Here is a 57671-nt window from a genome sequence, read left to right as displayed (position 1 = left end):
TCGCCCCGACCAGCCCGTAGACGCCGATGGTCATCGCTACGGCAATCAGCACCATCACGGTAACCTGATTAAGGAAGGGGGCAGATGATACGATCCCCAGCGAAATGACGATGATTTCAGCAGAGAGAATAAAGTCAGTACGAACGGCACCTTTGACCTTATCTTTTTCCTGCTTTTTAGCATCGGCTTCATTTTTTACTTCAGCCGTTGCCGGTTTTTCTTCTTCGTGATGCTCACCGGGCATGAATTTATGTGCGACTTTTTCGAAGCCTTCATAACACAGGTAAGCCCCGCCAATCATCAGCAAAGGCGTGATAGCCCAGGGAATAAAGGCGCTGATCAGTAATGCCAGCGGAACCAGAATCGCTTTGTTGATCATGGAACCTTTGGCGACCGCCCAGACAATAGGTAATTCACGATCGGCTTTCACCCCGGTCACCTGTTGTGCGTTCAGTGCCAGATCGTCACCCAGCACGCTGGCTGTCTTTTTTGCGGCGACTTTACTCATCGCCGCGACGTCATCAAGAATCGATGCAATATCATCAATTAAAGCCAGAAGGCTGCCACCCGCCATAAACACTCCCTTTTATCATTGTGCAAAGGTTTGCCGCACACGCGGAACCCGAACTCTGTTGTCATGACCTTGCATCAGATCACAGCAACAGAAAATTCATAAAAAATAATCATATCAGTGATTGCATAGCGGCGTCGATTTGTGCGAATGTTGTCGCGTTCTTAAATAACTTTGAAATCTCTCCATACTTTCTCCATTAAATATTCTCGTTTTTCCAGCGGTTACGAACGCTGAAATATTTTCTTTCATTCTCTCCTTATTTTTACCACAAAGGTTAAACTTCTTTACGTTCGATTACGTCTGCTTTCATTGATTCGCCGATAATTAATTCAACGGATGACTTCCGCTCCATTAATTAACGAAACTAACAAAGAAAGGTGCGTATTATGAAACTCTTACCTGCAATTACAGCTGTCGCTATTACCGTCGCTTCATTATCTGCTCTTGCTGCTACGCCAATTTCAGAAATGCAGGCGCAAAGCGGTAATTTCCAGTCACTGGGTGTAGTTTCAGTCAGCGCACCTAATACCGTCCCAGGCAGTATGCGTGACGAACTGAACCAGGTAGCGAACGATAAGGGCGCGTCCCACTACCGTATCATCGGTCAGGGTACCCCCGGCGACTCCAGCCTGAATCGTGCAAGCGTTGAGCTGTATAAATAAAATTCTGATTTTATATAAAGCATTTTTTATAAAATCCAATTAAGTTATTTCCTGTAGCGAGAAGGCCAATGTCACCTGACATTGGCCTTTTTATTATCCAGATTACAAGAGGTTCTTTTGAGAATCATCTCATGTGTTTTAATTTATCTTTCTCATTTTGATTATTATTTCTCTTATTAATCATTTCTTAAGAATTTTTGCGGTATATAAGGGTCTATGTCCTCAGGAGGAAGTTAATATGTTGAATGCCGCAAAAATGACAATCAAGAACACAGGTGTTTCGATCCAGAATCAATTTTTCTATTTACAGAATTTTATTACTTCACCAAGGACAATGGGGACGCTGATGCCATCATCCCCGTGGTTGTGCCACGCAATGCTCAGCCAGATTGACTGGTCGACGTCACTGGATATTGCTGAACTTGGCGCGGCCGACGGCGTACTGACCCGCCGCATTCTCAGCCGGATGCGTGCCGATGCAAAACTTGAGGCATTTGAAATCCAGCCGGTGTTTGTCCGCAAGCTGAACCAGATGGATGACCCCCGCTTGCAGGTGATGGCGCATTCTGCTGAGCATATGAGCACTCAGTATGACGCCGTGTTTTCCTGTCTGCCGCTGCTGTCAATGCCGGTGCGAACCAGCATGAGGATTTTGCAGGCCACACGCCAGCAACTGAAGGAAAAGGACGGGGTGCTGGTTCTGTTCCAGTACAGCCATCTTTCCGAGAAATTGCTGTCACGCTATTTCACCTGGAAAAAAATCCGTGTGGTGAAGAATTTCCCACCGGCGCTGGTGTATATCTGTAAACCTCGCTGATACAGCAACTTATGGAAGCTGGATCGCAAAGCTGCCCGCAGGCCTTTGCGGGACAAGGATTTTTCAGTATGATGAGCCCCATAGCGTAAATAAAACGCTACAGAAGCTTCACTGGCAGATGATAAAAATCTGCCAGTGAGGCTTTTTTGTTGTACTATCTGGCGAGTACAGCGCCAGGCCAGTACAATGAGCAGTTTTGACGTTTACACTTCATATTGATGATGGATTTTCATCAGGCGGGCTAACGGCTCCCGGGAAATAAAGGATAGCGGTAATGACACAACCCATTTTCATGGTAGGCGCGCGCGGTGCGGGTAAAACGACGGTCGGCAGCGCTCTGGCGAAAGCACTGGGCTATAAATTTGTCGATACCGATCTGACATTGCTGCGCACCTCCGGCATGAGCGTAGCGGATATCGTTGAACGTGAAGGCTGGGAAGGTTTCCGCCGCCGTGAGACTGAGACGCTGAAAGCGATTTGCGCACCCTTCACGGTGATCGCGACCGGGGGCGGCGTAGTGCTGGCGCAGGAAAACCGCGATTTCATGCGTGATGCCGGAACGGTTATTTATCTGCGTTCACCGGCTTCTACGCTGGCCAACCGTCTGGAAGATGCGCCCCTGGAAGATCAGCGACCGACACTGACGGGTAAACCGATTACCGAAGAGATGAAGGAAGTGCTGAATGAGCGCGAAGCACTGTATCAGCAGGCTGCTCATCATGTGGTGGACGGTACGCTGGATCCGGCGGGCGTGGTGAATGCTATTCTCGATACGCTGGCACTGCCGGTCGCACGTTAAATCGCCCGTCTGAATAACTGAAACGAGCCCCGGTGGCTCGTTTTTCATGTTCGGAGATCCTACTGTGAGGAACGGTGTAAATTATACGGGCCATTTTTGTGATGCATGTCACGGGTTATCAAGTATTGTGCAGATGAATGTGCAGGCGTAAAGTAATCACTCAGGTTATTACTTTTACGTACACCTCCGCAACGGAACCCATGATGAAATCCCTGAGACAATTCTTCAGTCAGCACGCGAAAGCGATGCCCGCCATCTGGTCAGTCACGATAATTCTCGTAGAAGCCTCTATCGCGCTCTATATTTTGCGTAATATTTAATCAAAATTATCTGCTGATTTTTACGTCCGTCACCTCATTTTTACTCGGAATTAAATCTCCCTTCCTGTGTATTGAATGGCTTTAGGAATTTCTTTAAGCATATTCATTTATCCGTCTTGTTTTGCATGAAAAATAAACGGCTTGACGCTGACACGTATCAGCCTTAGTTTTTATTTATCTTAACAGGAACACTGTTCCATATATCGGAACTACCTCCTTATGACTACATTAGAAAATGCGGCAGCCGTGCTGAAGTTATTTTCCAAACAGGAAATCCGTCAGGGACATCCGGGTTTGTCATTCAGTGATGTTGTCGGAAATTTGAAATTACCGAAAAGCACGGTTTCGCGTTTGCTTATGACCATGGAAACGCAAGGGCTGCTGGAACGCGATCCGGACAGCCGCCTTTACCAAATTGGAAAGTTATTACTGGCCGTCTCAAGCCATTATTTATCGGCGCCGTTGGTAGATTTAGCGTCGCCTTATATGACGCAACTCAGCCAGCTCACACAGTGCACCGGATACATCTCGATGCTCGAAGGGCGGGACATTATGGTGATGCGCATGTTCCCCGGCAGAACCTATTTGCAAGTGGTGACTCCTGCGGGAAGCCTTTTGCCAGCACATGAAACGGCCATTGGTCGGGCCATATTGTCACGCTATACCGATGATGAAGTCCGTCAGCGCTTTACCGGTAAGTACCATGCACACTCGGTGAATGCACCGGAAAGTCTGGACGTTTTGTTATCCCGCCTGGCTGAGGTTCGCCTTACGGGAGTGTCATTTGCCAACAACGAAACGTTGCTGGGAATAAGCACGTTAGCCACCAGCATTTTTAATAAGCATCGCAATGAAATTATGGGGCTGTGTTTATCTTTCCCTTCGCCCGCGCAGGGAAAGGAAATTCCGGAAGGGATCCGGGACGGACTGATTGCCGTAACACGGCAACTCGCCGAAAAATTGGGTGATGAGTATTGGCATTTGCCCGGCCGGGTATAAACCGGGAAGGTAATGACCAATAACGGACCCGGAAATTCGCTGTTTTCATATTTGCCAACACCAGGGGCCTTATGTCAGATCAACCTGCTAAAAATAATAAGGAAAATCCGCTAAAGGATATTGGCACTCTCATCGTGATGATCCTGCTGTCTGTTTTGGGCGCAATCATCGGAGTTCAGCTGATTACCACATTGGGCGTTACGCCTAATACGTCGATTATCGGTGCGCTGTTTGCCATGTTACTGGCGCGCGTCCCGATGCAGGCTTTTCAGCGCTATCGTTCTGTTCACACGCAGAATCTGGCGCAAACCGTGATTTCCTCCGCCACGTTTGGCGCAGCAAACAGTCTGCTGATGCCGATTGCTATTCCTTATGTCATGGGGCAGCCGCAGCTGATCATGCCGATGTTTACCGGCGTAGCGGTGGCGATGTTGCTCGATGCTTATCTGCTTTACCGTCTGTTTGATACCAAAGTGTTTCCGGCCAGTAATGCGTGGCCGCCGGGCGTTGCCGCTGCTGAAGCTATTAAAGCCGGGGATAACGGCGGACGTCAGGCGTGGCTGCTGGTTGCCGGTGTGGTGGTCGGGCTGGCGGGTGCGATGCTTAAAATTCCGATGGCGGCGTTCGGTACGGCATTTATCGGCAATATCTGGGCGCTGAGCATGTTCGGTATTGGTTTGCTTATCCGCGCCTATGCCCAGCCGGTTGCCGGTTTGGATCTTAACGCGCTGTATATTCCGCACGGCATGATGGTCGGTGCGGGGCTGGTTTCACTGTTGCAGGTGATTCAGGTAGTACGTGCCAAAGGATCCGACGCCAAAACCACGTTTACCCAGCCAGCAAAAGAAGTGCGTAAAGCGCTGGGGCTGGGCGCTTTCGGGTATGTCGCGATTGCCGCATTGCTGGCGCTGGCCGGTGGTCTTTATAGTGAAATGTCGGTGGGAATGCTGATTGCGTTTGTGATTTACGCTGCGTTTGCCGCGTTCTTCCACGAGCTGATTGTCGGGATTGCCGCGATGCACTCCGGCTGGTTCCCGGCCTTTGCCGTGGCGCTGATTACGCTGATTGTCGGCATTCTGATTGGCTTCCCTCCACTGGCGCTGTGTGTGCTGACCGGTTTTACCGCGGCAACTGGCCCGGCGTTTGCCGATATGGGCTTTGACCTTAAAGCCGGTTTCATCCTGCGCGGCTACGGCAAAGATTTACGTGCTGAACTTTATGGCCGCCGCATTCAGTTATTCGCTGCCTTACTGGCCTTTATTATTGCCATTCCTGTGGTCTGGTACGCCCATTACGGTTATTTCGCACAGGATTTAGTCCCGCCGGTGGCGCGCGTGTATGCAAAAACCATTCAGGCTGGTGCGCAGCCGGGGATCGCCCACAGCCTGCTTATCTGGGCCATTCCGGGCGCACTGATCCAGCTGATTGGCGGACCGAAACGCCAGCTTGGCGTGCTGCTCGCCACTGGTTTGCTGATCAACAGCGTGATGGCCGGATGGGCCGTGGTCTGCGGCATCGTGCTACGCATCATCATTATTCGTATCTGGGGTGAAAAAGGGCGCACGCCAATGGAAGTGCTGGCAGCAGGTTTTATTGCCGGTGACGCACTTTACAGCTTCTTCACGTCGGTTTTCAGCGCCAAAAAGTAGTGAATACAGCACCAACACCAGGGCTTACTTTTAGCCAGCATGACACACCGACTGTTCCACGATGAACAGCGCCCGCGACCGTTTTGCCACTGCGCTTTATGCGCCGGTTGCGGGGTTTTAAGAGGATTTTGTGATGAGTTTGCAACAGACATTAACCGTATTCGAACTGATTGACAGTGCGCATGTCAGCGGCCAGGACATTGTGGACTTATTCGCCGCTTATCCCGGCATCATTGCCAGCACTAACCGTGCTGACGGCCCGAAGGGCGGCACCGATTTTGTCCGCATTACCGTGCCGGGCAGCCAGGGTAAGAGCAGCGGCGGCACTGCGCCAACGCTCGGTATTATTGGTCGTCTGGGTGGGATTGGTGCACGTCCGACGCGTATCGGACTGGTATCTGATGCTGACGGCGCCATCGCCGCAGTGACCAGCGCACTCAAACTGGCCGACATGCAGCGCAAGGGCGACATGCTGGAAGGCGACGTGATTATCACGACGCATATTTGCCCGAACGCACCAACCCGACCACATGATCCGGTCGATTTCATGGATTCACCGATTGATGACGTGACCATGAATGATAACGAAGTCGTGGAGGGTGTCGATGCCATTCTTTCTATCGACACCACCAAAGGTAACCGCATTATCAATCACAAGGGATACGCCATTTCGCCGACGGTGAAAGAGGGTTATATCCTGCGTGTTTCCGAAGATTTGCTGCGCATCATGGAAATGACCAGCGGCAAACCGGCGGTGACTTTCCCGATCACTACACAAGACATCACGCCGTACGGCAATGGTGTGCATCACCTGAACAGTATTCTGCAACCGTCAACCGCAACCAGCGTACCGGTCGTCGGTGTGGCGATTACGGCGGAATCTGTGGTGCCGGGCTGTGGTACCGGCGCAAGTCATGAAGTGGATATCGCACTGGCGGCAAAATTTGCCGTTGAAGTTGCGAAAGAGTTTGGCCGCGGCACCTGTCAGTTCTTTGATGCCGATGAATATCAACTCCTGTTGTCGCTGTACGGAAGCTTGCGCCACCTGCAAAACCGGAAGTAATCAGATGATGACATCCTTTGCGACGTTAACAATCGGACAGGCGCCACGCAGCGATATTATGCCGCTGCTGATGGCGCATCTGCCAGCCAACTCAGTCACCCATGTGGGGCTGCTGGACGGGTTAAGCACGGAGCAAATTGAGCAGCGTTACGCACCTGCGGAAGGCGACGCGGTACTGGTCACCCGTCTGCTGGATGGTTCGCAGGTTTCTCTGGCCGCGCCGCGGGTGGAGCGGGGCTTGCAGGAAAAGATTGATGTGCTGGAAGCGCTGGGTTGCATGACTATTCTGCTGTTGTGTACCGGCGAATTTAACCATTTGCATGCGAATAATGCCCTGCTTCTCGAACCGGATCGCATTATCCCGCCGCTGATTGGCTCGATGGTCGGGCAGCACCGCGCAGGCATTGTGGTACCGGTGGAATCGCAGGTTGTTGAACAGGCGAACAAATGGCGAAAATTAGCCAAAGCGCCATGTTTTGCGGTCGCCAGTCCGTATCTTTCTGACGATCAGACGCTGACGGAAGCCGCAATGCGCCTGGCCGAGCAGGGGGCGGAAGTAGTGGTTCTCGATTGCATAGGATTCAACCGTCATCACGTGGATGTGCTGAAAAAACATCTGAATATTCCGGTGTTGTTATCGAATGTGCTGATGGCAAAACTGGCGGCGGAGCTGGTGGTCTGAGGATATGACGGACGGGGCATACAGCTACCCACAATGGCACTGTGCGGCCGTAAAATCAAATCAGCGATCCCGCTTTGCGGGCGGTGTCGTCTGGTGCAGATAAAGCGGTAATAATCAGTGACAGAAGACGGTTTGTGCCCCTAATATGAAGGCTCTGAAAATTATCGCAAAGGGCCAATCTATGTTGAAAAATAATGAGTATTTTGACGGGAAAGTGAAGTCGATTGGTTTCGACAGCGAAAGTACGGGTTCAGCCAGTGTTGGTGTGATGGCCGTCGGTGAATACACGTTCGGTACCGCAAAGCCGGAAGAAATGACCGTCATCAGCGGCTCACTGAAAGTGCTGATCCCGGGATCTCCGGACTGGCAGGTCTTCAAGCCAGGCGAAACCTTCTACATTCCGGGTAAAAGTGAATTCAACTTACAGGTCGGCGAAACCACGTCTTATCTCTGTAAGTATCTGACCAAGTAATTTATTCAGACACAGTAAAAACAAGAAAGGCGCCCATTCGAGCGCCTTTTCTTATTTCAGCGGCGAGAGAGATTATCTCTGTGCTTCGCCGCCCAATGCTTCGATCAGGTTCTGGATTAACGCCGCCAGTTCACCGGTCATCAGCACGAAATCGGCATCGAAACGTCCGGCGAAATCTTCGCGGTCGATATCTTCATTTTGATCACGAATGACGTCGCTGAATTTCAGACGTTTAATACTGCCGTCGTCGGCCAGCACCACGGCGATACGTTCCTGCCAGTCAACCGCCAGTTTGGTGACCAGTTTGCCGTTCTCAATATGCGTGGCAATCTCGTCGCTGACCAGCGCCTGTTTCTTACAGCGGATCACGCCGCCTTCTTCCAGAATCGCTTTCAGTTCGGCTTCGTCCTGCAAGGTGAAACCAGCAGGCGTTTCGCCGGAGCGCACCCATTCGGTCAGCGTCAGTTCGATCGGGCTTTCCATAGTTAGCGGCACGACCGGCAGCGAACCCAGGCTTTTACGCAGCAGCGCCAGCATATCTTCGGCTTTCTTGGCGCTGGCGGCATCAACCATAATCAGGCCGTTGACGGTATCAATCCACATGAACGTCTGGCTGAAGCGGCTGAATGCGCGCGGCATCAGGCTGTGCAGTACTTCATCTTTCAGGGAATCTTTTTCAGTCTTTTTCAGCTTGCGGTGTTGTTCACCTTCGAGCTGATCAATTTTGGCCTGTAACTCCTGCTTAATCACCGGAGAAGGCAGAATTTTTTCTTCTTTGCGTGCGCAGATCAGGATCTGCCCGCCGTTGACGTGAGTCAGCGCGTCGCCACCGTGGGAACCCATCGGTGAAACCCAGCCGGTTTTCGCCATATCCTGGCTGCCGCACGGGGTAAAGGTGAAAGCACTGAGCTGTTTTTCCATCTCGTCAGCAGATAACGAAACTTCACGGCTCAAACGGTAAACCAACAAATTCTTAAACCATAACATGGCGTTATCCCTGTTCCGGCGCACTCGTGGTACGCTGAATAAATGAATACAGGGCGGCATGATAACCAATTGAGCGCCGGTCGTCGTTAAGAAATCGCCGCTGCCTGTAACATTGCATAACAGCTTATTCTGGTGACAGAGGCCGCTGGCTTCTAAACTGAACAGACTCAGAAAAACTGACCCTGCAGGATATAAAAAGGAGAAGAAAACGTGAGAATTGGCATTGATTTAGGCGGCACAAAAATAGAAGTCATTGCGTTATCTGACGAAGGCAAAGAACTGTTTCGCAAACGGGTCGATACGCCGAGAAATGACTATGAACGCACACTGAAGGCGATTGAAGGGCTGGTGCTGGACGCTGAGAAAGCCACCGGTCAGCGCGGCAGCGTGGGGCTCGGGATCCCGGGCACGTTATCTCCGTTCACCGGCAAAGTGAAGAATGCCAATTCGGTCTGGCTGAACGGTCAGCAACTGGATGAGGATCTGGCGCTGTTGCTAAAACGCGAAGTGCATATTGCTAACGACGCCAATTGTCTGGCGGTATCTGAAGCTACGGATGGTGCGGGCGCAGGCCGTCACACCGTGTTTGCCGTGATTATTGGCACCGGATGCGGTTCCGGCATTGCCCTTAACGGCGTGGCGCACGCGGGTGGCAACGGTAACGCAGGCGAGTGGGGCCATAATCCGCTACCGTGGCAGGATGAGGAAGAAATCCAGTTCGCACGTGAAGTCCCGTGTTACTGCGGAAAATCAGGCTGTGTCGAGACGTTTGTTTCCGGCACCGGTTTTGCCGAAGACTATTTCCGCCATTCCGGTCAGCGGTTAAAAGGGGCAGAGATTATTGCGCTGGTTGAGCAGGGCGACGAAATGGCAGAACTGGCGCTGGGTCGTTACGAGCGTCGTCTGGCAAAAGCCCTGGCGAACGTGGTGAATATTCTCGACCCGGACGTGATTGTTTTCGGCGGCGGCATGAGCAATGTGGACCGTTTGTATCAGACCGTTCCGTTGCTTATCAAACAATGGGTGTTTGGCGGGGAATGTGAAACACCGATGCTCAAAGCGGTTCACGGGGATTCGAGTGGTGTGCGCGGCGCAGCCTGGCTGTGGCCACAATCGCGTTTTGCGCTGTAGGTTTCAATCCATCGTAAGAAAGTGACAGGGGTGCAGAATTTGCGCCCCTGATGTTATCGTCCGTTAAAGCGCCATTTCCCGTTTAAACACTTCCAGCGTATGCGCCTTCACGCGGATAAATTCCGGGTGGCTCATAATTTCTGAACCGCGCGGGCGCGGCAGGTCGAAGGGTACGATTTCCGCAATCTGCGTTGGCCGTCGGGTCAGCAGCAAAATCTCATCCGCCAGAAACACCGCATCCTCCAGATCATGCGACACAATCAGCATCGTGACGCCCGTCGCCAGCTGCACTTCCTGCAATTTATCGCGGATAAACAGCGTCATTTCGAAATCCAGCGCCGAGAAAGGTTCATCGAGGAACATCACTTCCGGACGTGTCGCCAGCGCCCGCATGATGCACACGGTTTGCTGCTGGCCGCCGGAAAGCTCATACGGATAGCGCTTGAGGTCGAAACGGATATCAAACATCTGCGTCAGTTCTTCAACGCGAGTATTGACGTCCGTCTTGTTCATGCCGTGGCGAATCAGCGGATACGCGATGTTGGCGCGCGCACTCATCCACGGAAACAGCGCGTCACGGTAGTTCTGAAAGACATAACCGATAGTGGTCTGCGCCAGCGTTTTGCCATCAAACAGAATGTCGCCTTTATCCACCGGGATAAGCCCGGCGACCATGTTCATTAACGTCGATTTACCGCAGCCGTTCGGGCCGAAGATCGACACGATTTTTCCGCGCGGCAGGTCGAGATTGAGATCCGTATAAAGCGGTTGTCCGGCAAAGGCTTTGCTCAGTCCGCGGATCGTCACATGGGTGTCCGGGCGCGTGGCGTATTGCGGTAACTGCGGGCCTTTATAATCAGGGTTCAGCGAGAGAGGTTGCGTCATGCTTTGCTACTCCAGTGGACGGTTTTTTTCTCGATCAGCAAAAAGGCGAGATTCAGCAGATAGCCCAGTGCGCCGGTTATCAGGATCGACGCGTACATATCTTTGATATTGAACACCTGCTGGGCATCAATGATCCGATGACCGAGTCCGGTTTCGGATCCGATAAACATTTCGGCGACGATCACGATCACCAGTGCAATCGACACGCCGGTTCGCAGGCCGACAAAGGTCTGCGCCAGACTTTCCATCAGCAGGATGTCTTTGAAAATATGCCAGCGGGAAATCCCCATCACTTTCGCCGCCATCAGGCGGGTTTTCTTGGCATTCATCACGCCGTACGCGCTGTTAAACAGGATAACCAGCACCGCAGCAAATGCAGCGATGGCGATTTTGTTGGCATCGGTAATGCCGAAAATCAGCATAAACAGCGGGATAAGCGCTGATGACGGCGTGGAGCGGAAGAAGTCGATGAGAAATTCGAGGCTGCGGTAAATCTTTTCATTGCTGCCTAAAATTACCCCGAGCGGTACGCCAATCACTGCGGCAAAGGCGAAAGACACCAGCGTGCGGTAGAGCGTGGCGCCGATATCAGTGCGCATGGACGTATCGAAAAATGACTGAAACATGTAGCCAATCGTCTCTACGGGCGAAGGGAGAAGTACTGGATTCAGCCATTTTGCGCTGACGGCCAGCTGCCAGAACAAAAACAGCAGTACGGGGCCGACCAGCGGCAGTAATCTTGAAGACCAGCGTGAAGTCATCCTGTTTCTCCTTATCCTTTATAAATCAGTGAAGCAACATCCACCGGTTTGCTGAAGATTTTTCTTTCCGTAAACACGTCATAAAACTTCTGGAACCATTGCAGGTTGTCGCCTTTCAAATCGGGATACATCACAAAGCCGGGCAGTGGCACTTCCTTCACCAGCGCCGGTTCAATGCTGGTGTATCCGGCGACGTTTTCACGGGCCTTGTCGGGATGCGCGGCAATGAATTCCACCGCTTTCTGATAAGCGGCAATAAACTTTTTGGTTTCTTGGGGTTTGCTGGCGATAAAAGCGGAGTTCAGTGCCGCTGCGCCGCCAAACCAAGGGGCGTCAGCGTTGCCGAGCACATATTTAGAAATCACGCCGGTTTCCAGCGTGCGGGAAAGGTTTTTCATGCGCCCGACTGTGCCGGTAGGTTCAAGGGTATACACGCCGTCAATTTGTCCGGCAGCCAGTGCAGGTGCGTGCTGGCCGACCGGCAGTTCGATCACGGAAGGAGTGGTGAAACCATTTTTCTCCAGAATGATCTTTGCCATCGTCACGTTCTGGATCCCCGGACCGCAGGCGATCTTCTTGCCTTTCAGGTCGCTGATCGCTTTCGCGGTGCTGTTGAGCGGCACCAGAAATTCATCCAGAACCAGCTTATGATTAGACGGATTCGAGCAGATGATTTTGAACAGATCCGGCGAGGTGATCGCCCCCAGTCCCAGGGCGCCGGTGGCTGTACCATTGGCACAGCCGTGGATCCTGCCAGTGATCATCCCTTCGACAATTTGCTGTGCGCTGGCGAACTTAACGCCTTTCACATTCAGTCCGGCCTCTTTAAAAAAGCCCTGTTCCAGCGCCACGTATAATGGTAAACCGCCAACAATCGGCCAGTAACCAATGCGAATTTCGTCGTCGTCGGCTGCAAAAACAGACGTCGGGATCATGCCGCCAAGAGTGGATACGCCGCCGGTAATGGCGAGCCATTTCATCAGCTGGCGGCGTTTTTTATCGACTTCAGGTTTGATGTTTTTCATGGGCGGTTCCCTTAGCGGTTATGTGGGCGCTGCAACTTGTACTGCAACTTGTATACATAACGTTAAGCACAGGGCGTGCCAGTTTATCGGCAGGAGGGAATTAGCGGGAATTCAGCGGCTTGGAAAGGAGTAAGCGCACTACGCTGGTGCGATTTTTGCGCAGACGCCCACAATCAGGATCCATTGCGGAGCAGATGGCTAGCAATTTACCCGCCAGCTGCTCCGCGAGTGAAACCGGTCAGATTTTAAATTCATTGCTCAGGCGGCTGACGCCCAGACCGTTCACCTTGGTGACTTTTATCTGCACCGGAATGCGGTCTTTCATCGCTTCGACATGGCTGATGACGCCGATGGTTTTGCCCGACGCATTCAGGCTGTCGAGCGCGTCCAGCGCGGTATCCAGCGTGTCGGCGTCGAGTGTGCCGAAACCTTCGTCAAGGAACAGCGAATCAATGCGGGTTTTATCGCTGACCAGATCGGAAAGTGCCAGTGCGAGTGCCAGACTGACCAGGAAACTTTCGCCGCCGGATAACGTGCGGGTATCGCGCACCGCATCAGCCTGCCAGGTATCGACCACCTGCAATTCCAGGGCGTCACTGGTTTTGCGCTGCAACAGATACCGCCCGTGCAGTTTTTCTAGCTGACGGTTTGCCAGATACACCAGATGATCGAGCGTCAGACCCTGCGCGAACTTACGGAATTTCGCACCGTCGCTGGAGCCAATCATCTGATTGAGATAACCCCAGTCGTCACAGGTCAGCTGCGCCTGTGAAATCTGCGCAATCAGCGCCTGCTGGTTACCGCTTCGCACTTTATCATCGTTAAGTTTATTGGTGATTTCACCCAGACGTTGCTGCAACATTTTCAGTTGCTGCGCCAGTTCTGCCTGCTGCCCCGTCAGAGCAGCAAGGTCAGTGTCGGTTTCACTCAGATGAGCAGGGCGGGCAATTCGATGTTTTTCCAGCTGTTCTTTGGCATCGCTGAGTAATGCATTCGCCTGCACCAGTTGCTGTTGCAGATGTTCTTTGCGTTGCTGAAGTTGCTGGCGCAGTGCATCGTCAAGCAGCGCCAGTTTCACTGCGGCTTCATCGGCAAATTCGCTGGCGCTCAGCGCCTGTTGCCACACCTGCTCCGCCTGAGTCAGTTGTTCTGTGGCCTGCAATTGTTGCTGCTGCGTACTTGCCAGCTTACCCGCCAGCTGATCGCGCAGTTCCTGCGCTTTTTGCAGCGCGGTCTGTGCTTCGCTGACCGATTTTTCTGCCGCCAGTTGTTGCTGATGTAAGTGCTCGCGAACCTGCGCAACCTGGCGGTCTCCGAACAGTTCAAGGCGTTTTGCGTTCAGTTCAGAAAGGGATTTCTCGCCTTCCGCCAACAGCTTTTGCAGCCGCTCAAAGTCCTGCTGAGATTTGGCCTGCGTTTCTTCCAGCCGGGTAACGCGTTCGGTCAGCAATGCGATTTGCTGTTGTACTTTCTGCTGTACATTCAGGGCGTCATTCAGGGCATCTTTCGCCTGTTGGAACGCCCGCGCCAGTTGTTCGTGCTGGTTGATCAGCGCCTGCGACTGCTGCTCTTCTTCGTCGCGGGCGGTCAGCCATTGCGCAATAGCGGCGGCGTCATGCAGGGTAAATGTCAGGTTCAGCGGCGTGCTGAGCCGCTGCCAGTTTTCGGTATGTGCATTCAGTTGCTGGCTTTCCTGCTCCAGCTGAGTGTGCAGTCGTGTTTGCTGTTCTTTCAGACTTTTGATTTTTGCTGCCAGTTCGATGCCGCTGGCTTTTGCCGTATCGAATTCCTGCTGCATTTTTTCGACGCGCAGGGCTGTTACTGAAGGCTTAATTTCCTGATAACTTTCAATCGCCGGATGGGACGTGGAACCGCACAGCGGACAGGCTTTACCGCTTTGCAGATTCGCGCGCTCGGCTTCGAGGCTGACGATCAGCATTTCCTGTTTATGCAGCGCTTTGACGTCGTTGAGATGTTCCAGCTGTTTCTGACATTGAAGTCGGATTGCGACCAGACGCTGTTCTTCGTCAGCCAGCAGCGTCCGATACTGTGCCAAATCTTTGTGCTGTTGCTGCACGCGCTGGTTCAGCTGCGGAAAAATTTGCGCGAGTGAAAAAAGTTGCTGGCGCACAGGACGCAGCTGCGCCAGCTCTGTTTGCCGTTTCTGTAATGCTGCCAGCGGATGCTGTTTTTCCAGCTCAGTCTGACGCTGTTGCGCTGTGTTCAATGCATCTGTCAGCGTGGTCTGGCGGGTCTGATGCTGACGGCTTTCCTCGTCCAGTTTCTGACGTTCGGCAGTCATTTTCACCAGCGCCGCGCTATGCTCACTGACCAGTTTCTGCACGTCACTGACTGACTGCTGCGTTTCAGCCAGTGATTTACGCCACTGGCTGATTTCATTATCCAGCGGCAGGATTTTTTCTTCGATCAGCGTCTGCATCTGACGCTGTTCTTCAGTCTGTTTCTGACGCGCCATTTGCGCCTGTTCCACCGCCAGATTCAGCGGCGTCATCTGCGTGATCTGTTGTTCCTGCTGCTGCGTAAGTTGTGTCAGTTCTTGCTGAAGACGCTGTGATCCATCCTGGCAACGCTGGCGATCGCTGAGTAATGGACGCAGTTTTTCTGCCGGTTCACTGCGTGCCAGCTGTTGTAACTGCGGCGCGGCGGTCAGATTCTCCTGTTCCGCGGCGGTCAGTTGTTGCTGAGATTGCTGATGTTTTTGCTGCAACTGCTGCCACTGTTGCAGCCAGTTCAGATCCTGCTGGCGCTGCTGTGCCTGCTGGCTAAGGTTGATTTCCTGCGTGTTCAGTTCAGCAAGTTGTACCTCCAGCACCTGACGCTGTTCTTCGCTGAGCAGTTCGATTCCGGCCATACGCTGGTGCAGACCGTCGAGTGTAATACGTGCTTCTTTATGTTGCTCAAACACGCGTTCAGACAGCAGTCCGTAAATTTCGGTGCCGGTCAGTTCTTCCAGAAGTTCGGCACGGTCATTGGCGTCGGCATTCAGAAATGCGGCGAACTGTCCCTGCGAAAGCATCATCGATTTCGTGAAGCGGCCAAAATCCAGCCCGGTGAGGGTGGCGATGGCGTCGAGTTTGTCGCGTACTTTATCGGCCAGAATTTTGCCATCGGCAAGCAATGCCAGCTCAACCTTCGGCGCCTGCAAATTGCCGTCCGGGGAGTTTTTGGCGCGGCGCTGGCTCCAGAATGCGCGATAACCTATGCCTTTCACTTCAAACTCCACTTCCGCCAGCGACTCTGCGGTGTGACGGGTCATCAGTTCATTCTGACTTGGCGTGATGTTCAGCCGCGGCGTCTGGTGATAAAGCGCCAGACAGATGGCATCGAGCAGAGTGGTTTTCCCCGCGCCGGTCGGGCCGGTGATCGCGAACAATCCGTTGCTGGCGAAAGGTTCGGCGGTAAAGTCAATTTTCCATTCGCCTTCCAGCGAGTTCAGGTTTTTTAAACGCAGGCTGAGAATTTTCATTGTGCGTTATCCTCCGCATTCTGACCGCTGGTGACTTGCTCGACGACCTGCGCGAACAGCGTGCGCATCCGCGCCTGACGCGGCTCGTCCGGATCAGGTTCCAGCGCCAGCCGCCGTTCGAACACATCGCTGACACTCAGTTCACTGAGCGTTTCCTTTTCCTGCTGCTCAATGCTGTGAATGCGTTGTTCCTTGCTGCGACGTAACAGCACCACTTCCACCGGCAGATCGGCGGTCAGCGCCTGAATGCGGCGCTGAATATCACTGAGATAATCCTGCGTGGCGACTTCGATATCCAGCCAGACCGGTTTTTGCGCGTCGCCACCGGCAAATTGCGTCAGCTGCTTTTCGATTTCTGCCAGCGAGCCTTTGATTATCTGCATTGGCTGGAAAATCGGGATTTCCAGTGTGTCGATGGCCTTAAGCGTCGCACCGTCGAAATCAAGTAAGTACACACTTTTGGCTTTGCTCAGTTCGTCAAAACTCAAAGCAATCGGTGAACCGCTGTAACGGATATGTTCGGTTTTGGCGACGCACTGCGCTCGGTGAATATGGCCGAGCGCCACGTAATCGACTGGCGGAAAAGCCTGTGCCGGGAATGCATCCAGCGTGCCTATATAGATGTCGCGCACGGAGTCGGACGTACTGACGCCGACGGTGGTCAGATGCCCGGTGGCAATAATCGGCAGCGGCACGCCGAGTTCGTCGCGTTTGGCCTGCGCGGCCTGCCAAAGGGCGTCGTAATGCTCGGCGATGGCTTCCTGCAATGCCAGCTGTTTGTCACTGCCGGATTGTCCCGCCTGACTGGCGAGCAAATCACGCGGGCGTAAAAACGGGATAGCGCAAAGCACCGCGCCCGGTTTTCCGTCACGCTGGTTGAGCACTAAAATTTGCTCAGACAGATTTTCGCCGACGGTCGCAATCACCCGCGTATTCAGGCAGGAAAGCAACTCGCGCGATTCGTTCAGCGTGGCGACGGAATCGTGATTACCGGCCAGCACCACCAGCTGACAGCCGGTTTGTTGCAGTTCGACGACAAAGCGGTTGTACAACTCACGGGCATAGCTCGGCGGTGAGCCGGTATCGAAAATATCGCCCGCGACAATCACCGCATCTACTTGATGTTGCTGCACCTGACCGGTCAGCCAGTGCAAAAATGCCTGATGTTCGGCAGCACGGCTTTTGGTGAAAAAGTACTGGCCGAGGTGCCAGTCTGACGTGTGGATCAGGCGCATGAGACTCCCGTATGGATCCTGGATGAGGACAATGGGGCAAAGTATAAACGTCGGCGGGGGACGCTGTCCCCGATAAATCAGCCGTGTTTCATGTAGATGGCAGCTAAACAGAAGGAAATTATCTGTCATATTTGACTGTAATGAACCATCCTTTCTATTCATAAATCTGTCACAAAACTGACGCATAATGGCGCCCGCAATCAAATAAAAGATCGCTAACCTATTGGCAGGACCTACGATGGCAAGACGTATACTGGTGGTTGAAGACGAAGCTCCAATCCGTGAAATGGTGTGTTTTGTACTGGAACAGAATGGCTATCAGGCAGTAGAAGCTGAAGATTTTGATTCAGCCGTTGGCCAGCTGGTAGAACCTTACCCTGAACTTATCCTGCTTGACTGGATGTTACCTGGCGGTTCAGGGATCCAGTTTATCAAACATCTGAAACGTGAAGCCCTGACCCGCGAAATTCCGGTAATGATGCTGACCGCACGTGGTGAAGAAGAAGACAGGGTGCGCGGCCTGGAAGTCGGTGCCGATGATTACATCACCAAACCGTTTTCTCCAAAAGAACTGGTTGCCCGCATTAAAGCCGTGATGCGTCGCATCTCGCCGATGGCGGTGGAAGAAGTGATCGACATGCAAGGTCTGAGCCTGGATCCGTCATCTCACCGGGTAATGGCCAACGAACAGGCGCTCGATATGGGGCCGACCGAATTCAAGTTATTGCACTTTTTTATGACCCACTCCGAACGTGTTTACAGCCGCGAACAGTTGCTCAATAACGTCTGGGGCACTAACGTTTATGTGGAAGATCGCACGGTAGACGTGCATATTCGTCGTTTACGTAAAGCGCTGGAAACCAGTGGACATGACAGAATGATCCAAACTGTTCGTGGAACTGGATACCGTTTTTCAACGCGTTATTGAGTCCCCACAGCGGAGAATCTGTGTGCTAGAACGTTTGTCATGGAAACGATTGGCCGGTGAATTCTTTCTCTTTTGCCTGCCAGCGTTAATCCTCGGTATCTTTGTCGGCCATTTTGGCTGGCTCCTCTTTGTGTCGCTGATGGCGGCACTGGGCTGGAATTATTACAACCAGCTAAAACTCTCTCACTGGCTGTGGCTTGACCGCAGCATAACTCCGCCCAATGGCCGCTGGAGCTGGGAACCGCTGTTTTACGGGCTGAACCAGATGCAGATGCGTAACCGCCGTCGCCGTCGCGAATTAGGCCAGCTTATCAAACGGTTTCGCAGCGGTGCCGAATCGCTGCCGGACGCCGTGGTACTGACCACGGAAGAGGGCAATATCTTCTGGTGTAACGGACTGGCGCAAGATTTGCTCGGTTTCCGCTGGCCGGAAGATAACGGGCAGCACATCTTCAATCTGTTGCGATATCCGGAGTTTCGTACCTGGGTCCAGACTCGTGATTTCAGTCGCGCCCTGAATCTTCAGCTCAATAATGAGCATTACGTCGAGTTTCGCGTCATGCCTTATTCCGAAGGACAGTTGCTGATGGTGGCGCGCGACGTCACGCAGATGCGTCAGCTCGAAGGCGCACGCCGAAACTTCTTCGCCAACGTCAGTCATGAACTGAGAACCCCGCTGACCGTATTGCAGGGTTATCTGGAAATGATGGAAGACGCTAAGCTGGAAGAGCCGTTTCGTACCAAAGCGCTGGACACCATGCAGGAACAGACGCGGCGTATGGACGGGCTGGTCAAACAGCTGCTGACATTGTCGAAAATCGAAGCGTCGGCGAATATCGATATGCATGAGAAGGTCGATATTCCGGTCATGCTCGGCATGCTGGAGCGCGAAGTGCAATCCCTGAGCAATGGTCGCCATGAAGTAGTGTTTCGCGTAAATGACAAGCTGAAAGTCTTTGGAAACGAAGATCAGCTGCGCAGCGCGGTGTCGAATCTGGTGTACAACGCGGTTAATCACACCCCGACCGGCACACGGATTGAAGTCAGCTGGCAGCAAACGCCGCACGGTGCGCAGTTCCAGATAAGTGATAACGGGCCGGGCATTGCGCCGCAGCATCTGCCGAGACTGACAGAACGTTTCTACCGCGTCGATAAAGCACGTTCGCGTCAGACAGGGGGTAGTGGCCTCGGATTGGCCATCGTTAAACACGCCCTGAGCCATCACAACGCCAAACTTGAAGTGATGAGTGAAGTCGGCGTCGGCACCCGCTTTATATTTACACTGGCACCGAAGCTGATTGTTCCTTCTGATTCCGGTACCCCGGTTTCTGCTAAACCCTGATATCTTCAAAGCCTGCTGCCGCTGGTAGCAGGCTTTCTTCTTTCAACGATGAACATCCCGCATGCCAACATGAATTTCTTTCATGCCCCATGAAGATTCCTCTGTTGCCCGTGAACAATCAGCATGACAGTATCTTCTTAAAGACGTTTAGACATCCAGATGTCTAAATATAACGTCGCGTAATTATTTACTATGTGAATCATTCGCTTCTCGCTACCGGCGGGATGTGATTAAGGAGATCTTCATGCAACGTACCACACCTCCATTCCGCGCTGATGTCGTCGGTAGTTTTCTGCGTCCGGCGGCGATTAAAGAAGCCCGTAAACAGTTTCAGGCCGGTGAGATTGATGCCGCGCAATTGCGTGCAGTTGAAGATACCGAAATCCGCCGTGTGGTGGATTTGCAGCGTGAAGCCGGTCTGCAGGTGGTCACTGACGGCGAATTCCGTCGTGCGTGGTGGCACTTCGATTTCTTCGAAGGGCTGGAAGGCGTGGAAGGTTACGACGCAGTGCAGGGGATCCAGTTCAACGGCGTCCAGACCAAGGCGCGCAGCATTAAAGTGGTCAGCAAACTCGGTTTCGGTTCACACCCGATGCTGGAGGATTTTCGTTTCCTGAAAAGCATCAGCGGCAGTGCCGTGCCGAAAATGACCATTCCCAGCCCGAGCGTGATGCATTTTCGCGGTGGTCGTAATGCTATCAGCAAAGAAGTGTACCCGGATCTGAAAGACTATTTTGACGATCTGGCGCAGGTTTACCGTGAAGCTATTAAAGCGTTTTACGATGCCGGTTGTCGTTATCTGCAACTTGATGACACCGTGTGGGCTTACCTGTGTTCTGAAGATCAGAAGAAGCAAATCCGCGAACGCGGTGACTCTCCGGAAGAGTTAGCGCGCACTTACGCTGAGGTGCTGAACAAAGCCATCGCCGGTAAACCGGACGACCTGGTGATTGGTCTGCATGTTTGTCGTGGCAACTTCCGCTCAACCTGGATTTCTGAGGGTGGTTATGAACCGGTGGCTGAAATTCTGTTCGGCGGCGTTAACATCGACGCTTTCTTCCTGGAATATGACAATGAACGCTCCGGTGGTTTTGAGCCGCTGCGTTTCATCAAAAAAGGCCATCAGCAGGCGGTTCTGGGGCTTATTACCACCAAATCTGGTGAGCTTGAGCTGGCAAAAACGGTGGAAGCCCGTCTGGCCGAAGCCGCGGAATATCTGGATATCAATCAGATTTGCCTCAGCCCGCAATGTGGTTTCGCTTCAACGGAAGAAGGTAACAGCCTGACCGAAGCGCAGCAGTGGGAAAAACTGAAGCTAGTCGTCGATATCGCTGCCCGTGTCTGGTAATGCCTGAAGGCGGTTGAATGATGACCTTGTAAAAATGCTGTAAACTGTGCGTGAAATAACCTGAGAATGGTGATTTCACGCATTTTTCGTCTTATCGGAGCATATCTTGTGCTTCATTAGTTCAAAAATCATACATATCATATGGTGCGTTTTTAACTGTATTTAGTGAATGTATCTGCCTTGAAGTATTAATCTGGTCAAACACTCTGCTTTTTGGATCGCGCCTTGCCTTTATACGCTATAAAAGTTTACCTTAGCGTCCGCTGTCGCTCGATACTCCCTGCATAACAACGTAATTATCTGCATATCATCAGGCGTTTTTAGCTCACTTCGATCCTCACATGGTGCTCTCTGGCTATTTTACGCCATTCATCCTTATGACGACGTGGCACGACGACAGTAACGGACACTTTATTCATTTGAACAGGCAACACGACACCAATCATGAGTACTCGTTTAACAAATAAAGATATTCTGGCGCTGGGTTTCATGACCTTCGCCTTATTCGTCGGGGCCGGGAATATCATTTTCCCGCCAATGGTTGGCCTGCAGGCAGGTCATGATGTCTGGTGGGCTGCTGCCGGCTTTATGATTACTGCGGTCGGACTCCCGGTGATGACAGTCATCGCACTTGCCCGCGTCGGCGGCGGTGTGGATGCCCTGAGTACGCCAATTGGTCGTGGTGCCGGTATCCTCCTGGCGACCGTCTGTTATCTGGCGGTCGGGCCGTTGTTCGCCACGCCGCGTACTGCAACGGTGTCCTTTGAAGTCGGTATCGCTCCGATGACCGGTGACGGCCCGCTGCCACTGCTTATCTACAGCGTGATTTACTTCACACTGGTAATCGGTATTTCCCTGTATCCGGGCCGTTTGCTCGATACGGTCGGGCATTTCCTGGCTCCGTTGAAAATGGTTGCTCTGGCTGCGCTGGGTATCGCTGCGCTACTCTGGCCAGCTGGCCAGCCAATGCCTGCCGTCGGCGCTTACCAGACGGTTCCATTTTCCAGTGGCTTTGTTAACGGCTATCTGACCATGGATACGCTGGGCGCGCTGGTCTTCGGGATTGTTATCGTCAATGCAGCGCGTTCTCGCGGTGTGTCTGATGCGAAATTGCTGACCCGCTATACTGTTCTGGCCGGGCTGATTGCTGGTCTGGGTCTGATGCTGGTTTATCTGAGCCTGTTCAAACTGGGCGAAAACAGCGCCTCGCTGGTGCCGGATGCGACCAACGGTGCGGTTATCCTGCATGCTTACGTGGCGCATACTTTTGGTAGTGTTGGCAGCTTCTTCCTCGGTGCGCTGATCTTCATCGCCTGTATGGTAACGGCGGTTGGCCTGACCTGCGCCTGTGCGGAATTCTTTGCCCAATATCTGCCGCTGTCTTACAAAACGCTGGTGTTCATTCTGGGTCTGTTCTCTATGCTGGTTTCCAACCTCGGGTTGAGCCATCTGATTCAGATTTCCGTGCCAGTGCTGACGGCGATTTATCCGCCATGTATCGCGCTGGTTGTACTGAGCTTCACCCTGCGCTGGTGGAACAGCACCACGCGTATCGTCGCACCTGTGATGGTAGTGAGCCTGGTGTTCGGCATTGTTGATGGTATCAAGGCTTCTGCTTTTACTGACCTTATGCCTGCCTGGACTGCGAATCTGCCGCTGGCTGCGCAAGGTCTTGCCTGGTTACCACCGTCATTATTAATGCTGGTGCTGGTCGGGATTTATGACAAAATCAGCGGCCCGCGCAGCGTCACCGCGCACCAATGATTATCGGATGAATGTTCTAAGACTTAATATAACGATCGTCTGACGAATATTCAGCCAAACAGGCCACGGAGAACCCTTCCGTGGCTTTTTCATTGGCAGGCTAAAAGTCATTTTTTTAGAATTCGATTTTTTGATAGTTAAAAAACAACACGGGTTAATGCACATGCAGCAAGAAGCTGAACAACCAACAGCACAGAACGAAGGGCGGGGCACGAAGCTAAAACGTGGTCTGACAACGCGCCATATTCGCTTTATGGCACTGGGATCAGCCATCGGAACCGGACTGTTTTATGGCTCGGCAGACGCCATAAAAATGGCGGGGCCGAGTGTATTGCTGGCGTATCTGGTCGGCGGGATTATCGCGTTCATTATTATGCGTGCCCTTGGCGAGATGTCCGTTCACAACCCGCAGAGCGGTTCATTTGCGCGTTACGCACAGGATTATCTCGGACCGATGGCGGGTTACATCACCGGCTGGACGTATTGTTTCGAAATCCTGATCGTCGCCATCGCCGATGTGACGGCATTCGGTATTTATATGGGTGTCTGGTTCCCGGATGTGCCGCAGTGGACCTGGGTGCTCAGTGTGGTGCTGATTATCGGCGCGATCAATCTGGTCAGCGTGAAAGTCTTCGGCGAGCTGGAATTCTGGTTCTCTTTCTTTAAAGTACTGACCATCATCATCATGATCGTGGCAGGCTTTGGCATTATCTTCTGGGGTATTGGCAACGGCGGGCAGGCGACCGGCATCCACAATTTGTGGAGCAATGGCGGCTTCTTCAGCCAGGGCATTATGGGAACGATCCTGTCACTCCAGCTCGTGATGTTTGCTTATGGTGGCATCGAAATTATCGGCATCACGGCCGGTGAAGCTGAAAATCCAAAGCAATCTATTCCGAAAGCGATCAACTCCGTTCCGCTGCGTATTCTGGTGTTTTACGTGGGTACGCTGTTTGTGATTATGTCCATTTTCCCATGGAATCAGGTGGGTACGCAGGGCAGTCCGTTCGTAATGACCTTCCAGCACATGGGCATTACCGCGGCGGCGGCGATCCTGAATTTCGTGGTGATCACCGCGTCGCTTTCTGCGATTAACAGTGATGTATTCGGCGTGGGCCGCATGCTGCACGGGATGGCAGAGCAGGGGCAGGCACCGAAAATGTTCAGCAAGGTTTCGCGTCTGGGTACGCCGTGGGTCACCGTTCTGGTGATGATGGCGGCGCTGCTGGTGGCGGTTTACCTGAACTACATTATGCCGTCAAACGTGTTCCTGGTGATCGCCTCTCTGGCGACGTTCGCGACAGTCTGGGTGTGGATTATGATCCTGTTCTCCCAGATTGGTTTTCGTCGCAAGCTGAGCAAACAACAGGTGAAAGAGCTGGAGTTTCCGCTACGTGGCGGCGTGTACACCTCGGTGTTCGGCATTATTTTCCTGGTGTTCATCATCGGCCTGATTGGCTACTTCCCTGATACCCGTATTTCGCTGTATGTCGGTATGGTCTGGGTTGTCGCGCTGCTGGTCGGTTATGCTTTCAAACGCCGTAATGACCGTAAGAAAGAAGCGCTGGCGCTGAACAACAAAGCGTAAGCAAGCACTTACCTTGTGGCAAAGAAAAGCCCCCGGTATCATCGCGATATCGGGGGCTTTTTATTTTCGACGGATGGAGTTAATAACCTATCGCGGCACCTGCTGGTCGGCGCACGTCATTTGCACCGTACAGATAACCTTCGCGAACCTTGCCGGATACCGCCGAATCATTGCCTGATGTCGCTGATGTCACACCAGCAGCACCCGGTAATCCCACCATAATCAGTTCCGCAGCCCCCCACGGCGTCTGTTCCACCATTTTGTAACCCATCTTCTGCAGGATATTCAGGCTATCCTGAGAAACGCCGCGCTGCTCGTAATAAACTTCATCCGGCAGCCACTGATGATGAATACGTGGCGCATTCACCGCTTCCTGTGGCGGCATACCGTGGTCGATGACATTCAGCGCCGTCTGCAAAGTAATGGTGATGATACGCGAACCGCCCGGCGAGCCGAGAACCATGAAGGTTTTGCCGTCCTTAGTCACTAAACTCGGGCTCATCGACGATAGCGGGCGCTTACCGGGGGCGATAGCGTTTTTAACGCCCTGAACCAGACCGAAGAGGTTTTTCTCGCCGACTTTGGTGGTGAAATCATCCATTTCATCGTTAAGGAAGAAACCGGTACCCGGCGCGATAACCACCGAGCCAAAAAGGCCGTTGATGGTGTAAGTGGTAGAGACGGCGTTACCCATTTTATCGACGATAGAGTAATGGGTCGTTTCAGGTTTCTCATGCGGCTCCATGCCCGGCTGAACTGCCGTAGATGGCGTGGCTTTATCCGTTTCTATTTTTTTTCGGATTTCATCGGCGTAGCTTTTGCTGATCAGGCGGTCGATCGGGTTTTTTACAAACTCCGGGTCGCCGAGATAGGTATTGCGGTCCATATATGCATGGCGCATGGCTTCGGTAAGGACGTGAATCGACGCCGCTGAATTGAAGCCCATGCTTTTTATGTCATAGCCTTCCACGATATTGAGAATTTCACACATCGTCACGCCACCGGAACTTGGCGGTGGGGCTGAAACGAATTTATAGCCGCGATAACTGCAGGTGATCGGCGCGTCTTCGGTCACTTTATAGTTCGCGAAATCCGCAGCTGTCAGGATACCGCCGCCATTTTTCGAGGCTGCTTCGACAGCAGCTGGGATTTTACCTTTATAAAAAGCATCCGGCCCGTGTTGAGAGATTGATTCCAGCGTATTGGCTAGATCGGTTTGCACCAGTTTATCGCCCGGCTGGAGCGCGCTGCCGTCTTTACGCAGGAAGATGCGCGCCGCTTCAGGATCTTCTTTGAACCGGTCGACCTTGGTATCGAGAATATCGGTATCGGCGCGGGTCAGCACAAAGCCCTGACGGGCGAGCTTAATCGCCGGGGCCATCACCTGTTGGCGCGTCAGTTTGCCGTATTCCTTTTGCACCGTATCCAGGCCGAGTACCGTGCCCGGCACGCCAGCGGCGAGATATCCGTACAGGCTGGCGCCTTTTTTCACGTTACCGTCGGCGTCCAGATACATATTTGCGCTGGCGGCGGCAGGGGCGGTTTCACGAAAGTTGATAAAGGTGTCTTTGCCATCGGCAAGATGCACCGTCATGAAGCCACCGCCACCGATATTGCCACAACATGGGTTGACGACGGCCTGTGCGTAACCGACAGCCACGGCGGCATCAATGGCATTTCCGCCCATTTTGAGGATATCGACACCGACCTGAGAAGCCAGATATTGCGAGGTGACAACCATGCCGTTTTTGGCTTCAACCGCAGGGCTGGACGCGGCGTACAGCGGGAAGCTGGTCAGCAAGGCCAGCGCGATGAGTGATTTCCGTAACATAGGGGCTCCTGTTTATTACCCTGTCTTATGAGTCATAACCTTCAGGTTATTGTGTGATAACGCTTTTTTGTTTATTTTATCCGGCAGTGTTAAGACAAATAACTATGCAAACTGCACGCCATATTGACGCAGCCGGAACGTTTTCAGCGTAGACGTAAAACAGGATTAACGGGGATGCGGGAAGGGGAAAATGTGATCGTGCCAGATGACAGCCAAAAAAAACGGCCAGCTAAGCTGACCGTTATTGACCTTGAAATCCGAGAAGGGATTACAGGTTTGAAGCGTTTTCAGTCAGGTATTTAGCAACGCCGTCCGGAGATGCGCCCATACCTTTTTTGCCTTTTTCCCACTGAGCCGGGCACACTTCGCCGTGCTCTTCGTGGAATTGCAGGGCATCAACCATACGCAGCATTTCGTCGATGTTACGACCCAGCGGCAGATCGTTCACTACCTGGTGACGAACAACGCCTTCTTTGTCGATCAGGAAAGAGCCGCGCAGTGCAACGCCAGCGTCCGGATGTTCGATACCGTAAGCTTTCTGAATTTCGCGTTTGATGTCAGCAACCATTGCGTATTTAACAGGACCGATACCGCCTTTCTCAACAGGGGTGTTACGCCATGCGTTGTGAACGAACTCGGAGTCAAAGGAAACGCCTACCACTTCTACGCCACGTTTCTGGAATTCTTCGTAACGGTGATCGAAAGCGATCAGCTCAGAAGGACATACGAAAGTGAAGTCCATTGGCCAGAAGAAGATAACAGTTGGTTTGCCTGCAGTGTGTTTTTTGAAGTTGAAGTTTTCAACTACTTCGCCGCTGCCTAATACTGCTGCTGCGGTGAAGTCAGGGGCTGGGCGAGTTACCAGAACCATAATATTACTCCTTATGAAACCCATGAGGGTGTCGTAGGTGAGAAGGAAGGGTGAACAAAACGACTGCCAGTATAGGGGCAACCCTCGGGTGAATAAACCCCATCACACCAATCAATCAGATAGTATCCGGCTATCAGTCTTTGACACAAGTCTCAAACTTCTTTAACAACAACCTTTTGTTTTGCAGGGAATTGCGGGTTGATTCACAAAATTCGTGGGATTTGTCAGATTTGCCGATCTTTCGCCTGTTGCATCATGACCGGATAAAACTGCCAGAAAAGCTGTTCCAGCGCGTCGTAATTCAACTCGATATCGTGAAAGGAACCGGTCAGCGCGCCGAGTTTCGGCCGCCGGTTGGCCATCCCGCGTAAAACGTCACCAATAAAAGGCAGCGCAGCATAACGCTCCATCCAGCGTTCCGGCCAAAGATAAGCATTCAGATTGCGGAAACGCTCAGGCATTTCAGGCAGAAGCGGTTCGATCTCTTGCTGACAGTCGTCAAGAAAATCTTCCAGCGGCTGCTGTGGATGAATTGTCGCCCAGTGGCGGGAGAGGAAGTGATCCCAGACAACATCCAGCGTAATCGGCGCCACGCGGCGAAAATCATCGCGAAAATAACTGCGTGCAATTCTGACTTCCGGCAGGGAATCGGTCATGGTATCTACGCGGCGATGCATGCGGATGCCGCTGACGATTTCAGCAGAATATTGCCCCTCAGGATTGCCGCGAACGAAGTCTGCCAGCAGGTTGCCGGTCAGCGAGCTTTTGGCTAAAGAAGCCAGATGGAGGTGAGCGAGAAAGTTCATGAGGGCAGTATAACGCAGGAAAGTTGATCTCCGACAGCGCAGCGGATGCCTTTATTAGCGCAGAAGCTTGCAGGGGATGCCCCGTCCCACTAGACTAAGCCGCCTGTTTTTGTCGTTAAGTGAAGTGAAAAGCCATGCGTGTTGCCGATTTTTCTTTTGAACTCCCTGAATCCCTGATTGCCCGCTATCCGCAGACCCAGCGCAGCGGCTGTCGTTTGTTGTCTCTGGACGGGCCGAGCGGTGAGTTAACGCACGGCGTGTTCACCGACATTCTCGATAAAATCCATCCCGGTGATTTGCTGGTATTTAACAATACCCGCGTAATTCCGGCCCGCGTGTTTGGCCGTAAGGTCAGCGGCGGTAAAATTGAAGTGCTGGTTGAGCGTGTACTCGATTCGCACCGCGTTCTGGCGCATGTGCGTGCGTCCAAATCGCCAAAACCGGGCGCAGAACTGCTGCTCGGTGATAAAGAAGATATTAAAGCGACGATGGTGGCGCGCCACGATACGTTGTTTGAGCTGGAATTTAATGAAGATCGTGATGTCTTTACTCTGCTCAACGAAATCGGCCATATGCCGCTGCCGCCGTATATCGACCGACCGGATGAAGACGCCGACCGCGAGCTGTATCAGACCGTTTATAGTGAACGTCCAGGTGCAGTCGCCGCGCCAACTGCCGGTTTGCATTTTGATGAGCCGCTGATGGATGCGCTTAAAGCCAAGGGCGTTGAGTTTGCTTTCGTGACGCTGCACGTGGGCGCAGGGACTTTCCAGCCGGTTCGCGTGGACACCATTGAAGACCACATCATGCACGCTGAGTATGCCGAAGTGCCTCAGGACGTGGTGGATGCAGTGCTGGCCTGTAAAGCACGCGGCAATAAAGTGGTGGCCGTGGGCACGACCTCTGTACGTTCGCTGGAAAGCGCCGCGAAAGCCAGTGAAGATGCGCTGATTGCGCCATTCTTCGGCGATACCAAGATCTTCATTTATCCGGGTTATCACTATCAGGTGATTGATTCCCTGATTACCAATTTCCACCTGCCTGAATCGACGCTGATCATGCTGGTGTCGGCGTTTGCCGGCTATAAAAATACCATGAATGCCTATCATCAGGCCGTCGCAGAGCAATACCGTTTCTTTAGTTATGGTGATGCGATGTTCATCAACCGTAACCCGCTGGCGCCACAGGAAGTGGTCGGTCAGTAGCCTTTTTGTAACAAACGGTCCGGGCGCACTCCGTGCATCCGGGCTTTCTTTTCCGGGCGTCATGCCACGGACTTAACCTCATCAGACTGTTTCTCTGATGCTGGAGGCAATGTGAAGTACGAATTAAGCACTACCGATGGCCGCGCACGTCGCGGACGTCTGGTCTTTGAACGTGGCGTGGTCGAAACCCCGGCATTTATGCCCGTGGGCACTTACGGCACCGTAAAAGGCATGACCCCGGAAGAAGTCAAAGAAACCGGCGCACAGATTTTGCTGGGTAACACTTTCCACCTGTGGCTGCGTCCGGGTCAGGAAATCATGAAGTTGCACGGCGATTTGCATGATTTCATGAACTGGCATGGCCCGATCCTCACCGATTCTGGCGGCTTCCAGGTGTTCAGTCTGGGTGCGATGCGCAAAATCAAAGAAGAAGGCGTGCATTTCCGCAACCCGATCAACGGGGATCCGGTGTTCCTGAGCCCGGAAAAATCGATGGAGATCCAGAACGATCTGGGCTCTGACATCGTGATGATCTTCGACGAATGTACGCCATATCCTGCTGACTGGGATTACGCAAAGCGCTCGATGGAGATGTCTTTGCGCTGGGCAAAACGCAGTCGTGATCGTCACAACGAATTGAATAATAAGAATGCTTTGTTCGGAATTATTCAGGGCAGCGTTTACGAAGATTTACGAGATGTATCATTAAAAGGGCTGGTAGATATCGGCTTTGATGGTTACGCTGTGGGCGGCCTGGCGGTAGGTGAGCCAAAAGAAGATATGCACCGTATCCTCGAACACGTTTGCCCGCAAATCCCGGAAGACAAACCACGTTATCTGATGGGTGTCGGTAAACCGGAAGATTTGGTTGAAGGCGTGCGTCGCGGTATTGATATGTTTGACTGCGTAATGCCAACGCGTAATGCGCGAAATGGTCATCTTTTCGTGACCGACGGCATCGTGAAAATCCGAAATGCTAAGCATAAAGACGACACGTCAACGCTTGATGAACACTGTGATTGCTACACATGTCGCAATTATAGCCGCGCCTACTTGCATCATCTTGACCGTTGCAACGAAATTCTCGGTGCACGGCTGAACACGATCCATAACCTGCGCTATTACCAGCGTCTGATGGCCGGTTTACGCCAGGCTATCGAAGAGGGTAAATTAGAAGCGTTTGTGACAGACTTCTACGAGCGTAAAGGCAAGCCTGTTCCGCCTTTAAACTTCTGATTTCTTTCTCGTGTCGGCATCTTCGAAAGGGGGTGCCGATTTTTATAATTTCTTGGACCGGCATTATGGGGTATTGTGCGAGACGTTTCTTCGCCAGACTCCGGGTCGGATTCTTGGTTTGTATTACATCAATTTGCTTCACAACAACAATGAGGGAATTTAAATGAGTCTTTTCATTTCCGATGCAGTCGCAGCGACCGGCGCACCGTCACAGGGAAGTCCTTACTCTCTGGTTATCATGCTGGTGGTTTTTGGTCTGATCTTCTATTTCATGATCCTGCGCCCGCAGCAGAAACGTTCTAAAGAACACAAAAAACTGATGGACTCTATCGGTAAAGGTGACGAAGTCATGACCACCGGTGGTCTGATCGGTCGCGTAACTAAAGTAGCCGAAACCGGTTATGTGGTTATCGCACTGAACGACACCAACGAAGTGATGATCAAGCGTGACTTCGTGGCAGCAGTTCTGCCAAAAGGCACGATGAAGTCTATCTAATTTTCGATTTTCCCGAAGGGAACTGCCGTGTTAAACCGTTATCCTGCGTGGAAGTATCTGATGTTGATCGTTGTGATCATCGTCGGGCTGCTTTATGCACTTCCCAACCTTTATGGTGAGGATCCGGCTGTTCAAATCACTGGTGCTCGGGGTTCCGACGCCAGTGAAGCAACGCTGGACCAAGTCCGTAACGTATTAGATCAAAGCAAAATCCAGATCAAATCAGTTGCTCTGGAGAATGGCGCTATTCTTGCCCGTTTCAAAGACACGGATGTACAGCTTCGTGCACGTGAAGCGCTGACTGAAGCGCTGGGCGACAAGTTCGTTATTGCACTGAACCTCGCGCCGGCAACGCCGCGCTGGTTGAGCATGCTGGGTGCTGAGCCGATGAAGCTGGGCCTCGACTTGCGTGGTGGTGTGCACTTCCTGATGGAAGTGGATATGGATACCGCGCTGAGTAAGCTGCAAGAGCAGACGATGGACAACATGCGCAGCGACCTGCGCGACAAGAATATTCCTTATGCCACGGTGCGTAAGCTCGACAACTATGGCGTTGAAGTGCGTTTCCGCGATGCTGCTACCCGCGATTCTGCGGTCAGCTACCTGAGCCCACGTCACCGCGATTTAGTGATCACCAACAGCGGCGATACCGCAGCTAATGTGGTGATGACTGATGCTCGCCTCAGTGAAGCGCGCGAGTATGCCGTTCAGCAAAACATCACCATCCTGCGTAACCGTGTAAACCAACTGGGTGTGGCCGAGCCGCTGGTACAGCGTCAGGGTGCTGACCGTATCGTGGTTGAGTTGCCTGGTATTCAGGATACTGCGCGTGCAAAAGAAATTTTAGGCGCGACCGCGACACTGGAATTCCGTCTGGTTAACACGAATGTGGATGCCACTGCTGCTTCAACCGGTCGTGTACCGGGCGACAGCGAAGTGAAAAACATGCGTGATGGCCGTCCGGTTGTTCTGTACAAACGCGTGATCCTGACCGGTGACCACATTACTGACTCCACATCCAACATGGATGAGTACAATCAGCCGCAGGTTAACATCTCTCTCGACAGCGCTGGCGGTAACGCCATGTCTAACTTCACGAAGGATAACATCGGCAAACCGATGGCGACCCTGTTCGTGGAGTACAAAGACAGCGGTAAGAAAGATGCGAATGGCCGTGCGATTCTGGCGAAACAGGAAGAAGTCATCAACGTGGCGACGATTCAGTCACGTCTGGGTAACAGCTTCCGTATCACCGGGGTGAACGATCCGAATGAAGCCCGTCAGCTGTCTCTGCTGCTGCGTGCCGGTGCGTTGATCGCGCCAATTCAGATTGTTGAAGAACGTACTATCGGCCCGACTTTAGGGATGCAAAACATCACTCAGGGTCTGGAAGCATGTTTGTGGGGCCTGGTGGCATCCATTCTGTTCATGGTGGTTTGGTACCGTAAGTTTGGCATTATTGCCACGACTGCGCTGGTGGCTAACCTGATTCTGATTGTCGGGATTATGTCGCTGCTGCCGGGTGCAACGCTGACCATGCCGGGTATTGCTGGTATCGTGCTGACACTGGCGGTGGCCGTTGATGCCAACGTACTGATAAATGAACGTATCAAGGAAGAGCTGAAGAACGGACGTTCCGTTCAGCAGGCGATTCATGAAGGCTATAAAGGCGCGTTCTCCAGTATCATCGATGCCAACATTACTACCCTGATCACGGCGATTATTCTTTATGCAGTGGGTACCGGTTCGATCAAAGGCTTTGCTATCACCACTGCTATCGGTGTGGCAACTTCGATGTTTACGTCGATCGTGGGAACCCGTGCAATCGTGAACCTGGTTTACGGCGGCAAACGCATTAAAAAGCTGTCTATCTGAGGAGTGCGTTGTGGCACAGCAACAACCATATACTGTTGAACAACTGAACTACGGCCGTAAAGTCATCGACTTTATGCGCTGGGACAACGTGGCCTTCTGTATTTCAGGCCTGTTGTTTATCGCTTCCGTCGCGATTATGGGTGTTCGCGGATTTAACTGGGGCCTTGATTTCACTGGCGGTACCGTCATTGAAATCAGCCTTAGCCAGCCCGTAAACCTCGACGACATGCGTGCCGATCTGGAGAAAGCAGGATTCAAGGATCCTGTTGTTCAGAACTTCGGTAGCAGCCGTGACGTGATGGTTCGCCTTCCACCTGTATCCGGTAATGCGGGTCAGGAACTGGGGAATAAAGTCCTTACACTGGTGAACGCGGATATCGACAAAAATGCCACCGTAAAACGTGTCGAATTTGTGGGTCCGAGCGTGGGTAATGATTTGGCGCAGGCAGGCGGCATGGCGCTGCTGATCGCCCTGATTAGTATCCTGGTTTACGTCGGATTCCGCTTTGAATGGCGACTGGCGCTGGGTGCGGTTATCGCACTGGCGCATGACGTAATTATCACCATGGGCGTGTTGTCACTGTTCAGGATCGAAATTGACCTGACCATCATCGCGTCCCTGATGTCGGTTATCGGCTACTCGCTGAATGACTCCATCGTGGTATCGGACCGTATTCGTGAAAACTTCCGCAAAATTCGTCGCGGTAACTCTTACGAAATCATGAACGTGTCCCTGACCCAGACGTTAAGCCGTACCATTATGACCTCAGCGACTACGCTGATGGTGGTACTGATGCTCTATATCTTTGGTGGTGCGTTGCTGGAAGGCTTCTCACTGACCATGTTGATTGGTGTGTCGATTGGTACTGTTTCGTCTATCTACGTGGCGTCCGCGCTGGCTCTGAAACTGGGCATGAAGCGTGAACACATGTTGCAGCAAAAAGTGGAAAAAGAAGGCGCCGATCAGCCTTCAATTCTTCCTTAAGCTAACCGTGTGAAAGCCATAAAAAAACCCCGCATTGCGGGGTTTTTTTTATCTGAAATTCGCAGTCGCTATTTTGCTACGACAGGCGCAGCGGTATTCGCCACGACCGGCTGTGCCTGCGGGGTTGCCACGATATTATGCAGGTGAACAAATCCCAGCGTGTCGACGGTCACCTGATTAAACTTCACCTCGACGGTTTTCACCGGTCCTGGCATTAAATTAGGTTCGACGGTAATCATCTGGGTTTGCATATCGACGGTCAGCGGTTTGCCGGTGACCGGATCCAGTTGTCCCCAGCTTAAAGAAGCCGTAAACGGTGGCAACGGCTGACCGGATGTGTTCTTGATTTCAAGCACCGCCTGAACGCCTGTGGCATCAGGTGCAACGCGGGTTAGCTGAACTTCCAGCTGACCGATATCGCTTTTCAGCAGGGCAGCACTTTTCGCTGCCGGTAACAAATAGACGCCATTGGTTGACTGGCGATTAAGGGTAGTTTGTTGTTCCAGCGCAGTGGCCAGATCCGTCAGGCGTTGAAGCTTTTGATTCAACTGCCCGACTTCCGTTTTCAGCTCGGGCATTTGCGGATTTTGCTGCGCACAGCCCGCCAGGCTGAATAACGCGGCACAGGCCAGTAAAAATCGCGGGTGTTTCGTCATATCAGAGACTTCCTTTCATCTGCCCGTTGAAACATTCCGACCGGGCACCAATATAGATAGCTAAGTTTAACCCGATGTCTATGAAAGTAGCGACAGCCTTTGTTGTCGGCACACTTCGGGTTAAACTAATGTCCAATTGAGTTCGCGATCAGGAAGTGCTATGCATTGCCCATTTTGTGCCGCTGTTGATACTAAAGTCATCGATTCCCGTCTGGTAGGCGATGGATCGCAGGTTCGCCGTCGCCGTCAGTGCCTGGTGTGCCATGAGCGTTTCACCACATTTGAAGTGGCTGAACTGGTGATGCCGCGTGTCATTAAGAGCAATGAAGTTCGTGAACCTTTCAACGAAGACAAGCTTCGTCGTGGTTTTCTGAAAGCACTTGAAAAACGCCCGGTCAGTTCTGATGACGTAGAAACCGCCATCAGCCATATTAAGTCACAGCTTCGTGCTACCGGTGAGCGTGAAATTCCGGCCACGATGATCGGCAATCTGGTGATGGATGCCCTGAAAGGGCTGGATAAAGTCGCGTATATCCGCTTCGCGTCGGTCTATCGCAGCTTCGAAGATATCCGTGAATTTGGTGAAGAGATCGCCCGTCTTCAGGACTAAGGAAAGCTGATGCTGCCTGATCAAACATCGTCTGTTCAAAATCGTTCTGATGAATTACCTGCTGATGAACGCTATATGGCGCGCGCCTTCGAACTGGCGCGCCTCGGGCGTTTTACTACCACGCCTAACCCCAATGTGGGTTGCGTCATTGTACTAAACGGCGAAATTGTCGGCGAAGGCTACCATTTGCGTGCCGGTGAACCGCATGCGGAAGTGCATGCTCTACGCATGGCCGGTGAGAAGGCCCGGGGCGCGACAGCCTACGTGACTCTTGAACCATGCAGCCATCACGGACGCACACCGCCTTGCGCCGATGCCTTACTGGCCGCCGGTGTCGCCCGCGTGGTTGCCGCGATGCAGGATCCTAATCCGGAAGTTGCCGGCCGCGGTTTATACCGTCTTAAACAAAACGATATTGATGTCAGCCACGGGCTGATGCATTCGCAGGCAGAAGCCGTAAACCTCGGTTTTCTCAAACGGATGCGTACCGGTTTCCCTTACGTGCAGCTGAAAATGGGCGCGTCTCTGGATGGCAGAACGGCGATGGCTTCCGGCGAAAGTCAGTGGATCACATCCCCGGCTGCCCGTGCAGATGTGCAACGTTTTCGCGCGGAAAGCTCGGCTATTCTGAGCACCAGTGCGACCGTGCTGGCAGATAATCCTTCGCTGAATGTGCGCTGGAGCGAACTGGGCAGCGAAGTGCAGGCCATTTATCCTGAAAGAAATCTGCGTCAGCCGCTGCGCATTATTCTCGACAGTCAGAACCGCGTCACGCCGCAGCATCAGCTGGTGAATATCCCCGGTGAAGTCTTGCTTGCGCGCCTTGAAACAGATTCACAAGTCTGGCCGGAGTCTGTCGAACAATGGTGTGTAGCCGGTCGCGATAACCGTATTGATCTGGTTCTGCTGATGATGCAGCTGGCAAAACGCCAGATAAACTCCATCTGGGTGGAAGCGGGCGCACAGCTGGCCGGTGCCTTATTACAAGCCGGTCTGGTTGATGAATTAATCGTTTATATGGCACCTAAGTTATTGGGTCATAATGGGCGCGCGCTCTGTGAGTTGCCCGGTTTGCAGCATCTGGCTGATACGCCGGAGTTTGCATTCAGCGATATCCGCCAGATTGGCCCTGACTTACGTTTACGCCTGAAACCGGTGTACTGAGAATTTTACCCGCCCCTGAAGGAATGACGTGAAAAGCGCATGTCCAGACAGGGTAATTTTATGATAGAATCCGCCCCCCTGCGGCTGGGGTTGAGAAACTCCTGAACCCACTTTAAGGAAAACTATGAACGTTATCGAAGGTGTTGTAGCCACGCCTAACGCGCGCGTAGCGATCGCGATTGCTCGTTTTAACAACTTTATCAATGACAGCCTGCTTTCCGGCGCTGTTGATGCGTTAAAACGTATTGGTCAGGTCAGCGATGACAACATCACCGTAGTCTGGGTCCCTGGCGCATACGAATTGCCTCTGGCAACCCGTGCTTTGGCTGAAAGCGGTAAATTTGACGCGGTTGTTGCACTCGGCACCGTGATCCGCGGGGGCACTGCCCACTTTGAATTTGTAGCGGGCGAATGCAGCTCTGGCCTGTCCAGCGTTGCTATGAACAGCGAAATCCCGGTTGCCTTTGGCGTGCTGACCACAGAAAGCATTGAACAAGCCATCGAACGCGCAGGGACAAAAGCCGGTAATAAAGGTGCAGAAGCTGCACTGACCGCGCTTGAAATGATTAATGTTATCAAGGCTATTAAGGCCTGAATCTAGTTAAGGGGAAATCCGTGAAACCTGCTGCTCGTCGCCGCGCCCGTGAATGTGCCGTTCAGGCGCTTTACTCCTGGCAGTTGTCGAAAAATGACATCGCCGATGTTGAATTAGAATTCCTGACCGAGCAGGATGTCAAAGACGTAGACATTGCCTATTTCCGCGAACTGCTGGCTGGTGTAGCAAACAGTGCTGAGAAACTCGATGCACTGATGGCGCCATACCTGTCCCGTCAGCTGGATGAACTGGGCCAGGTGGAAAGAGCGATTTTGCGTCTGGCTCTGTTTGAGCTGAGCAAACGCCAGGACGTCCCTTACAAAGTGGCGATCAACGAAGCCATTGAACTGGCGAAAACCTTTGGTGCAGAAGACAGCCATAAGTTTGTCAACGGTGTGCTGGATAAAGCAGGCCCGCATATTCGTAAAAAATGATCATCAAAAAAGTGTCGGCTTCAGTCACAAATGGCGACAGTCATTTTCGCCTGATCACCGCCTCTGTTGATAATCTGGTGATGTCACCTGGTTTATCTTTTGTGTGACACCCCTCTTAAGGCCGGATTTCCGGCCTTAAGTCATTCTAACGATTTGGAAATGTACTATGTCATGCGGCGAATTTGATGTAATCACTCGCTACTTTAACCGTTTCAGAACCGCCCGGCAGGACGTTCATTTAGGCATTGGTGATGATTGTGCCTTACTGACGGTTGGCGAAAAGCAGTTATTAGCAGTCAGTACCGACACTCTGGTCGAAGGCATCCATTTTCTAAAAACAATTTCTCCGGCCGATTTGGGGTACAAAGCCCTGGCGGTTAACCTCAGTGATTTGGCCGCGATGGGCGCAGATCCTGCCTGGGTTTCTCTGGCACTGACGTTGCCGGAAGTGAATACCGACTGGTTGCAGGCATTTAGCGACAGTCTTTTTGAACAACTTAATTATTACGGCATGCAGCTGATTGGCGGCGACACCACCCGCGGTCCGCTGAGCATGACATTAACCATTCAGGGGCTGGTGCCCGCGGGGCGTGCATTAACCCGTTCCGGCGCTGGCATTGGTGACTGGATATTTGTGACCGGCACGCTCGGTGACAGCGCGGCGGGGCTGGCGATTTTGCTCGAACAGCTGAATGTTATTGATACCGATACACGTGAATTCCTGCTCAAACGCCACCTGCGGCCTTCGCCGCGCGTGTTGCAGGGGCAGGCGTTGCGTGATTTAGCGACGTCCGCTATCGATCTCTCCGACGGGCTGATTTCGGATCTTAAACATATACTGAATGCCAGTGAATGTGGTGCGCGTCTCGATCTGGATGCGATCCCGTTATCTGCGGCAATAAACAATGTTGCGGATCCTGAGCAGGCGCTGAAATGGGCACTGACCGGCGGCGAAGATTATGAACTGTGCTTCACCGTGCCGGAAATCAATCGTGGCGCATTGGATGTGGCACTCAGCCATCTGGGTATTGATTTTACCTGTATCGGGCAGATTGCACCCTTGTCCGAAGGGATTAAATTTTTGCGTTCAGGCGCGCCGGTAGAACTTGAATGGCAGGGTTTTGATCACTTTGCCGCAGAGGAATTGCTGTGAATATTGGCCGTAAAAAACGCCCTGCCGGGTATAAAGGCAAAACCGGTGATCCGGTTCAGGACATGGCTGCGGCTAAAAAGCGATTAAATCTGCGTAATCCGTGGCATTTACTGGCAACCGGTTTTGGCAGCGGTTTATTCCCTGTCGGGCCGGGCACCGCGGGCTCCATTGCCGCGATTCCGTTCTGGATTGTCATGACGTACCTGCCGTGGCAAGTGTATTCCATGATCGTCATGTTCAGTATTTGCATCGGCGTATATTTGTGCCGTCAGACGGCGCGCGATATGCGGGTTCATGACCACGGCAGCATTGTGTGGGATGAATTTGTCGGTATGTGGATCACGCTGATGGCGATTCCGGTGAATGACTGGCGCTGGGTGCTGATCGGGTTTATCGTTTTCCGCGTGCTGGATATCTGGAAACCCTGGCCGATCCGCTGGTTTGACCGCAACGTTCAGGGCGGAATGGGCATCATGATCGACGACGTCGTTGCCGGTGTGCTGGGTGCGGCGATCATCTATCTGATTGGTCATCACTGGCCGCTTGGATTGTTCTGATCCGTTTTAAATATCGGTAAAAAGGCGTTGCCGGGCTTTCCCTGACAACGCCTTTTTTATGCCTCCGGTAGATTCAGATCACTTCAAATCATTTGAAACCGGTGGCTTCGTGCGGCACATAGGCCATTTCCAGTTCAGCGATTTCTTCAATGGAGAGTTTCACCTTCAGCGCGGCAACGGCATCTTCCAGATGAGCTGGCCGCGAAGCACCGATGATCGGGGCCGTCACCACGTGTTTGCTCAGGATCCACGCCAGTGCGATTTGCGCGCGCGGTACCCCGTGATCTTCCGCAATTTTACCCACACGTTCAGCGATTTTACCGTCAGCTTCGTCGGTGGCGTCGTACAACGTTTTGGCGAAATTATCGGAAACTGAACGGGCAGTAGTTTCTCCCCACGGACGGGTCAGCTTGCCGCGTGCCAGCGGACTCCACGGCAGCACCGCGATATTTCTTTCCAGGCACAGCGGATACATTTCATTTTCTTCTTCGCGCTGGATCAGATTGTATTGATCCTGCATCGACACGAAGCTCGCCCAGCCGTTTTGCTCTGAGACATCCAGCGCCTGTTTGAACTGATGCGTATGCATAGATGACGCGCCGATGAACCGTGCTTTACCGGCTTTGACGACGTCATTCAGCGCTTCCAGCGTCTCCTCAATCGGCGTGTCATAATCCCAGCGATGGATTTGCAACAGATCGACATATTCCATGCCCAGGCGGCGCAGACTGTCGTCGATGGATTGCATGATCGAAGCGCGCGACAGCCCAGGTTTCAGGCCGGTGACGGCGTTATAGACTTTGGTAGCGACCACAATTTCATCGCGTTTAGCGAAGTCTTTCAGAGCGCGACCGACAATTTCTTCACTGCTGCCATCGGAATAACTGTTGGCGGTATCAAAGAAATTGATTCCCGCGTCGAGTGCCTGCTGGATGATCGGGCGGCTGCTTTCTTCAGGCAGCGTCCAGGCATGGGTTCCGCGATCCGGCTCCCCAAACGTCATGCAGCCCAGACACAGGCGTGAAACGTTCAGACCGGTTTTTCCTAACGTGGTGTATTGCATGACATCTCCTGGTAAACACAAGTTGATTTCAGAAGCCGTGAAAAAATGATTAGCACGCTATAACTGTAGCTCACAGAACGGGATGGACGTGTGATAAAGAGGGGAGTTGGAAAGGAAAATCCCCTCTTTCAGATTGAAAGAGGGGAGGGAAATCAGGCCAGCCAGTCCGTTATCTGACGGTGAATACCTTCGGCATCCAGCCCGACATCGTGACGAATTTCATCCTGCGTGCCTTGCGGGACAAAGTTGTCCGCAAGGCCGATATTCAGCACCGGTACCAGAATACGTTTGGACATCAGCAGTTCATTCACGCCGCTGCCCGCCCCCCCCATAATGGCGTTTTCTTCCAGCGTGACCAGCACTTCATGGCTGGCGGCCAGTTCCTGAATTAAAGCTTCATCCAGCGGTTTTACAAAGCGCATATCCACGACGGTGGCGTTGCGTTTCTCTGCCGCGGCCAGGGCTTCCGGCAGCAATGTCCCGAAGTTAAGGATGGCGACTTTCTCGCCTTCACGGCGCACCACGGCTTTACCGATTGGCAATGACGCCAGCGGTTCACAGGTGGCTCCCGTTCCGCTACCGCGCGGATAACGCACAGCGACCGGGCCGCTGCTATGGTGATATCCGGTATGCAGCATCTGGCGACATTCGTTTTCGTCGCTTGGCGTCATGATGGTCATGTTCGGAATGCAGCGCAGGAAAGAGAGATCGAATGCTCCCTGATGGGTTTGCCCGTCGGCGCCGACGATACCGCCGCGGTCGATGGCAAACAACACCGGCAGATTCTGGATCGCCACGTCGTGGATTACCTGATCGTAAGCGCGTTGCAGGAACGTCGAGTAGATCGCGACGATCGGTTTGTATCCGCCAATCGCCAGACCAGCGGCAAATGTCACCGCGTGCTGCTCAGCAATCGCCACATCGAAATACTGCTGCGGATATTCACGTGAGAATCGCACCATGCCCGAGCCTTCACGCATTGCAGGCGTAACAGCCATCAGCTTGCTGTCTTTAGCCGCGGTTTCGCACAACCAGTCACCGAAAATCTTCGAATAGGTTGGCAGACCTTCTTTGCTTTTTGGCAGTGTGCCGGAAGCCGGATCGAACTTCGGCACTGCATGGAAGCTGATCGGATCCTTTTCGGCAGGCTCATAGCCCTTGCCTTTTTTGGTCATGATGTGCAGCAACTGCGGGCCTTTAAGGTCACGCATATTTTTCAATGTTTGCGTCAGCGCCACCACGTCGTGACCATCTACCGGCCCGATATAGTTAAAGCCCAGTTCTTCAAACAGCGTGCCCGGCACCATCATGCCTTTCAGATGTTCTTCGGTGCGGCGCACCAGTTCTTTAATCGGTGGCAGACCGGACAGCACTTTCTTGCCGCCTTCACGCAGACGTGAATACAGCTTGCCGGACAGCAACTGTGCCAGATGATTATTCAGTGCCCCGACGTTTTCAGAAATCGACATTTCGTTGTCGTTGAGGATAACCAGCATGTCGGGTTTGATGTCGCCCGCATGGTTCATCGCTTCAAACGCCATACCGGCCGTGATCGCGCCATCGCCAATCACACAAACGGTGCGGCGGCCTTTGCCTTCACGCTCGGCTGCAACGGCCATACCCAGACCTGCGCTGATGGATGTCGATGAATGGCCCACGGACAACGTGTCGTATTCGCTTTCACCGCGCCACGGGAACGGGTGCAGACCGCCTTTCTGGCGGATAGTGGAAATACGGTCACGGCGACCGGTCAGAATTTTGTGCGGATAGGCCTGATGGCCGACATCCCAGACAACGTGGTCGAAGGGCGTGTTGTAGACATAATGCATCGCAACGGTCAGTTCTACCGTTCCCAGACCGGACGCAAAGTGTCCGCTGGACTGGCTGACGCTGGCCAATAAATATTGACGCAGTTCATCGCAGAGCTTAGGCAGACTCTCTTTAGGGAGTGAGCGGAGATCTTCAGGATTCTCCGCCAGCGCCAGTGTCGGGTATTTGGCTAATTCAAGACTCATCAGTTGCTCATAGTAAGTTTAATTATCGCGTTCAATGATAAAGCTGGCTAACGCGAGAAGTGGCGCTGTGTTGTAAGAAAGTGCAGCCAGCTGATCTAATGCACAAACGGCTTCCTGATACAGGTCCAAGGCCTTGGCCCTTGCGCCGTCCAGCCCCAGAAGGGCAGGATAGGTACTTTTTCCGAGCTGCTGGTCAGCGCCCTGGCGTTTGCCGAGCGTGGCGGTGTCGCCAATCACATCCAGAATATCGTCCTGGACCTGAAACGCTAAGCCAATGGCCTGCGCGTAGTTATCCAGTATAGGCAAAACGGCGCGACCGGTTTCACCGGCAGCCAGCGCGCCCATGCGCACGGCGGCGCGGATTAGCGCACCGGTTTTATGGCGGTGAATTTTTTCCAGTGCTTCAAGGCCGACCTGCTGACCTTCCGCCGCGAGATCCAGAGCCTGGCCGCCACACATACCACTGGCACCGCTGGCGGTGGCCAGTTCACAAATCATCGCCAGACGATCTTTTACCGCAACGTCCGGCATTTCACCGTCAGCCAGAATCGAGAACGCCAGCGTCTGCAGCGCATCACCCGCCAGAATCGCATTGGCTTCGCCAAATTTAATGTGGCAGGTCGGCTGACCACGGCGTAAATCGTCGTCGTCCATCGCCGGTAAATCATCGTGGATCAGAGAATACGCGTGAATACATTCCACTGCCGCCGCAGGGGCATCAAGATTCTTCAAGTCCAGGCTGAACAGCTGACCGCTGGCGTAAACCAGATACGGACGCAGGCGTTTACCGCCGAGCAACGTCCCGTAGCGCATCGCTTCAACCAGCGGTAAATCAGCCAGCGGCTGTGCGCTGACATACGCCGTTAAGACTTCATCGACGCGCTTTTGCTTCGCGCGCAGCTCATGCGTAAATCCGTCAGCACTGGAAAGGGAAATCGCTTCAGACATGACCTGTTACTCGGCTTCTGGGGTGAACGGGGTCAGCGGAGCATCATTATCGCTGTCGAGCAGGATCTGAACACGTTGTTCTGCCTGTTGCAGCTTTTGCTGCCCCTGACGCGCCAGCTGGACGCCTTGCTCAAATTCGTTGAGTGCATCTTCCAGAGGCAACTCGCCTGATTCGAGGCGGGAAACGATCTGTTCCAGTTCGGCCAGAGCCGTTTCAAAATTGGCAGGTGGTGCAGATTTTTTTGGCATAATTCTCTTTTAATATCGTTGATCAGAATGGATGATCGAAGTACTGAGGCGGCAGAGTCAGCGCTCGGCCTCAAGAGACATTCCTGTTCAGCATGACATCAGCTGCAGGGTTTTGTGCACAGAGTACCCATTTTAAGTGATATACTCTGCGCCGCAGATATTATTGCTAAGCCCAATGTGACACATATCGAACATCTGGCTTAGCAATAATAGGATCCTAGATCCTTATTCAGCGACTTACTACCCCGATTTTTCACCCGCTAACAAAAGACTGCCATGAAGTTTATCATTAAATTGTTCCCTGAAATCACCATCAAGAGCCAATCTGTGCGTTTGCGCTTCATTAAGATCCTCTCAAGCAGTATCCGCAACGTTGTGCGGCCGCATGATGAGACGCTGGCGGTAGTCCGTCACTGGGATCATATCGAAGTTCGCAGCAAAGACGAAAGCAAACACGACCTGATCCAGGAATTGCTCTGCCGCATTCCGGGTATCCGTTATGTTGAAGAAGTCGAAGACCGTCCTTACACCGACATTCACAGCATTTTCGAGCAAACGCTTGAAGCTTATCGTTCTGAAGTGGAAGGGAAAACCTTCTGCGTGCGTGTTAAACGTCGTGGCACACATGACTTCACGTCTACTGAAGTAGAACGTTACGTCGGCGGCGGTCTGAACCAGCACATCGACTCAGCGAAGGTCAGCCTGAAGGATCCACAGGTTACGGTGAAACTGGAAATCAACGAAGATAAGCTGGTGCTGGTGAAAAGCCGTCTCGAAGGTCAGGGCGGTTATCCGATTGGCACGCAGGAAGATGTGCTGTCGCTGATTTCCGGCGGTTTCGATTCCGGCGTATCCAGTTATATGCTGATGCGTCGCGGTTGTCGTGTGCATTACTGCTTCTTTAATCTTGGTGGTGCAGCGCATGAAATTGGCGTGAAACAGGTGGCGCATTATCTGTGGAACCGTTTTGGCAGCTCTCACCGTGTGCGTTTCATCGCGGTAGATTTCGAGCCAGTTGTCGGTGAAATACTCGAAAAAATCGAAGACGGTCAGATGGGCGTGGTACTGAAACGCATGATGGTACGTGCGGCTTCTTCCATTGCTGAGCGCTACGGCGTGCAGGCACTGGTCACCGGTGAAGCGCTGGGGCAGGTTTCCAGCCAGACGCTGACCAACCTGCGTCTGATCGACAATGTTTCCGACACGCTGATCCTGCGTCCGCTGATTTCTCACGATAAAGAGCACATCATCAAGATTGCCCGTGAAATCGGTACCGAAGATTTTGCGAAAACCATGCCGGAATATTGCGGTGTGATTTCGAAAAGCCCGACCGTGAAAGCAGTGAAAGCTAAAATCGAAGCCGAAGAAGCGATGTTCGATTTCGACATTCTGGACAAAGTGGTCAGCGAAGCGCGTAACGTCGATATTCGCGAAATCGCCACGCAGGCCGCAGAAGTGGTGCCGGAAGTAGAAACCGTGGCTGAGTTTACTTCAACAGATATCGTGCTGGATGTGCGTGCGCCGGATGAAGTCGAAGCGCAGCCGCTGGCATTGGAAAACGTTGAAGTGAAGCCGTTAGCTTTCTATAAGCTGGCGACTCAGTTCAGCTCACTGGACCAGAGCAAAACCTATCTGCTGTATTGCGACCGTGGCGTAATGAGCCGCTTGCAGGCTCTGTATCTGAAAGAACAGGGCTTTGATAACGTCAAGGTTTATCGCCCATAGTTTTTAGCGTTAACCAAAATAAAGGGGTTCAGCAATGCTGAGCCCCTTTTTATTTACTCGAATTATTTTGAGTATCTTATGGCTCAGGATTCGCGTGCGCCTTCATCGGTGTAGTTATAAATTCCCGGTGCGAGTACCAGCTGCGCGGCAATCTCTGCGGCTTTGGTTTTTCCCAGCAACAGATCGATAATCTTCAGGGCGAATTCCATTGACGTACCCGGCCCCTGGCTTGTGAGCAGATTCACGCGTGGATCGAAAATCACCCGACGATCGGACCATTTGTTCGGATCGATTTTATCTTTTAAGCCCGGGAAACCGGTCATATTGCCGATCGGGAATAAATCGTGGTATTCCAGCACCAGCGCGGGTGCGGCGCAGATGGCAGCAACAATTTTGCCACTGACGTGCATCTGACGGACTTTTTCTACCAGCAGCGGGCTTTCGCTAAAGCAGGTTGCACCACCCAGACCACCAGGCAACACGATCACGTCATGATCATCATCTGCCACATCTACCAGCGCAACGTCTGCCAGAATGCGCACGCCGCGCGAGCAGCGAATTTCCAGGTTTCCGTCGCCCGCCACGCTGGCGGTGGTGACCTTAATGCCCGCCCGCACCAGCAAATCAATCGCGGTGACGGCTTCTATTTCTTCGCTACCAGGTGCCAGGCAGACCAGAACTGACGCGCTCATAATCGTTTTCCTTTCTCTTAATCTGTTCAAATAAGCGGGTGTTAACCGGCAGGGTCAGACCAAATTTACGCCCGCGGCGCAGCAGATAGCCGGTAATGTAATCAATTTCGGTATGACGCTGGTTGCGGATATCCTGCAACATCGACGAATGGTTGGCTGAGGTAGATTCAATCACCTGATAGATGAAGCTGAGCAACGATTCTCTGTGAATTTCGACGCCTTCAATCGCCATCACCTGCGCGACTTCCTGACTGATTTGCTCAATCTGATCGGCATACGCCAGTAGATCGCCATTGGTACAATCATATAGCGCCGTCAGCGGATTAATCACGCAGTTCACCGCCAGTTTATTCCACAGCGAAGGCTTGATGTTGTCATGCCAGGCGACATCCGGTAAGGCATTATGCAGGGTATCCGCCAGCGAGCTCAGCGCCGCTCCGCGTGGCGTCACCGGCCCGATGTGTGTCGCTCCCGTCGCCACATGGACAATCGAATTGCCTTCATGGCGTGCCGCATGGGTCGTCGCGCCCTGCAAAATCGCCAGCCGGTTAGCCGGTAATTCATCGACCGTGCCCATGCCGTTATGCAGCAGCAAAATCGCGCAATTATCATTAAGCATCGGCATCAGTGTGCTCACTGCGCCGGAAACCTGCCATGCTTTCAGGGTGACCAGCAGTAATTCGCTCTGCGCCAGATGTTGTGGATCGTTGGTCGGCATGTTGCGGTTAAAAGCGATGCCTTCCGGCGAGATGACGTTGACGGCGCAGAAAGGCTGGGGAATACGGATCCATCCCTGAACGTCATGGCCTTGCTGATAAAGGGTTGAAAGCCAAAGTTGTCCCAGCGCACCGCAACCCAATACTGTTATTTTCATTGTGCCTCCCGGGATGTGGGGCGAATTACGCCCGCTAAACCAGCTGTAGAAAGAATATTCTGCTGTCCGGTTATCTTATTAGTATAGACATTTGTGCTGTACATCACATTTCGACCTGCACTTTTTGACCATCGGACCATTTTATGTTCAGTGCTTTGCTGCTGTTTGGCATCGACGGTTGAAGGCGGTATTATGCACGCCATATTACGTGCAATACAAAAACTACAGGGAGAAGCGATTATGCCGTCTTTTGACATTGTTTCCGAAATCGACATGCAGGAAGTGCGCAATGCCGTGGAAAATGCCAGCCGTGAACTGCAAACCCGCTGGGATTTCCGCAACATTCCGGCCAGCTTCGATCTCAACGAGAAAAACGAGAGTATCAAAGTGGCCAGCGAATCTGATTTTCAGGTCAATCAGCTGGTCGATATTCTGCGTGAGAAGTTAGCCAAACGTGGCATTGAAGGCGGAGCGCTGGAAATTCCTGAGCAGATGGAGCACAGCGGCAAAACCTACAGCGTGGACGCCAAACTGCATTCTGGCATTGAATCCGCTCTGGCGAAGAAAATCGTCAAACTGATCAAAGACAGTAAAATCAAAGTGCAGGCGCAGGTGCAGGGCGACGAAGTGCGCGTCACCGGCAAAGCGCGTGATGATTTGCAGGCCGTTATGGCACTGGTTAAGAAAGGTGATCTGGGACAGCCCTTCCAGTTCAAAAACTTCAGAGATTAATAGCCGTCGTTCTTTGAACTGCAAATGCGTTGGCTGCATTCAGTAACCCGAATCACATACTCCAGTAAGCTCATCGGGTTCCTTCATTTGCCGCCTTCCTGCCGCTCATATTACTTGGCTCTTTGCCATTAAGATTGGGACGCATTGCGTCCCTTTTTTATGACCGGTGACTTGCGCTGGCGCAGTCTTTTCACCAGTTCAAAGTCTTTAAAGTAAACCGGTTTGTCGTACTGCATCGAGAGATTTCCGGCAATCCCGGTGAGGATCGACATCGCTCCTGCTCGGTGATCGGCGGCACGTTTTAACGGATCATCTTTACGCTCGCCGAATAAGTCTTCCAGCATGGCATTATCGCCACCGCCGTGACCGCCTTCTCCCAGCAGGAATTCTGCTTTCCAGGGTTCTGCAAATAACGGGTAAACCATGATTTCTGCTTTCTCAATACTGCCTTCGTTTTCACGTTTGCCACCGGCATTCACGTAAGACATCTCAACGATTTTCATTTCAATGCGGCCTTTGGTGCCATTGAACACCACGTTCAGCCCTTCCCACGGCAGATACGCATTCAGCGAATAAGTCAGCTGCACTTTGTTCTGGTATTTCACCAGCACCGATAACGTATCTTCAATGTTGATGCCATCACTGAATACGCTCTGGTCCCGGAAATAGTTATCCTCATGCTCGGCATCCAGATACAGCGCTTTGAGCTGGGCATTGTCTTCCATGTGTAGCGCAAAAGGATCGTTCTGTGCCTGTGGATAGCCATGTGCGCGCGGATAAAAGTGAGTGACGCCGCGTTTCTCAGCATTCTCTTTACCGTAAAAACGCAGATCGCCCTGAGCATAAACTTTCTCCGGTGTGCTGTTCAGCCAGAAGTTCATCAGGTCGAAATGATGGGTGGATTTGTGTACCAGCAGGCCGCCGGAATTGCGCTTTTCACGATGCCAGCGACGGAAATAATCTGCGCCATGTTCGGTGTTGAGCAGCCACTCAAAATGGACCGAAAGTACTTCGCCAATGGTCTCTTGCATCAGCAACTCACGCATTTTGCTGTGATGCGGCGCGTAGCGATAGTTAAAGGCCACGCGTACCTGATAACCGGTGGCATCTACGGCATCCAGAATACGCAGCGCACGCTGTTCATCAATGGTCATCGGCTTTTCAGTGATGACGTCGCAACCGGCGTGCAGGGCGCGGACGATGTAATCGTCATGCGTGCGATCCATGCTGGTGACGATCACGATGTCTGGTTTAGTTTCGTCGAGCATCGCATTGAAATCATCAGCTTTCCAGGTCGAAACCCGGTGTATGCCGCTCTGCTCAAGCTGGCGGTTTGCGTAATCCATTCGCGTCTGGTTTGTATCACAGAAGGCCACAAATTTAGCGTTGTGGCGGTATTTGCCGGTGATCGCTTCAATGTATAAACCCGAGCGACCGCCGGTGCCAACGAGAGCATATGTTTTCATGAGATCCTCAAAAGGCCCGAAAGCCGTCATCACTGACAAAAATTTTTGTTAAGGAATTCCTGAGGATAATGATTACTGAGGTTTTTTAAGTGAGGGGTGTCACGCGGTAGGGATAAAAATGAAACGCTGTGCCAGTTTTCAGGCACAGCATTTTTTATTTGCAGGTCGTCAGGCGACGCTGACCAGTTGTTCGAGTGCTTTACGGTTGGTTTGTTTGGTATCGACTTTCACGTAGGCACTGAATTCTTCCGGTACTACCACGGCTTCTGCCACGCCAGGCTGCGCGAGGATGCGGGCCTGAAGTGCGGAATCTTTTACGGCCAGCTCCGACAGCGTAATGCGCAGGCTGCTGACGTAAGGCGGTTCGGTCATAGTAGAACTGACCAGCAACCAGACAACGGCAATACCCGCACAGACCAGGAATACCGCACCGGCACCGGCATGTCCGTAAACATATCCGCCTAAGCTGCCGCCAATCGCCACGCCGATGAACTGGCTGGTGGAGTAAAGTCCCATCGCGGTGCCTTTATAGCCCGCCGGTGATTCTTTGCTGATAAGCGAAGGCAGAATCGCTTCCATGACGTTGAACGCGAGGAAGAACAGCTGGATACCTGCAATGACCGCCCATAAATGCAGACCGGCTGACCACAGCACGATTTCCGCCAGCAGCAGTACCGCGACGCAGCCCATGAACACTTGTTTCATGTGGCGCTTTTTCTCGGCATAGATAATCACCGGAATGACGGCAACAAATGAGGTCAGCATGGTCACCAGATACACGCGCCAGTGTTCACTCGGCGGGAATCCTGCGTGCTCCATGACCTGCGGTAACACCACAAAGCTCGACATCAGCAAAACGTGCAGGCACATAATGCCGAAATTCAGTTTCAGCAGTTTGGCGTTGCTCAGCACTTTACCGAAACTGCCTTTCACCATGCTCGATTCACGGTTAAGAATGTGCGTGGCAGGGGAGGGCACTACGGCAACGGTGATGATGATGCCGAGAATGGTCAGTCCCGCAATGGCCCAGAACAGGGCGTGTAACCCCCAGGCGTGGGTGATAATCGGGCCGAGAACCATTGCAATCGCAAAGGTAATGCCGAAGCTGATGCCGATAAACGCCATCGCTTTGGTACGGTTTTGTTCCCGGGTCAGGTCAGACAGCAGGGCCATGACGGCAGCGGCAATCGCGCCTGAGCCTTGAAGGGCACGACCAATGATCACGCCCCAGATAGATTCGGTTGAAGCAGCCACAATGCTGCCGATGCAGAAGATGACCAGACCAAAGACGATCAGGGGTTTGCGGCCAACGCGGTCAGAAAGCAGTCCAAATGGGATCTGGAAAACGGCCTGTGCCAGTCCGTAAATACCGATGGCGATGCCGATCAGAGTTTCACTGGCGCCGGAGAGTTTCATACCATAGGTGGTCAGCACCGGCAGAACCATGAACATGCCAAGCATGCGCAAAGAAAATACTGTCCCTAGTCCCCATGTAGCCCGACTTTCCTGCGGGGTCATCTGGTTATCGTTCACATTACTACCTCAATATAACAATCCGACATTTTAATGATTAAGCCGGTCTGGGTAAAACGATGGATCTTTAACAGATATTACGGGAGTCGCCTGACTGAAAGAGCAAAAGAAAAGGCCAGTATCGCTACTGGCCTTTCGCTATGATTTCAGAGCGTTACACTGAAATTGAATGTTACCAAACGTAGGTCAGCAACGATGTCGGTGCAGAATTAAAATCCACCGACATCATGAAGCTCAGCGACATGATAGTGATGATGGAGAAACCAAACAGTTTTCTCGCCCACACCACGTCGTTTTCCGTTTTGTAACCTTTCAGTGCCATGCCCAGCCACCAGATACTGACAGCGGCGGCCACAACCAGGTATTTATAACCTGCGTAACCACTCAGGGTCAGCATCAGCGTCGCAATCATAAACGCCAGAATGTAGACGATAATATGATGCTTGGCGACGGAGATGCCTTTCACCACTGGCAGAACCGGGATGCCTGCTGCCTGATAATCTTTAAAGCGGAAGATGGCAATCGCGTACGAATGCGGCATCTGCCACAGGCTGAAGATCAGAAGCAGGATCAGGGCACCGGTATCGAACTGGCCTGAAACGGCGCAGTAACCGATAACCGGTGGCGCTGCGCCAGACAAGCTGCCGATCAACGTGCCGTATACCGAGTTGCGTTTCATGTACAGGCTGTAAACGCCGACATAAACCACAAAGCCCATCACTGCCAGCCACATTGCCAGCGGATTTGCTCCGATATACAACAACGCAAAGCCCGCAATACCCAGAATGGTCGCGTAAACCAGGCTTGTTTTCGGCGGAATAAGCCCTTTCACCAGGACCCGGTTCTTCGTTCTTTCCATGATCCGGTCGATGTCGCGGTCGATAAAGTTGTTAAATACACAACCCGATGCGACAACCAGCGAAACACCCACCAAAGTGGCGAGAAAGAGTGGGAAGTCGATGCTGCCTTTGGCAGCAAGGAGGAATCCCCCGATGACAGAAATTAAGTTGCCGAAAATAATTCCTGGTTTCGTTACTTGCAGGTATTGCTTAATCATCACGTGCAGCTCGGCTCTTTAACTGACCATCATATTGAGGTTGAGGTTATACATAATCCACAATGAGCCCACAACGACGATAAAGATAATCACAGCGGTGAACAGAAGTGCCACCAGGTTCCAGCGCTCTTCCGACGACGTATTCATGTGCAGGAAGAACACCAGATGGACAACGATCTGGATGATTGCGGAAGCAACCACGGTACCCAGGATCAGTGAATGTGAAGCCGTGTCGGTCATGACCATGGCAAACGGGATCACCGTCAGGATAACCGACAAGATGAAGCCAATAGCGTATGACTTCAGGCTGCCGTGGCTTGCGCCACCATGGGAAGTAGCAGAATGACTCATTACATCGCTCCCATCAGATAAACAACGGTAAACACGCAGATCCACACCACGTCCAGGAAGTGCCAGAACAGGCTCAGACACATCAGACGGGTTTTGTTGACTTCAGTCAGACCGCGACGTGAAACCTGAACCATCATAGTCAGGATCCAAATCAGACCACAGGTCACGTGCAGACCGTGGGTGGCGACCAGCGCAAAGAAGCCAGACAGGAAACCACTGCGCTGCGGGCCATAGCCTTCAGCAATCAGGTGATGGAATTCATAGAGTTCCATCCCGATGAAGCCTAAACCGAACAGGAATGTCAGGAACAACCAGCCGTTAACGCCTGCTTTGTTACCCTTGTTCATGGCCAGCATTGCAAAGCCGTAAGTGATACTACTGAACAGCAGGCAGAAGGTTTCTACCAGCACGAACGGCAGTTCAAAAATGTCTTTACCAGAGGGACCGCCAGCGGTCCCGTTTACCAGTACTGCATATGTTGCGAACAGGCTCGCAAACAAGATGCAGTCACTCATCAGGTAGATCCAGAAGCCGAAGACTTTGGTTGCACCTGCGTCGTGGTGCCCATGTTCAGCATGGGCCTCATCGTGGTGAGTCAGAGTATCAGTTGCCATGTTTCACACCTGCTTTACGGATTTGTTCATAATGTTGGTTCTCAATACGTTCCACTTCTTCAACTGGCACGTAGTAATCAACATCTTCGTCGAAGCTTTTCGCAATCCAGGTAGCAGCCAGGGCAATGAAGCTCACTGCTGCCAGCCACCAGATATCCCAGATTAATGCGAAACCACAAACCAGACTCAGCATAGCGATGATGAAACCGGCGCCGCTGTTACGTGGCATATGAATCGGTTCATATTTAGCAGGCTGTTTGTAAGCAGTGCCTTTCTCTTTCATGTCCCAGAACTCATCACGGTCGTGAATTTGCGGCACGATAGCGAAGTTATAGAACGGAGGAGGAGAAGAGGTTGACCACTCCAGAGTACGAGCACCCCACGGGTCACCGGTCAGATCACGGTTCTGGTCGCGGTCGCGAACAGAGACGAAGATCATGATCAGCTGGCAGAGGATACCAATAGCAATCAGCGCAGCACCGCATGCCGCAACAACCAGCAGCGGGTGGAACTCAGGATCGATGTTCTGGCTGACACGACGGGTCATACCCATGAAGCCCAGTGCATACAGTGGCATGAACGCAACGAAGAAGCCGATGATCCAGAACCAGAATGAACGCACACCCCATTTTTCGTTCAGCGTGAAGCCGAAGGATTTAGGGAACCAGTAAGTCAGACCAGCGAAGCAACCGAAGACCACACCACCGATAATCACGTTATGGAAGTGGGCTATCAGGAACAGACTGTTGTGCAGCACGAAGTCAGCACCCGGAACCGCCAGCAGAACACCGGTCATACCACCCACAGAGAAGGTGACGATGAAGCCAACGGTCCACAGCATCGCAGCATTCAGCGTGATACGGCCCTGATACATGGTGAACAGCCAGTTGAAGATTTTTACCCCTGTCGGGATAGAAATGATCATCGTCATGATGCCGAAGAAGGCATTGACGTTAGCGCCTGAACCCATGGTGAAGAAGTGGTGCAGCCAAACGACGAACGACAACACGGTGATGGCGATGGTTGCCCATACCAGCGAGGTGTAACCGAACAGACGTTTTTTGGAGAAGGTTGCGGTAACTTCCGAGAACACACCAAATACTGGCAGAACCAAAATGTACACTTCCGGATGGCCCCAGGCCCAAATCAGGTTGATGTACATCATCATGTTGCCGCCCATATCATTCGTGAAGAAATGGGTGCCCAGATAACGGTCTAAAGTCAGCAGTGCAATGGTCACGGTCAGAATCGGGAAGGACACGATAATCAACACGTTGGTGCACAGTGCGGCCCAGGTAAATACCGGCATTTTCATCAGCGGCATACCAGGAGCGCGCATCTTCAGGATGGTCGCAAAGAAGTTAACACCGGTAAGCAAGGTACCAATACCGGATATCTGGAGACTCCAGATCCAATAATCTACCCCGACCCCCGGACTGTATTCCTTACCTGACAGAGGCGGATAGGCCAACCAACCGGTTTGTGCGAACTCGCCAACACCCAGAGAGATGTTGATAAGCACGACAGCAGCAGCGGTAAACCAGAAGCTCACGTTGTTCAGGAACGGGAACGCAACGTCGCGCGCACCGATTTGCAAAGGAACAACCACGTTCATCAGACCGATTACGAAAGGCATCGCCATGAAGAAGATCATGATGACGCCGTGCGCGGTAAAGATTTGGTCGTAGTGATGAGGTGGCAGGAAGCCCGGTTCACCTGCAGAAGCAAGAACCTGCTGGCTACGCATCATGATGGCATCGGCAAAGCCACGCAGAAGCATGACGAAAGCCAGAATGATGTACATGATACCTAATTTTTTGTGGTCGACAGACGTCAGCCACTCGGACCACAGATACTTCCACTTACCGAAATAGGTGATGCCGGCAACTACTGCCAGGCCACCAATGATAATCGCGGCAACTGTGACCATGATAATCGGTTCATGGTACGGAACCGAATCAAGCGTTAATTTTCCGAACATCGTTTATTCCTCGGCTCCGGCTGCGTGAGACTGTTCACCCATATCCATGCCTTTCATGTCACTGCCGGCTGGCATTGGCATGGTGTGACCTTCTGGCGCTGCCTTCATGTCATGCATGGAGTATTTGCCAATGATTTCTTTGAACAAACCAGGTTTTGCAACAGAGAAGTATTCGACCGGGTTGTCGATGCTCTGTGCAGCCAGTTTGTTGAAGTCATCAGTGGTTGCCAGCTGGTTCGGTGCGCTTTTCACTTTCGCTACCCAGGTGTCGAAATCGGCACGGGTTGGAGTCGCAATCGTGTTGAACTTCATGCCAGAGAAGCCGCGGCCGCTGAAGCTTGCTGAGATGCCCTTATAGGTACCGGCTTCATTTGCAATCAAGTGCAACTGAGTCTGCATACCGGCCATCGCATAAATCTGCCCGCCTAACTGAGGAATAAAGAACGAGTTCATCACAGAGTCTGAAGTGACTTTGAACTGAACCGGCACATCTTTAGGAATGACGAGTTCGTTAACGGTGGCGATGCCCTGTTCCGGATAAATGAACAACCATTTCCAGTCCAGAGAAACGACTTCAACCGTCATCGGTTTTTCGTCAGACACGATAGGCTTGAACGGATCAAGCGAGTGGGTGGTTTTCCAGGTAATCGTTGCCAGGATGGCAATGATAATAATTGGAACTGTCCAGACGACGGCTTCAATTTTGTTGGAGTGGGACCAATCAGGACTGTATTTTGCTTTTGTGTTGGAAGCACGATACTTCCACGCAAAGGCAAACGCCATGATAATAACTGGTATAACAACGATCAGCATTAAACCGATAGCGGTTAAAATCAGCGTTCTCTGCTCGAGTCCAATTGCTCCCTTGGGATCCATCAATGCCGTATTGCAACCGCTCAACAATAACGCGGAAGCAAATAAGGACAACATCCCAATACTTTTATTGTATTTCTTAAGTCTCATCTAACGACCTCAATAACTAGGGCTCTATTGTCGCTTCAGGTGTGCGGGCATTTTACGGGAAGGTTGCAGGACTGTAAACACGCTTAAACAAGTGTCAAGCCGCTGTTGACACTTTATGTTAACGCAGTCACACATGTCACGGATCGTGACAATTTACAGTGGGCAACAATATGTTGCGTATGGATTTTTTTCTATAGTGATGAAAAACAAGGGGTGACAGATTTTCTGATTATTATTGTCGGCCGATATCTGATCGATAGGTTTAATTAATGTTAAATTAATGTTTAAAACGAGTGAAATAAAATCAACAAAAAACGAGCGAGAAAAATTATCCAGCGAAATATTCTTTTTTCTGAATTTAAATTATTGAGTGATGTTTATTGATCAGTTGTTAAATGAAATGCGCCACTCATTTTCATATGAATGGCGTTAAATCATGAACGTGCGGTACGGCGCAAAGATAAAAAGTCGAGCAGGCTGCCTAAAATAACACCAGTCAGGCAAATAAATGCACCCGTTTCCAGCAATATCGTTGCCAGCCCTTGCCACGAAGCCCAGCCGGTACTGTCCGCAATCAGTGTGACAAGCCAGAGGATCAGCAGCACGCTCCCCGTCAGCAGGCAACGCAGCGCCCAGCGGTAGGATTTCGCAAAGTGAATGCGTGGCAGGAAACTGTCAGTATTTTGCGTGTATTCCAGTGTCTGTCTGCAAACAGCCAGCAGCAACAGACCGGGAACGGCCGCCACAATTGAGAAAAGATAAAACCACGGCCAGCCGTAGGCTTCAACAAACCATCCGGCAATCGGGCCGACATACACACGCCCCACGGCTGAAAGCGCTGAGAGCAGGGCAAACTGGGTGGCCGAAAATGAGCGGTTGCACAATGTCATCAGCAGCGCGACAAAGGCTGCGGTTCCCATGCCCCCGCACAGATTTTCAAAGAAAATCGCCGTGCCCATGGTGATTAAATCTTTATCTGTAACGGCAAGGATCCAGTAACCCGCATTTGATACTGCCTGCAAAATCCCGAACAGCATCAGCGCGCGGAACAGGCTCAGGCGCTGCATCAGCATCCCGCCAAACAGTGCGCCGAAAATTGTGGCGGTCAGACCAAGTGTTTTATTCACCAGCCCGACTTCACCGGCGTCAAACCCGACACCACGTATCAAAAATGTGGTGCTCAGGCTTCCCGCGAAGGCATCGCCCATTTTGTACATCACGATGAGCAGCAAAATCAGCCAGGCGTTGTTACGGCCAAAAAAGTCTTTCAGCGGCGCGACGACCGCCATTTCAAGAGTGCGCGGTGCCGGTTGCGAGTTCTCAGGCTCCGGCGACAGCAGGGTGGCAACAACGCCTGCCAGCATCAGACCCGCCATCAGCCAGTACATGTGCTGCCAGCCGAGATAGCGATCTGCCAACCATAATGCCAGCCCGCCGGAGACCAGCATCGCCAGCCGGTAGCCAAGTACGGAAACCGCGGCGCCGTTCCCGCGCTCTTCCGGGGGTAACAAATCGGTTTTATAGGCGTCGAACACGATGTCCTGAGACGCCGAAGCGAAGGCAATCAATACCGCCAGTGACGCCAGCCAGAATAAATCTTTCGAGGGATCCATAAATCCCATCGCGAAAATCGCCGCCACCAGAAGAAGTTGGGTCAGTATCAGCCAGCCACGTCTGCGCCCGAGGAAAGAAGGCGTGTAGCGATCCATCATCGGTGACCAGAGGAATTTGAAAACGTAAGCCTGGCCGACCAGCGAGAAAATCCCGATCGTTTTCAGATCAACGTTTTCCACCGTCATCCACGCCTGCAACGTGCCGGAGGTCAGCGCTAGCGGTAAACCGGAAGCAAAGCCCAGAAGCAGTAAAATGACGGTATTACGCTGCGTGAAAATCTTGAAGTACTGACCTTTCATTAAAATTCTGTTCCTGCGAACCGGTGAGAGAGTGACGCATACGCATAATAAAGGAAGGGATGCTTATCGGGAAAGGCAATCACTTGCCTCAGAAAGCATTCTGCCCGGACTCGCCGGGCAGAAGTGTTCACTCTAACAGCAGAAACTTATCGCGCGTTGGCTTTGATGAAGTCACTGATGCTGGTGTCTGACGCCATGTCGCTGATGACATCGCCCAGTGTGGTGTTAACCGCATTGGTGATTTTCGCATTGGTTGCAGACAGTGCGCCCTGAACATTGTACGTCGAGCGGTAGTTTTTCACCTGCTTGCTGCCATTTTTAGCCGTTGCGATGATAGAGATATCGGCTTTGGTGGTGATGTTGTAACGCAGGTTACCTTCCTGAACATCGGCATACAGATTGTTCACGACGATTTGCAGATCTACCGCGCCGTCAGCACCGACCATGTAACCACGGGCAGTCATTTGTTTCTCCAGCGATTCCTGTAACAGGAAACGCAGGTC

53 protein-coding genes (2 of these 53 running past the window's edge) are annotated in these 57671 nt (G+C 52.4%); 27 read left to right on the top strand and 26 right to left on the bottom strand.

Annotated features, from left to right (window positions below):
* Positions 1-574 carry the 5' portion of a DUF808 domain-containing protein gene (locus tag J1784_RS24650; protein ID WP_217151361.1) on the bottom strand. 344 nt of this gene lie to the left of the window's left edge, so the window shows 574 of its 918 coding nt (coding positions 1-574); its start codon is at positions 572-574; the stop codon falls past the left edge of the window.
* 386 nt (positions 575-960) lie between these two features.
* On the opposite strand from J1784_RS24650, the gene J1784_RS24645 reads away from it, so the two are divergent.
* The 8 genes from J1784_RS24645 to ppnP all read left to right on the top strand — a co-directional run bounded on the left by J1784_RS24645 (position 961) and on the right by ppnP (position 8037).
* Positions 961-1236: a YdgH/BhsA/McbA family protein gene (locus tag J1784_RS24645; protein ID WP_217151360.1), complete on the top strand. Its 276-nt coding sequence runs from the start codon at positions 961-963 to the stop codon at positions 1234-1236.
* Between the two features lie 238 nt (positions 1237-1474).
* Complete coding sequence (locus J1784_RS24640) at positions 1475-2053, top strand: class I SAM-dependent methyltransferase (protein ID WP_217151359.1); 579 nt, start codon at positions 1475-1477, stop codon at positions 2051-2053.
* 274 nt (positions 2054-2327) lie between these two features.
* A complete protein-coding gene (aroL, locus tag J1784_RS24635; protein WP_217151358.1) occupies positions 2328-2852 on the top strand; it encodes a shikimate kinase AroL in 525 nt (174 codons plus the stop codon).
* 539 nt (positions 2853-3391) lie between these two features.
* Positions 3392-4171 carry an IclR family transcriptional regulator gene (locus J1784_RS24630; protein WP_217151357.1) on the top strand — a complete coding sequence of 260 codons (780 nt, stop codon included), beginning with the start codon at positions 3392-3394 and terminating at the stop codon, positions 4169-4171.
* Between the two features lie 71 nt (positions 4172-4242).
* Entirely contained in the window at positions 4243-5820 is a 1578-nt protein-coding gene (locus J1784_RS24625) for an OPT/YSL family transporter (protein ID WP_217151356.1), read from the top strand.
* A gap of 133 nt (positions 5821-5953) precedes the next feature.
* Positions 5954-6883 (top strand): DUF1177 domain-containing protein, encoded by a 930-nt coding sequence (locus tag J1784_RS24620; protein WP_217151355.1) that lies wholly within the window; start codon positions 5954-5956, stop codon positions 6881-6883.
* 4 nt (positions 6884-6887) lie between these two features.
* A complete protein-coding gene (locus J1784_RS24615) occupies positions 6888-7565 on the top strand; it encodes an AroM family protein (protein ID WP_217151354.1) in 678 nt (225 codons plus the stop codon).
* A 181-nt stretch (positions 7566-7746) separates the two neighbouring features.
* A complete protein-coding gene (ppnP, locus tag J1784_RS24610; protein WP_013576688.1) occupies positions 7747-8037 on the top strand; it encodes a pyrimidine/purine nucleoside phosphorylase in 291 nt (96 codons plus the stop codon).
* A gap of 72 nt (positions 8038-8109) precedes the next feature.
* Here the strand turns inward: ppnP and rdgC are convergent, their stop codons facing one another.
* A complete protein-coding gene (gene rdgC / locus J1784_RS24605; RefSeq protein ID WP_112287473.1) occupies positions 8110-9024 on the bottom strand; it encodes a recombination-associated protein RdgC in 915 nt (304 codons plus the stop codon).
* Between the two features lie 210 nt (positions 9025-9234).
* Between rdgC and mak the strand changes: the two genes are divergently transcribed.
* Positions 9235-10155, top strand: a complete 921-nt coding sequence (gene mak / locus J1784_RS24600; RefSeq protein WP_217151353.1) for a fructokinase — start codon at positions 9235-9237, stop codon at positions 10153-10155.
* A gap of 63 nt (positions 10156-10218) precedes the next feature.
* On the opposite strand, the gene J1784_RS24595 is transcribed toward mak, so the two are convergent.
* The 5 genes from J1784_RS24595 to sbcD form a co-directional block, all read right to left on the bottom strand.
* Positions 10219-11040, bottom strand: a complete 822-nt coding sequence (locus tag J1784_RS24595) for an ABC transporter ATP-binding protein (RefSeq protein WP_238485697.1) — start codon at positions 11038-11040, stop codon at positions 10219-10221.
* Complete coding sequence (locus tag J1784_RS24590; RefSeq protein ID WP_120506457.1) at positions 11037-11801, bottom strand: ABC transporter permease; 765 nt, start codon at positions 11799-11801, stop codon at positions 11037-11039. Before J1784_RS24590 ends, J1784_RS24595 begins: the two co-directional genes overlap by 4 nt.
* Positions 11802-11812: 11 nt before the next feature.
* A complete protein-coding gene (locus tag J1784_RS24585) occupies positions 11813-12826 on the bottom strand; it encodes an ABC transporter substrate-binding protein (RefSeq protein WP_217151352.1) in 1014 nt (337 codons plus the stop codon).
* Positions 12827-13064: 238 nt separating this feature from the next.
* A complete protein-coding gene (gene sbcC, locus J1784_RS24580) occupies positions 13065-16313 on the bottom strand; it encodes an exonuclease subunit SbcC (protein WP_217151351.1) in 3249 nt (1082 codons plus the stop codon).
* Entirely contained in the window at positions 16310-17548 is a 1239-nt protein-coding gene (gene sbcD / locus J1784_RS24575) for an exonuclease subunit SbcD (RefSeq protein WP_217151350.1), read from the bottom strand. Before sbcD ends, sbcC begins: the two co-directional genes overlap by 4 nt.
* A gap of 238 nt (positions 17549-17786) precedes the next feature.
* Between sbcD and phoB the strand changes: the two genes are divergently transcribed.
* From phoB to proY, 5 genes are all read left to right on the top strand, one after another.
* A complete protein-coding gene (gene phoB, locus J1784_RS24570) occupies positions 17787-18476 on the top strand; it encodes a phosphate response regulator transcription factor PhoB (RefSeq protein ID WP_112287479.1) in 690 nt (229 codons plus the stop codon).
* A gap of 22 nt (positions 18477-18498) precedes the next feature.
* Complete coding sequence (gene phoR / locus J1784_RS24565; RefSeq protein WP_217151349.1) at positions 18499-19818, top strand: phosphate regulon sensor histidine kinase PhoR; 1320 nt, start codon at positions 18499-18501, stop codon at positions 19816-19818.
* A 244-nt stretch (positions 19819-20062) separates the two neighbouring features.
* Complete coding sequence (locus J1784_RS24560) at positions 20063-21166, top strand: cobalamin-independent methionine synthase II family protein (protein ID WP_217151348.1); 1104 nt, start codon at positions 20063-20065, stop codon at positions 21164-21166.
* 444 nt (positions 21167-21610) lie between these two features.
* On the top strand, positions 21611-22930 hold the full coding sequence (gene brnQ, locus J1784_RS24555) for a branched-chain amino acid transport system II carrier protein (RefSeq protein WP_217151347.1): 1320 nt from the start codon (positions 21611-21613) through the stop codon (positions 22928-22930).
* A 163-nt stretch (positions 22931-23093) separates the two neighbouring features.
* The gene (proY, locus tag J1784_RS24550; RefSeq protein WP_420803996.1) at positions 23094-24518 is read left to right on the top strand and encodes a proline-specific permease ProY; all 1425 of its coding nucleotides are present in this window, start codon (positions 23094-23096) and stop codon (positions 24516-24518) included.
* Positions 24519-24597: 79 nt separating this feature from the next.
* Here proY and ggt read toward each other — a convergent pair whose 3' ends face one another.
* The 3 genes from ggt to J1784_RS24535 all read right to left on the bottom strand — a co-directional run bounded on the left by ggt (position 24598) and on the right by J1784_RS24535 (position 28026).
* Complete coding sequence (ggt, locus tag J1784_RS24545) at positions 24598-26349, bottom strand: gamma-glutamyltransferase (RefSeq protein WP_217151345.1); 1752 nt, start codon at positions 26347-26349, stop codon at positions 24598-24600.
* A gap of 268 nt (positions 26350-26617) precedes the next feature.
* On the bottom strand, positions 26618-27220 hold the full coding sequence (locus tag J1784_RS24540) for a peroxiredoxin C (RefSeq protein WP_095924927.1): 603 nt from the start codon (positions 27218-27220) through the stop codon (positions 26618-26620).
* 224 nt (positions 27221-27444) lie between these two features.
* Positions 27445-28026 (bottom strand): ACP phosphodiesterase, encoded by a 582-nt coding sequence (locus tag J1784_RS24535; protein WP_217151344.1) that lies wholly within the window; start codon positions 28024-28026, stop codon positions 27445-27447.
* A 134-nt stretch (positions 28027-28160) separates the two neighbouring features.
* On the opposite strand from J1784_RS24535, the gene queA reads away from it, so the two are divergent.
* From queA to secF, 5 genes are all read left to right on the top strand, one after another.
* Positions 28161-29231 carry a tRNA preQ1(34) S-adenosylmethionine ribosyltransferase-isomerase QueA gene (gene queA, locus J1784_RS24530; RefSeq protein WP_037036801.1) on the top strand — a complete coding sequence of 357 codons (1071 nt, stop codon included), beginning with the start codon at positions 28161-28163 and terminating at the stop codon, positions 29229-29231.
* A gap of 111 nt (positions 29232-29342) precedes the next feature.
* The gene (tgt, locus tag J1784_RS24525; RefSeq protein WP_217151343.1) at positions 29343-30467 is read left to right on the top strand and encodes a tRNA guanosine(34) transglycosylase Tgt; all 1125 of its coding nucleotides are present in this window, start codon (positions 29343-29345) and stop codon (positions 30465-30467) included.
* A gap of 163 nt (positions 30468-30630) precedes the next feature.
* The gene (gene yajC, locus J1784_RS24520) at positions 30631-30963 is read left to right on the top strand and encodes a preprotein translocase subunit YajC (protein WP_013576670.1); all 333 of its coding nucleotides are present in this window, start codon (positions 30631-30633) and stop codon (positions 30961-30963) included.
* 27 nt (positions 30964-30990) lie between these two features.
* The gene (secD, locus tag J1784_RS24515; RefSeq protein WP_217151342.1) at positions 30991-32838 is read left to right on the top strand and encodes a protein translocase subunit SecD; all 1848 of its coding nucleotides are present in this window, start codon (positions 30991-30993) and stop codon (positions 32836-32838) included.
* 73 nt (positions 32839-32911) lie between these two features.
* The gene (gene secF, locus J1784_RS24510) at positions 32912-33823 is read left to right on the top strand and encodes a protein translocase subunit SecF (protein ID WP_217151631.1); all 912 of its coding nucleotides are present in this window, start codon (positions 32912-32914) and stop codon (positions 33821-33823) included.
* A gap of 68 nt (positions 33824-33891) precedes the next feature.
* On the opposite strand, the gene J1784_RS24505 is transcribed toward secF, so the two are convergent.
* Positions 33892-34479 (bottom strand): DUF3251 domain-containing protein, encoded by a 588-nt coding sequence (locus J1784_RS24505; RefSeq protein WP_217151341.1) that lies wholly within the window; start codon positions 34477-34479, stop codon positions 33892-33894.
* A gap of 160 nt (positions 34480-34639) precedes the next feature.
* On the opposite strand from J1784_RS24505, the gene nrdR reads away from it, so the two are divergent.
* From nrdR to pgpA, 6 genes are all read left to right on the top strand, one after another.
* The gene (gene nrdR, locus J1784_RS24500) at positions 34640-35089 is read left to right on the top strand and encodes a transcriptional regulator NrdR (RefSeq protein ID WP_217151340.1); all 450 of its coding nucleotides are present in this window, start codon (positions 34640-34642) and stop codon (positions 35087-35089) included.
* Between the two features lie 9 nt (positions 35090-35098).
* Entirely contained in the window at positions 35099-36253 is a 1155-nt protein-coding gene (gene ribD, locus J1784_RS24495; protein WP_217151339.1) for a bifunctional diaminohydroxyphosphoribosylaminopyrimidine deaminase/5-amino-6-(5-phosphoribosylamino)uracil reductase RibD, read from the top strand.
* A 124-nt stretch (positions 36254-36377) separates the two neighbouring features.
* On the top strand, positions 36378-36848 hold the full coding sequence (ribH, locus tag J1784_RS24490) for a 6,7-dimethyl-8-ribityllumazine synthase (RefSeq protein ID WP_095924936.1): 471 nt from the start codon (positions 36378-36380) through the stop codon (positions 36846-36848).
* A 20-nt stretch (positions 36849-36868) separates the two neighbouring features.
* The gene (gene nusB / locus J1784_RS24485) at positions 36869-37282 is read left to right on the top strand and encodes a transcription antitermination factor NusB (protein WP_013576663.1); all 414 of its coding nucleotides are present in this window, start codon (positions 36869-36871) and stop codon (positions 37280-37282) included.
* Between the two features lie 166 nt (positions 37283-37448).
* Positions 37449-38435 (top strand): thiamine-phosphate kinase, encoded by a 987-nt coding sequence (gene thiL, locus J1784_RS24480; protein WP_217151338.1) that lies wholly within the window; start codon positions 37449-37451, stop codon positions 38433-38435.
* Between the two features lie 62 nt (positions 38436-38497).
* A complete protein-coding gene (pgpA, locus tag J1784_RS24475; RefSeq protein WP_113876254.1) occupies positions 38498-38992 on the top strand; it encodes a phosphatidylglycerophosphatase A in 495 nt (164 codons plus the stop codon).
* Positions 38993-39080: 88 nt separating this feature from the next.
* Here the strand turns inward: pgpA and J1784_RS24470 are convergent, their stop codons facing one another.
* The 4 genes from J1784_RS24470 to xseB all read right to left on the bottom strand — a co-directional run bounded on the left by J1784_RS24470 (position 39081) and on the right by xseB (position 43267).
* Positions 39081-40055, bottom strand: coding sequence for an aldo/keto reductase (locus J1784_RS24470; protein WP_217151337.1), 975 nt, complete (start codon positions 40053-40055; stop codon positions 39081-39083).
* Between the two features lie 152 nt (positions 40056-40207).
* On the bottom strand, positions 40208-42070 hold the full coding sequence (gene dxs, locus J1784_RS24465; RefSeq protein ID WP_217151336.1) for a 1-deoxy-D-xylulose-5-phosphate synthase: 1863 nt from the start codon (positions 42068-42070) through the stop codon (positions 40208-40210).
* Positions 42071-42088: 18 nt separating this feature from the next.
* Complete coding sequence (ispA, locus tag J1784_RS24460) at positions 42089-43018, bottom strand: (2E,6E)-farnesyl diphosphate synthase (RefSeq protein WP_217151335.1); 930 nt, start codon at positions 43016-43018, stop codon at positions 42089-42091.
* 6 nt (positions 43019-43024) lie between these two features.
* Positions 43025-43267, bottom strand: coding sequence for an exodeoxyribonuclease VII small subunit (xseB, locus tag J1784_RS24455; RefSeq protein WP_013576657.1), 243 nt, complete (start codon positions 43265-43267; stop codon positions 43025-43027).
* A gap of 276 nt (positions 43268-43543) precedes the next feature.
* Here xseB and thiI point away from each other — a divergent pair, with 276 nt between their 5' ends.
* A complete protein-coding gene (gene thiI, locus J1784_RS24450) occupies positions 43544-44992 on the top strand; it encodes a tRNA uracil 4-sulfurtransferase ThiI (RefSeq protein WP_217151334.1) in 1449 nt (482 codons plus the stop codon).
* 83 nt (positions 44993-45075) lie between these two features.
* Here the strand turns inward: thiI and yajL are convergent, their stop codons facing one another.
* Positions 45076-45684, bottom strand: a complete 609-nt coding sequence (yajL, locus tag J1784_RS24445) for a protein deglycase YajL (protein ID WP_217151333.1) — start codon at positions 45682-45684, stop codon at positions 45076-45078.
* Positions 45647-46558 (bottom strand): 2-dehydropantoate 2-reductase, encoded by a 912-nt coding sequence (gene panE / locus J1784_RS24440; RefSeq protein WP_217151332.1) that lies wholly within the window; start codon positions 46556-46558, stop codon positions 45647-45649. Before panE ends, yajL begins: the two co-directional genes overlap by 38 nt.
* 240 nt (positions 46559-46798) lie before the next feature.
* Here panE and J1784_RS24435 point away from each other — a divergent pair, with 240 nt between their 5' ends.
* Entirely contained in the window at positions 46799-47290 is a 492-nt protein-coding gene (locus J1784_RS24435; RefSeq protein WP_015698330.1) for a YajQ family cyclic di-GMP-binding protein, read from the top strand.
* A gap of 128 nt (positions 47291-47418) precedes the next feature.
* Here J1784_RS24435 and J1784_RS24430 read toward each other — a convergent pair whose 3' ends face one another.
* From J1784_RS24430 to J1784_RS24390, 9 genes are all read right to left on the bottom strand, one after another.
* Positions 47419-48756, bottom strand: a complete 1338-nt coding sequence (locus tag J1784_RS24430) for a Gfo/Idh/MocA family protein (RefSeq protein ID WP_217151331.1) — start codon at positions 48754-48756, stop codon at positions 47419-47421.
* A 168-nt stretch (positions 48757-48924) separates the two neighbouring features.
* Positions 48925-50289 (bottom strand): MFS transporter, encoded by a 1365-nt coding sequence (locus tag J1784_RS24425; RefSeq protein WP_217151330.1) that lies wholly within the window; start codon positions 50287-50289, stop codon positions 48925-48927.
* Positions 50290-50461: 172 nt separating this feature from the next.
* Positions 50462-51346 carry a heme o synthase gene (gene cyoE / locus J1784_RS24420; protein ID WP_112287502.1) on the bottom strand — a complete coding sequence of 295 codons (885 nt, stop codon included), beginning with the start codon at positions 51344-51346 and terminating at the stop codon, positions 50462-50464.
* An 18-nt stretch (positions 51347-51364) separates the two neighbouring features.
* Positions 51365-51697 carry a cytochrome o ubiquinol oxidase subunit IV gene (locus J1784_RS24415; protein ID WP_013576648.1) on the bottom strand — a complete coding sequence of 111 codons (333 nt, stop codon included), beginning with the start codon at positions 51695-51697 and terminating at the stop codon, positions 51365-51367.
* Positions 51697-52311 (bottom strand): cytochrome o ubiquinol oxidase subunit III, encoded by a 615-nt coding sequence (locus J1784_RS24410; RefSeq protein ID WP_101075483.1) that lies wholly within the window; start codon positions 52309-52311, stop codon positions 51697-51699. The genes J1784_RS24415 and J1784_RS24410 overlap by 1 nt, the downstream gene beginning before the upstream one ends.
* The gene (cyoB, locus tag J1784_RS24405) at positions 52301-54292 is read right to left on the bottom strand and encodes a cytochrome o ubiquinol oxidase subunit I (protein ID WP_217151329.1); all 1992 of its coding nucleotides are present in this window, start codon (positions 54290-54292) and stop codon (positions 52301-52303) included. Before cyoB ends, J1784_RS24410 begins: the two co-directional genes overlap by 11 nt.
* 3 nt (positions 54293-54295) lie before the next feature.
* Positions 54296-55255, bottom strand: coding sequence for a cytochrome o ubiquinol oxidase subunit II (cyoA, locus tag J1784_RS24400; RefSeq protein ID WP_217151328.1), 960 nt, complete (start codon positions 55253-55255; stop codon positions 54296-54298).
* A 434-nt stretch (positions 55256-55689) separates the two neighbouring features.
* Positions 55690-57168: a muropeptide MFS transporter AmpG gene (gene ampG / locus J1784_RS24395; RefSeq protein WP_217151327.1), complete on the bottom strand. Its 1479-nt coding sequence runs from the start codon at positions 57166-57168 to the stop codon at positions 55690-55692.
* 146 nt (positions 57169-57314) lie between these two features.
* Positions 57315-57671: the 3' portion of a lipoprotein gene (locus J1784_RS24390; protein WP_113876144.1), read on the bottom strand. Its footprint extends 222 nt past the window's final position; only the last 357 of its 579 coding nucleotides appear in the window; its start codon lies off the right edge, out of view — the gene reads right to left on this strand; its stop codon occupies positions 57315-57317.

Origin of the sequence: Rahnella ecdela, from assembly GCF_019049625.1 — a bacterium.
Lineage (GTDB): Bacteria > Pseudomonadota > Gammaproteobacteria > Enterobacterales > Enterobacteriaceae > Rahnella > Rahnella ecdela.
This window is presented reverse-complemented; position numbering and strand designations above follow the sequence as displayed.

Bases quoted from the DNA above. Each gene is read 5' to 3' on its own strand.
- J1784_RS24645 (WP_217151360.1), top strand. From the start codon at position 961: ATGAAACTCTTACCTGCAATTACAGCTGTCGCTATTACCGTCGCTTCA.
- J1784_RS24640 (WP_217151359.1), top strand. From the start codon at position 1,475: ATGTTGAATGCCGCAAAAATGACAATCAAGAACACAGGTGTTTCGATC.
- aroL (WP_217151358.1), top strand. From the start codon at position 2,328: ATGACACAACCCATTTTCATGGTAGGCGCGCGCGGTGCGGGTAAAACG.
- J1784_RS24630 (WP_217151357.1), top strand. From the start codon at position 3,392: ATGACTACATTAGAAAATGCGGCAGCCGTGCTGAAGTTATTTTCCAAA.
- J1784_RS24625 (WP_217151356.1), top strand. From the start codon at position 4,243: ATGTCAGATCAACCTGCTAAAAATAATAAGGAAAATCCGCTAAAGGAT.
- J1784_RS24620 (WP_217151355.1), top strand. From the start codon at position 5,954: ATGAGTTTGCAACAGACATTAACCGTATTCGAACTGATTGACAGTGCG.
- J1784_RS24615 (WP_217151354.1), top strand. From the start codon at position 6,888: ATGATGACATCCTTTGCGACGTTAACAATCGGACAGGCGCCACGCAGC.
- ppnP (WP_013576688.1), top strand. From the start codon at position 7,747: ATGTTGAAAAATAATGAGTATTTTGACGGGAAAGTGAAGTCGATTGGT.
- rdgC (WP_112287473.1), bottom strand. From the start codon at position 9,024: ATGTTATGGTTTAAGAATTTGTTGGTTTACCGTTTGAGCCGTGAAGTT.
- J1784_RS24595 (WP_238485697.1), bottom strand. From the start codon at position 11,040: ATGACGCAACCTCTCTCGCTGAACCCTGATTATAAAGGCCCGCAGTTA.
- J1784_RS24590 (WP_120506457.1), bottom strand. From the start codon at position 11,801: ATGACTTCACGCTGGTCTTCAAGATTACTGCCGCTGGTCGGCCCCGTA.
- J1784_RS24585 (WP_217151352.1), bottom strand. From the start codon at position 12,826: ATGAAAAACATCAAACCTGAAGTCGATAAAAAACGCCGCCAGCTGATG.
- sbcC (WP_217151351.1), bottom strand. From the start codon at position 16,313: ATGAAAATTCTCAGCCTGCGTTTAAAAAACCTGAACTCGCTGGAAGGC.
- sbcD (WP_217151350.1), bottom strand. From the start codon at position 17,548: ATGCGCCTGATCCACACGTCAGACTGGCACCTCGGCCAGTACTTTTTC.
- phoB (WP_112287479.1), top strand. From the start codon at position 17,787: ATGGCAAGACGTATACTGGTGGTTGAAGACGAAGCTCCAATCCGTGAA.
- J1784_RS24560 (WP_217151348.1), top strand. From the start codon at position 20,063: ATGCAACGTACCACACCTCCATTCCGCGCTGATGTCGTCGGTAGTTTT.
- brnQ (WP_217151347.1), top strand. From the start codon at position 21,611: ATGAGTACTCGTTTAACAAATAAAGATATTCTGGCGCTGGGTTTCATG.
- proY (WP_420803996.1), top strand. From the start codon at position 23,094: ATGCAGCAAGAAGCTGAACAACCAACAGCACAGAACGAAGGGCGGGGC.
- ggt (WP_217151345.1), bottom strand. From the start codon at position 26,349: ATGTTACGGAAATCACTCATCGCGCTGGCCTTGCTGACCAGCTTCCCG.
- J1784_RS24540 (WP_095924927.1), bottom strand. From the start codon at position 27,220: ATGGTTCTGGTAACTCGCCCAGCCCCTGACTTCACCGCAGCAGCAGTA.
- J1784_RS24535 (WP_217151344.1), bottom strand. From the start codon at position 28,026: ATGAACTTTCTCGCTCACCTCCATCTGGCTTCTTTAGCCAAAAGCTCG.
- queA (WP_037036801.1), top strand. From the start codon at position 28,161: ATGCGTGTTGCCGATTTTTCTTTTGAACTCCCTGAATCCCTGATTGCC.
- yajC (WP_013576670.1), top strand. From the start codon at position 30,631: ATGAGTCTTTTCATTTCCGATGCAGTCGCAGCGACCGGCGCACCGTCA.
- secF (WP_217151631.1), top strand. From the start codon at position 32,912: ATGCGCTGGGACAACGTGGCCTTCTGTATTTCAGGCCTGTTGTTTATC.
- J1784_RS24505 (WP_217151341.1), bottom strand. From the start codon at position 34,479: ATGACGAAACACCCGCGATTTTTACTGGCCTGTGCCGCGTTATTCAGC.
- nrdR (WP_217151340.1), top strand. From the start codon at position 34,640: ATGCATTGCCCATTTTGTGCCGCTGTTGATACTAAAGTCATCGATTCC.
- ribD (WP_217151339.1), top strand. From the start codon at position 35,099: ATGCTGCCTGATCAAACATCGTCTGTTCAAAATCGTTCTGATGAATTA.
- ribH (WP_095924936.1), top strand. From the start codon at position 36,378: ATGAACGTTATCGAAGGTGTTGTAGCCACGCCTAACGCGCGCGTAGCG.
- thiL (WP_217151338.1), top strand. From the start codon at position 37,449: ATGTCATGCGGCGAATTTGATGTAATCACTCGCTACTTTAACCGTTTC.
- pgpA (WP_113876254.1), top strand. From the start codon at position 38,498: ATGGCTGCGGCTAAAAAGCGATTAAATCTGCGTAATCCGTGGCATTTA.
- J1784_RS24470 (WP_217151337.1), bottom strand. From the start codon at position 40,055: ATGCAATACACCACGTTAGGAAAAACCGGTCTGAACGTTTCACGCCTG.
- dxs (WP_217151336.1), bottom strand. From the start codon at position 42,070: ATGAGTCTTGAATTAGCCAAATACCCGACACTGGCGCTGGCGGAGAAT.
- ispA (WP_217151335.1), bottom strand. From the start codon at position 43,018: ATGTCTGAAGCGATTTCCCTTTCCAGTGCTGACGGATTTACGCATGAG.
- xseB (WP_013576657.1), bottom strand. From the start codon at position 43,267: ATGCCAAAAAAATCTGCACCACCTGCCAATTTTGAAACGGCTCTGGCC.
- thiI (WP_217151334.1), top strand. From the start codon at position 43,544: ATGAAGTTTATCATTAAATTGTTCCCTGAAATCACCATCAAGAGCCAA.
- yajL (WP_217151333.1), bottom strand. From the start codon at position 45,684: ATGAGCGCGTCAGTTCTGGTCTGCCTGGCACCTGGTAGCGAAGAAATA.
- panE (WP_217151332.1), bottom strand. From the start codon at position 46,558: ATGAAAATAACAGTATTGGGTTGCGGTGCGCTGGGACAACTTTGGCTT.
- J1784_RS24435 (WP_015698330.1), top strand. From the start codon at position 46,799: ATGCCGTCTTTTGACATTGTTTCCGAAATCGACATGCAGGAAGTGCGC.
- J1784_RS24430 (WP_217151331.1), bottom strand. From the start codon at position 48,756: ATGAAAACATATGCTCTCGTTGGCACCGGCGGTCGCTCGGGTTTATAC.
- cyoE (WP_112287502.1), bottom strand. From the start codon at position 51,346: ATGATTAAGCAATACCTGCAAGTAACGAAACCAGGAATTATTTTCGGC.
- J1784_RS24415 (WP_013576648.1), bottom strand. From the start codon at position 51,697: ATGAGTCATTCTGCTACTTCCCATGGTGGCGCAAGCCACGGCAGCCTG.
- J1784_RS24410 (WP_101075483.1), bottom strand. From the start codon at position 52,311: ATGGCAACTGATACTCTGACTCACCACGATGAGGCCCATGCTGAACAT.
- cyoB (WP_217151329.1), bottom strand. From the start codon at position 54,292: ATGTTCGGAAAATTAACGCTTGATTCGGTTCCGTACCATGAACCGATT.
- cyoA (WP_217151328.1), bottom strand. From the start codon at position 55,255: ATGAGACTTAAGAAATACAATAAAAGTATTGGGATGTTGTCCTTATTT.
- ampG (WP_217151327.1), bottom strand. From the start codon at position 57,168: ATGAAAGGTCAGTACTTCAAGATTTTCACGCAGCGTAATACCGTCATT.